This is a genomic window from Sporolactobacillus laevolacticus DSM 442 (genome assembly GCF_000497245.1).
In the GTDB taxonomy this organism is placed as follows: Bacteria; Bacillota; Bacilli; order Bacillales; family Sporolactobacillaceae; genus Sporolactobacillus; species Sporolactobacillus laevolacticus.
The window spans coordinates 173014-230684 of sequence record NZ_AWTC01000002.1; the positions used below are offsets into that span (position 1 = coordinate 173014).

Consider the following 57671-nt stretch of genomic DNA (forward strand, 5'->3'; position numbering starts at 1 on the left):
TCACGGATATACTGTCCGAAATGCAGTCTCCGCAAAAGTGGAATGAAAAAAGGCGCAAATACCAGTGTCACAAGAAAAGAAATGGCTAAGCCAAATAATAAAGTCAATGTCATGAATCCTTTCGCTCCTTTAATTTCAAGGCCTAAAGTTTAACGATACGATTAACTACTAAACTCACATTCAATATCATGCTTTATGATTCAAAGATTATTTAGCACAAAGTTTGCCTGAAAGTTCTTCTAGCGCGAGGAGCCTCGACGCTTTGAACAACATTACAGCATCTTCACTCAACAGTGATTCAAGATAGGGTTGAGCTTCCGCTTTTGTCGGAAATGAGCGGACCTCTAAGTTGACACCGCCGTTTTCACGAAGTCCATCGGCAATCCATGCACCTTTTTCGCCGATGGTCACGACATGGGTCAGCGGCGCTCCTAGAGCAGCGGCTACACTTTTATGCAGCGCCTCTTCATCTTTTCCTAGCTCATACATATCGCCTAGAACTGCTATCCGCTTCTTAAACCCCGGCAATGTCTTTAAGGTTTCTAACGAGGCTTTCATCGATGTCGGGCTTGCATTGTAGCAGTCATTAATCAGTACAGAGCCGTTTAGCCCATCAACTCTTTCAAAACGCAATTTTGTTAGGCTTAGCTTTTCCAATCCTATTCGGATTTTCTCCATATCCATTCCCAGGATCCGTGCCGCTGCGAAACTGAGCACTGCGTTTTTCACATTATGCCTGCCAAGTACAGGAACATTAAATGTTTCCTTCTGTTTGTTCAGTGAGAAACTGCTTCCGGACACAGATTCAACAATATCTGTGATTCGCCAGTTGTTCCCGTTGCTGAATCCGCAGCGCACAATCTGAAAAGCATAGGTCTGAATGTCAGCAAGAAGCGGCTCATCGCCATCCAGGATCAAAGTCCCTCGTTTTCTGAGCCCGTTCACAATTTCGAGTTTTGCCTTCGCAATTCCTTCTCTGCTGCCAAGATATTCGATATGCGACTCGCCAATATTTGTGATTATCGCGATATCCGGTTTTGCCATTTGGCTCAGAAAGGTAAGTTCACCAAAATGATTCATACCCATTTCCAGAACAAGCACTTCCGTATCCTTTGGCATTGATAGTATTGTGAGCGGTACACCGATATGGTTATTAAAATTACCCTGTGTTTTATATGTCCTGAATGACTGATGAAGAATCCCGTAAAGCATATCTTTCGTCGTTGTTTTTCCATTTGATCCTGTCACTGCAATGATTTTCGGACGGGTTTGATTAAGATAGCTTTTTGCCATGCTTTGTATTGCCGACAGTGTGTCACGAACAAAAAACAACGGAAAACCTTGCGGAAGATGTTCCGGAAGCGGTTCTCGTTCCATCCAGATCGCCGCTACTGCCCCATGTTCAATCGCCTGTTCCAAATAATGGTGACCATTGAAGTGTTCCCCTACCAGAGGTACAAAGAGACCGTCAGCCACTATTTTGCGACTGTCCGGCATCAAATTCAGGCGGTCTAAATGTCCGGCATCGCCAATCGTCTGAATCGCCTGACCCCTGACTATATCTACTCCAATACTCATCTGTTACTCTCCCTTTTGCGAACAGCATTAAACTGTCCGTTCATTTATTCAGTCGCGCTACAATCGCTGCACGCGCCTCTTCACGGTCATCAAAGTGATGTTTTTTTGTACCGATAATTTGATAATCCTCATGTCCTTTTCCTGCAATCAGCACGATATCTCCTTCTTCAGCATTTTGCATCGCATAGCGAATCGCTTCACGTCGATCGGTGATTTTCATATACGAACGACCTTTAATTCCAGTCTCCATTTCCGCGAGTATCGCTTCCGGATCTTCGGTACGAGGGTTATCCGAAGTAAGTATAGCCAGATCACTCTCATCAACAGCGATCTTCGCCATAATCGGCCTTTTCCCGCGTTCCCGATCACCACCGCATCCCACAATAGCAATGATCCGTTTCTCAGCAAATTCTTTTATCGTGCTCAGTGCATTTTCAAGACTGTCCGGCGTATGCGAATAATCAACGATCACCGTGAAGTTCTGACCAGCGTCTACCGGTTCGAAGCGCCCCGACACTCCTTTAATTTGTTCAACCGTCTTGATCATATCTGTGATACCAATTTTGCTAAGTGAGCACGCTGCAAGTGCTGCAAGAACATTATAAACACTGAACTTGCCGATCAGTTTCATTGAAACCGGATATTTATTTTCGCCGACTTCTAGAATAAATGTTGTTCCTGATGGCGTAATTTGAATGGATGTCGCGTGGTAGTCGGCAAGCTTATTAATGCCATAAGTAATGACATGTGCCGCAGTCATATGTTTATAGACCTCTGAGGCAGGATCATCAACGTTCAAAACGGCCGCCTTTATCTCGTCGTTTCTATAACTATTGCCCAGCTGAGAGAAAAGGAGGCTTTTTGCATACATATAATCCTTCATCGTTCCATGCAGATCCAAATGATCTTCAGTCAGATTCGTAAAGATACCAACGTTAAAATCACATCCATGAACTCTTCCATCATAAAGCGCGTTAGAGGATGTCTCCATGACTACCGATCCCGCGCCGTTATTTTTCATGTCAGCAAGATTCTTGTGTATCAAGTGCACTTCAGGCGTTGTGTTTTGAACTGGTATATATTTATTTTTATAGCGCATGCCCATTGTTCCGATTAATCCAGTATTAATGCCTGCGGCTTCTTGTATCGATTGCACAAGATACGTGATCGTTGTTTTCCCATTGGTGCCTGTAACGCCGATCAGATGGAGATTATGGCTTGGAAACCCGTAAAAACGATCAGCAATCATCGCAAGTGCTCTGTGTGTGTCATTAACGTAAATGACAGGAACCGAAACATCAATGGGATCTTGAGCGACAATTGCAGCTGCGCCACGTTCTTCCGCCTGAACTGCAAAAAGATGACCATCAACATGATGTCCCTTTATGCAAAAAAACAAGGATCCCGGTTTTACTTGCCGAGAATCGATGGTGATCTCGCTGATATCTGGATCTCCCATATTTTTTTGTCGAAAATCAGCGAGTGCCTTTAGGCAATCCGCAAGTTTCATTCCTTGACACGTCCCTCATCAACTTAATGTGGATTCTTACATACAAAAATCATTTTAAGAAAACAGGAAGCAGCTTTCACTTAAGAAATAACTGACACCGAAAAAGGGCCTGGGTGAGAAATTCTTTGTTGAAAGCTTCCCTTTTCTTTATGTATGCCCAGGAGCCGGCTTTAAGACACGCCGGCTCCTTGCGTCCATTGCTTATTTTAATCGTCTGTTTTCTTTTTGTCACCTAAGTATATCATTATTGTTGAACCTTGTTTGACCTTAATTCCCGGCTTTGGCGACTGCATGGTCACAACATTGCCGCTGCCTTCCGGCTTAAGTTTCAGGTCAAACAGTGCATTTCTCAAATCATCTTTACCCATACCCTTTAGATTCGGTACCTTTACTAACGGCTGGTCAGGCCAACGCAGTTCTTTTTCCAAACCGCCGGTCTGTTTTTTGACACCCATAGCACTCAGGCTGTCCCCAATAATCCTGCCAGCGATTGGCGCAGAAACCGTGCCGCCGAATTGAACCGTTCCTTTTGGATTATCAACCGCAACATAGACAACAATTTTCGGATTATTCGCTGGCGCAAAGCCCATAAAAGAAACAATATAGTTATTGCTCATATACCTGCCTGTTTTTGGATCGACTTTTTGCGCTGTCCCTGTTTTTCCGCCAATGCGATATCCCTGAACATAGGCGTTACGGCCGGTTCCTTGTGCAACAACACTTTCAAGGGCATTTCGAACTTCTTTTGACGTTTGTTCTGAAATAACTCGCCGTTTCATGACAGGTTCGACTCGGTTGATGGTCTTTCCTGTGTCGGTATCAATCCAAGCTTTCGCCAGCTGCGGCTGATAGAGATACCCGCCATTTACCGCCGCCGATACAGCAGCAATCTGTTGAATCGGTGTAACAGATACGCCCTGACCAAATGCAGTCGTAGCGGCTTCAAGAGGACCAATTTTGTCTTTGTTAAATAAAATGCCTTTAGCCTCTCCCTGAAGATCAATCCCTGTCTTTTCACCGAATCCAAATTTATGAATATATGAGAAAAGTTTGTCTTTCCCTACACGTTCTCCAAGCGCGACAAAACCTGGGTTGCAAGAATTCTGTACAACTTGCAGAAATGTCTCATCCCCATGTCCGCCTCTTTTCCAGCAATGAAGATTTGAGCCGGCAACATCAATCGCTCCCGAATCAAAAAAATGATCATTCTTCAGATTAACAGCTTTTTCCTGAAGTGCAGCTGCAAGCGTGATGACTTTAAACGTTGAACCCGGTTCATACATTTTCCAAATCGGCAGATTGTGATTATAAATTTCCGGTGGTACTTTTTTATAATTTTCCGGATTAAAGTCCGGTTTGGAAGACATACCGAGAATCGCCCCTGAGTTCGGATCCATAGCGATTGCCATTGCGCTGTCGGGATGGTATTTTGCAACCGTATTATTCAGTTCACGTTCGATGATCGACTGTACACGCGAGTCAATAGTCAGCTGAAGGCTCGAACCACTCGTCGGAGGAATATATTTGTCTTTGAGGCTCGACATACGGTTGCCGTGGACATCAGAGAAAAAGGCAACATGGCCATTCTCGCCTTTCAGTCCTTCATTGTAATAGGATTCAAGCCCGGTTAGTCCCTGATTGTCAATGCCTGCAAATCCAAGGACATGGGCGAGGTAGTTCCCATTTGGATAATCTCTTTTAAAGTCTTCCGCAACAAAGACGCCAGGGAGCCCTAAAGCTTTGACTTGTGACGCTTTTTCATTAGAGATTTTTCTGCCTTCGGGCGTAATGCGTACGATCGATTCTTTTTTTGTTATTTTTTCATAAGCCTTTTTTTGACTCATATTGAGTACTGAAGCAAGCTTTGCCGCAGTCTCATTTTTATTTTTCACCTGCCGGGGCACAACAAGAACCGACGGACTGCTTATATTTGTTGCAAGCACTTTTCCTCGGCTGTCTAAAATCCGGCCACGTTCTGCCTCATAAGGTATTCTGCGGCTCCATAAATCCAGTGCGATTTTGGTCAGTTGATTGTTCTCAAATAGCTGTACATAGGCCAGTCTTACGATAAAGACAGCAAATACGCAAAGCCCTACAGACAAGAAAAAAAGCAGCCGCCTTTTTACCGTTACGTTCGACACACGCACAATAAGCCCCCTCCCATCTTTCCTTGTCCTACTCATATGAGTGAACGTGGAAAAATAGAACAAGCTCTATTGTGGATTATGGATTATTCTGCTGTTGAACCGATGATGACGTACCCGCATGTGCTTGATCATTGGTTTTTTCAGCTTGTAATTGAATCGTTAGAACACTGCCAGATTTCAATGGTTGACCTGCTGCAGGGCTTTGTGAAGCAACAAAGCCGTCTCCCTTGGTAACCAGCTTTATATCTTCCATATCCGCCAGTTTCATCGTGTCGGCCAGCGACCATCCTGAAAGATCCGGCATTTTTTTCGTTCCGCCTCCAGACAGAATAACTCTGCTCCCGGCAAATAGTTTCTCGCCTGGATATGGCATTTGTTTTTCGATTGTTCCAGAACCAATCGTGATCGGAACAATCCCCTGATTCGTCAGGCTCTGAGCGGTCGCGTTCATGTCTGTTCCGGTGAAGTCTCCAAATTTAATTGACGGAAGCTCTTGTCTTACATCAGATGCACTCGCCTTCTTGTCAACCTGCAAATATTGCAATGCACTCGTCATGACAGGACGAACGATGTCAACCACTGGCTCAGCTCCTAAATCGGTAGCCTTTAAATGGGGCTGCTTGACGGCGACATAGACGATCAGTTTAGGATTCTTTTGCGGCGCCATACCGAGAAATGAGTAGACATAATTATTTTTCCCAAACATGTATTGTCCGTTCTGCGAAATTTGAGCGGTTCCTGTTTTTCCGATAACGTCGTAACCCGGTAGATCATAGGCAAGACCGGTAGCACTCGCTCCATTGACAACATTTTTATCCGTGACAACTTTACGCATGAGTGCACGAGTTTGTTCTGCCGCAGCAGCTGAAACTGGATGACCTGCCACAACAGGATGGTGCTGCAAAATTGTTTTCTTTGTTTTTGGATTGACAATTTTGTCAACCACATAGGGACGCATCATCGTTCCATTATTTCCGATCGCTGTTGCAGCCTGAACAATCTGTATCGCTGTAAATGCTGAAGCTTGTCCAAATGAAGCTTCGAGTTTGTCAAGCTTCCAATGCCAGTTGACAAGACTTGAACGTTCTCCAGGTAAATCAATTCCTGTTTTCTGCATAAAGCCAAACTTCCGAAAATAGTCGCCTAATTTATCAACGCCCAGATATTTATCTGTTAAAACGGACATACCGACGTTAGAGGATAGCTCAAAGCCTTGATCAAAAGAGATTGTCCCCCAGCCCTGACGTCTCCAGTCGTGAATTGTTCCGCCATCCGTTTTGTAATCGCCAGATGTATAGGTGTCCGATCCTTTATAAACCCCCGCGTCGATCGCCGAAGCAACCGTAAAGGTTTTCATAACGGATCCGGGTTCATAAGGCTCAGAAATCGCTGCATTGCTGAATTGTTTGATGTCGCGTTTATTTGGATTAAAGCCAGGAAGTGTGGACATGGCAAGAATTTTTCCGGTTTTTGGATCGGCCGCGATTCCGATCATATTTTCAGGCTTGTATTCTTGGTTGACTCTTGTCATCGCCTGATCCAATACCGTCTGAATACGTGTGTTGAGGGTCAGGTAGACGTCTTTTCCAGGCGATGATTTTTTGAGTTTCTGATGTTCATCAGGGATCGGCACCCCGGACAGACTCCTATAATATCTGATTGACCCGTCTTTTTCCGTCAGATAATGGTCCAAGGATTGTTCAATGCCGAACACACCTTTTTGTTGATTGTTGGCAGGATTAATTTGAGTAAACCCCAAGGTATATGCTGCACTTGACTGATCAGGATAATAGCGCTTCGATTCGGTTAGATAGCCAATTCCGGGGAGTTTCAACCGGTCGATTTCTTTTTTCTTGGCATAGCTCAACATTTTACCTTTTGTCCCGAACTCTACCTGATACGCCTTTCGATTCAGAATGTCAAGAACATCTGATGATTTCATTCCAAGAATTGGTGCTAAGGCATTAGCTGTCTTTTGCTTATCTTTCACATGATTATCGCTATTTGGACTAATAATGGCATACAATGTATAAGCGGGAACATCCTCTGCAAGAATCCGCCCATTATCCGAATAAATCGTTCCTCTTTTTTCATCGACAACCTTGTATTGCGACCATTGATTTTCCCCCACGTTAATCAGCTTATGACCATTAATCTCTTTCCCTTGAGCAATGTAGACAAAACGTCCGATAATGACAAAAAAAGTCAGCATAAAAAGAACGCCGACTAAACCTGCCCAAAAACTTATTAATCTTCTTTTTCTTTGGAACATGTGAATAAACCACCTTAAGGAAGCACCTTGATATTTTCAATGTCCAATTTCAAGCCTAATTCTTTTTCAGCAAATCTAACAATGCGTTCAGGAGAACTCAGACTATCTGAATCAGCTTTCAATTGCTGCGTGATTTTCGATTGATTGTCGATCTTCGACTGGAGGGAGGCAATATCCTGCGAAGCCATGTATAGTTTCGCCTGGTTTGCAACAACACAGAGTGACAGCAGAAAGATGACCGCCCCCGCCATGATCCAGAGGCTTTTTTCACCTTTTGTCACACGTCTGGTAATCACAATTTGCTCTTCCTGGCGCCTTGGTTCTACATACTCCTGTCTTTGTACCTTAAATGCTTGCTGACTCTGATTCATTGCTCCTCATCCTCCTTAATTTCCCTAATTTTTTCGGCGATTCTCAGTTTTGCCGAACGGGAACGATTATTCGCCGCCAATTCCTCGGGCGTCGGAACAATCGGTTTCCGGCTGATTCTCGTTAAAACCGGCATATAAGCCTCAGGCACAATCGGAAGGCCTGGTGGTAACTCAGGTGGTTCACTATATTTTTTAAAAAATTGTTTGCATAGTTTGTCTTCCAGGGACTGGAACGTGATCACTGCAATCCTGCCGCCAATATCCAGCAAACGTAACGATTGACTCAATGCTTCGTCAAAACTTCCCAGCTCATCATTTACAGCAATGCGCAATGCTTGGAATACACGTTTTGCGGGGTGTCCGCCAGTTCGTCTTGCGGGAGCAGGAATGGCGTCCTTAATGATTTCGGCGAGTTCTCCTGTTGTCTCAATGGGCTGACGCTCACGATATTGCTCAATTTTTCTTGCTATCGGTCTTGAAAACCGTTCATCGCCATACATGAAAAAAATACGTGACAGACGATCAGCCGGCCATTCGTTAACAATTGTGGCTGCAGTAAGATCTTGACGGCGATCCATTCTCATATCAAGTGGACCGTTGTGCTGATAACTGAATCCGCGATCCGCGTGATCAAATTGCGGTGAAGATACACCAAGATCAAAGAGAATGCCGTTGACCTTCTCAATACCTTGATCATGCAATTCATGCTCCAGATGACGAAAGTTAGACTTGATGAACGTTATTTTTTCAGAATACCGGTTTAGCCGGGCGGAAGCAGCACGCAGAGCTTCGTCATCTTGATCAAATGCATATAAGTGACCGCCTTCGAGGTGCGTGGCAATAACTTCACTATGTCCGCCTCCACCAAGAGTGCAGTCTACATAAATGCCATCCGGATCAAGATTCAATCCCTTTATCGCTTCATTCTTTAACACTGTAATGTGTTCAAACATAATAACCGACTCCCGTCTCGAAGAACATGCTGACAAGGCTATTTTCGATCAGTTTCACACTCATAATCAGAGATCGAGATCAAGCAAGCTCTCCGAGATGTCATTAAATGATTCTTCAGATTGTGCAAAATATTGACCCCAAGCCTGCTGATCCCATATTTCAAGGCGTGTGGAAACGCCAATGACCACACAATCTTTAATCAATTTCGCGTACTCACGGAGACCGTTGCTGATTGATACCCGCCCTTGCTTGTCCAATGCGCATTCACTGGCTCCTGAAAAGAAGAATCGAGTAAAAGCTCGTGCATCCTTCTTTGTAAAAGGCAGTGCCTTCAGCTTTTCCTCTATTCTGTGCCATTCACCCATTGGATAAACAAAAAGGCATTGATCAAGACCACGTGTAACCACGAAGGTGTCACCGAGTTCTTCGCGAAACTTTGAAGGTATGATGAGGCGCCCTTTTGTGTCTATGCTGTGATTAAATTCGCCCATAAACATTAGAGTCGCCTCCTCTTTTGTTTTACTTTACCACAATCCCCCACTTTCCACCACTTTATTTTTAATATTCGCTCCATCAAACCATCTTTCCTTCAAAAGCAGAAAAAAGGAAAGGTTTTCAAGACTATTTTTCCTATCATTTTCCTTAGAAAAACCGGACAAGCCCGGTCCTTACTCCGCACGATGTAGTGGCTAGACACTAAACATGACCACGCTCCGATTGCTCGCTTTCCGCGGGCGATCCGTGAGCCTCCTCAGACAAGCCATTACCTGCGGGGTCTCACTTGGCTCGCGATTCCCGCAGGAGTCTCGCATCTTCGCGTTTAATCGTTTACTTGATTTTGCCAAAAATCTTATATTTTCTTATCTTTGGACAAAAAAAAGCGCCCTTTATGGGCACTTTTTGCCATGCAATTAAACATGAGGAATGTCTTTTCTCGCTTGATCCACCACTTTCAGCACATCGAGCAATGATTCATAATTTCGTTTGACACCGTCATAGTCTTTTTGCAGTTTCTGATAAGCTTCGTCCAGAAGCTTATTTTCAATTCGCAAGCTTTTCAGTTGTTCGTTAATTTGCCTGGTCTCCTGAGATTCGGATCGACTTTTTAGCTGATTCAAAAAAAGAATCATCTGATCAATGATCGGTTCAGCGATGGTTGACTTGGATCGAGATTCGGGCACGTTGAGCTTCTGAGTAAATTCTTTGTCAGGCTCTCTCTGACCTATTGCTTTCTTCTTTTCTCTTTTATTTTCTTTGCGGATTACCTTTGCTTCTTTCAACTCTTTCTCATACGTTTTACGGACAGCAGAATTCCAGCGAAAACCACATGCCGCCGGAGTACGGGAAAGTAAGCCTCCCGCTTCAGCAAAGCCCGCCAATTGTGTGCTTCCTCCCCTGATATGGCGAAGAATCGTGTCCGCGAGTGTCACGTCTTCAGCGTGTGTCCACGCATCTTGTCTTATTGACGGCATCTTCTTCCCTCTTTTCTCTCAAATCCATATTTGAGCATTGCTCTTGTTTTATACTTTATGCAGTTGATAGGATCGGTAGAAGAGGTCGTGCTTTTTTCTTTCAGAGGATGTGGAAAAACAAAAAAAGAGAAGCCATTGGCTTCTCAAAAGATTCATGCATTATTTTTCAACAACTTCTTCACCTTTGTATGAGCCACATGATGGGCACACCCGGTGAGCTAATTTATATTCACCACAGTTGTCACATTTCACCATACCTGGAACGGCCAGCTTAAAATGTGTACGCCGCTTATTTTTGCGAGTAGTTGACGTTCTTCTTTTAGGTACTGCCACGGTTGACACCTCCTCGGACAATAGTTAATCGTCAAAAAACTTTTTCAGTTTTTCTAACCTTGGATCAATCTGCTGCTTCGACGTTTCCTCATTGACAAGTGTCCAGCCATTTCCGGAAAGATGTGACTCGGCACGAGCTTTTTCACTGACAACACGCATTGGCTTTTCAACCAATATAGCTTCAACAAGATAAGGGATCAGGTCGATCTGCTCGTCCTCAACACGATGAACGAAATCTCCCTCTATCTCGTTCTCATTTCCCGCCGACAGCAAAAATGTCTCTGCGGTATTGATCTGAAAGGGATAATCGACATCCTCCAAAGTTACAGCGCACGGCAACACAATCTTACCGGCCAACTGTAAATGAAAAGTAAGCGATCGTTTTGAAAATTCCACGACACCCTTAACATCAACAGGTGCTACACTTCGTATTTCAGGATCCGCGCGAAACAATTCCAGAGGCAATACAACTTCTTCGTGAAAACTCATACCCTCCTCCCTGAACTGCATCAATTCAGGAACGGACCATGATAAAGACATACTGAACCACCTCTAGACAACAAATGTTATTATAAGCCCCGCCAATCGGAATGTCAATCCGCCGCGTTGGCTACATTTAAAGATTATCACAGCTGACAAACTGTTGGCAATTTCTCTTTCTTTCGAAGAATATGATAAAATGAATGCGTTCATGATTTCGATTTCAAAAGGATGAAGCTCTAATGATTATTTCCGGAATTGTCGCTGAATATAACCCATTCCATAATGGACACCTCTACCAATTGAACGTTCTGCGTGAAACCGTGCATCCAGACGTGGTTATTGCGGTCATGAGCGGCGACTTTCTGCAGCGAGGCGAGCCCGCCATCGTTTCTAAATGGACACGAACGCAAATGGCATTGCAGTCTGGTATCGATCTCGTTGTAGAACTTCCTTATGTATTTGCGGTCGGCAAAGCAGATGTCTTTGCACGAGGAGCGATTGCCATACTTGATCAGCTTGGTGTTAATCAACTCTTTTTCAGTAGTGAATCCGGGCGAATCGAACCTTTTCTAAATACATTAACCCTTATCCACGATCATCAGGACTCATACGATGATCAGCTCAAAGCAGCACTTGATAAAGGGATAAGCTATCCAAACGCGCATGCAGCGGCATACAGACATGTCGCTCAGGAATATAAACAAGATTTGGTCGATCTCTCCCAGCCGAACAACAGCCTGGGTTTCCATTATATTAAAGCCATTTGGCAGCGGAAAAGCACTATAGTACCAATGACTGTGCAGCGTAAAGAAGCCGGACATAACGATTATAACTTTGAAACACACACTTCTATTGCAAGCGCTTCGAGCATAAGGCTGCATCTGTTACAAAATGGATCTCTAAGTGCAATTCAAAACAAAATTCCAGCCCACGTACTGGATACAATGAAAAAATCACAGGATAACAACCTCTTTGGAGATTGGGAACGTTTTTTCCCATTTCTGAAATATAAATTACTTTCTTCAAAACGAGAACGGCTGGAACAAATTTACGAAATGGAAGAAGGCATTGAATCTCGACTGATTGCCTGTATACGGAAGGCACAGACTTTCCAAGAGTTTATCTCAGCAGTTAAAACAAAGCGCTATACTTGGGCTAGGCTGCAGCGCCTCTCTGCGCATATTCTGACAGATACTTTAAAAGATGACGCAAAGATGCTAGCCGCATATGGTGAACCGGATTATGTCCGCCTACTAGGTATGAGTCAAAAAGGCCAAGCATACCTTTCTCAAATTCGCAAGAAAACATCGATCCCGTTGATTTCAAAAATAAGGACACACCGTTCAACGTTACTTGATCAAGATATTAAAGCTGCACAGCTCTATGATTACCTAACCGGACGCGATCAGCGTGTGGATGCATTCACGGAAACCAGCCACCCTCCTGTACGCTATGATGAATCAAAAAGACGCTTTATCGGAGAATCATGGTGATTATCCGAAAGCGTCTTTTTCTTTTTTTTAAATGCTTTTCAATGCTTCAGATAGTTCACTGCATCGCTGAACGTATTGACAGGTACGATCTTCATCTTTGTCCCTATTTCTTTTGCTGTTTTCTTCGCTGTCTGATATTCATGATCTGCGACCGGCGCGAAAAAAATATCAGTTCCAGATTTGCTTGCGCCGACAACCTTTTCAGAAATTCCACCGATCGGTCCAACGTCACCGTTCAATGCAATGGTCCCCGTTCCTGCAATATCTCTTCCTCGCGAAAAATTTTGTTTCGTAAGCTGATCATATATTTCCAGTGTCATCATCAGACCTGCCGAAGGGCCACCGATATTTTGTATATTAAATTTCACCGGAGGTGTAACTTCCGCTTTAACGTGGTTGTCTTGATAGATGCCGATACCCCAGCCCCTGCCCGTACCGGCGTAAGCTTTTGGAAAAGCTGCGGCTTGAACAGTTACCTTTTTGACCTGATTGTTACGGTCAATGGTTAGTTGAAAGCGATCACCAATCTTTTTTTGCTTGATCAAACGGTCCATATCTTCCATTGTTGTCACCTTATGGTTATCCATTCCAATGATCAAATCGCCAACCTTCAACACTTTGGCATTAGGCATCGATCGCATAACGCCAATAATGAGCACACCTTCTTCAAGCAATTTCGGTTTTTTCCCTGCTGCTCTATAAGCAACATAAGCAGCCGACTGTTGAGCGCTGCTCATATAATTTTCCTGGCGCAGATTATAATCCTGTTCATTTTCATCCGGCATTTTCACCTGATTTTCCTTAACCAGTGTTGTATACTTGTTGCCATCGTATTTCGCCAATAAATATTGGTAAATATTAGCCTGACCCAAATATATGTACACAAGCCTGTACGCTCCATCAATCTGATAAGCATTCTTGACCTTAATCATCCCAGACATGGATTCCGCCTTGCCCGGACGCTGCACATAGTAGGGTGTTTTGTAAAAGTTTAATGCAATCAATAGAATGGCGACAATAATAAGTGCCCATTTGATGAATTTTCGTTTCTGCACCTTGACTCACCCCTTATGCTTGTTTCTCGCTGAAGACAGTCGATATAGAGAACATTTCATAATATTCGAAGATCGCAGTATAAGTTGCCGCACTTTTTTTACACCATTTTTGATTATATGTAATCGGCTATTTTTTATTTCAGACAACGGTTGGTCTATATTCAGTCTCTACTCCGTATAGTGAAAGTAGTGGACAGGTCTTTTCAATTGTCCGAAAAATGCAGGTGAGGATAATACATGAATCGATCAAAAATTTTTACCTATTTTTTAGCGGCCGGGTCGGTCGCAACAGCATTTCTTATGGTGCGATATCCGAATGTTGCCATACAAGGCTCCATAACGGGATTGGATATTTGGTGGGATAAGGTTTTTCCTGCCTTGTTTCCCTTTTTTGTCCTTGCAGAGTTAATGATTGGCTTTGGTGTCGTAAATTTTGCAGGTATCCTTATGGAGCCGGTTATGCGGCCGATTTTTCGTCTGCCCGGTATCGGCGGTTTTGTTTTTATGATGGGCCTTGTTTCCGGTTTTCCAGCAGGGGCGCGGATAACTGCTCAACTCTACAAAGAAAAAAAGTTAAGTAAATCCGAAGCTGAGCGTCTCGCCAGTTTTACTAACTTCAGCAACCCGCTTTTTCTTTTTAGTGTTACCGCCGTAGAGTTTTTCGGACAGGCTTCACTTGGCATTCTGTTCGCACTTGCGCACTACATCGGTAATATTTGTGTTGGGCTGGTGATGCGCTTTTATGGTACACATGAAGATCAACAGAGATCGGCTTTTTCGCATCGCCTTTTAACCCATGCATTAGAAAACATGCATCAAGAACGAATCGCCCATAAAGTGCCTTTTGGGAAGAAATTAGGCGATGCTGTTATCGCATCCGTAAATACACTGCTGGCTATTGGCGGGTATATCGCATTATTCTCCATGCTCTATCAATTACTGCTTCAAATTGGTGCGATCAGTTTATTAAGTGGCGGAATGAGCGCAGCACTGAAGGCAATTGGCTTTACACCCGAGCTTGGCAGTGCCGTAATTCCTGGACTTTTCGAGTTGACCATCGGTGATCATTCTGTGGCCGAGTCATCAGCACCTTTAATTGAACGTGTTATACTCGTCAGCGGACTTCTCGGCTTTTGCGGCTTTTCCATCCAGGCTCAAGCGATGAGCATTCTCTCGCAGGCTGGACTCAGTTCAAAACCGTTTCTCATTGGCCGTTTTCTTCAAATGTTTTTTTCTTCAATAGCCGCATTTTTTCTGTTTCACTTGTTTCAAATGAGCTCGCACTCGGTAACAGAAACCGCTTTTGCTGTAGGCAGCACTTTCAAGCAACTCTCGCATCCAACATTAATCTATGGCCCTTGGATCACGTTTACTTCACTGATGCTCTTTATCTTGATCCTTCTGCGAAGAACAGGAAAAACAAAAAAATCAATAAAGTAGACGTATCATTTGCTGAATTTTTCTTTGAGCGCTTTCTCGACGGGTGCAGGCACAAGTTCATGGACCGAGCCGCCATACATGGCTGCCTCTTTCACCATGCTGGAACTGAGGAATGAATAGTGGTTGCTGGTCATCATAAAACATGTTTCGATGTTTGGGTTCAGGTTTTTATTTATTGCAGCAATCTGCAGTTCATATTCAAAATCGGAGATTGCTCTCAGCCCTCTGAGCACAACACTGACCTTTTTCTTTTGAACATAATCAACAAGCAATCCTTCAAAGGAATCTACTGTCACCGATTTCAAGTCTGCAGTTGCTTCTTTTAAAAGGGAGACCCGTTCTTCAACACTGAAAAGCGGATCTTTTCTCGAATTATTGAGAACAGCAACAATAATATGATCAAACACGCTAAGGCCGCGACGGAGAATGTCCAAATGGCCAAACGTTACCGGATCAAAACTTCCCGGATATACTGCAATACGTTCACTCAACGTTCTCACTTCCCTGATCAGACTGAAATGTAAAAATAGAGACAGCTGTCTGTCCCTGATAGGTTCGAAATTTTACACGTATCAGTTGAGGACTAAACTCATCCGGAAGCTGTACTGTCTCCTCGTGCTCAACAACAAGAACCGCTTGATCAGCAAACAGCTTTTTTGCCAATAAGGTTTCAATGTCTTGGCGTAAATGCTGCTTCGCATATGGCGGATCAAGGAAGACAAGATCGAAAACGGCTTCGTCATCACTCAGTTTCTCGAGCGCGCGCGTAGATTCAAGCTGCAAGACAGTTGCACGGCCTTCATAGCTGCAAAGCTTAATATTTTCTCGGATGATCCGGCATGCAGCACTTGCCTTGTCAACGAAAATCGCATGATCCAAGCCACGGCTCAACGCTTCAATGCCAAGACCGCCGCTTCCTCCATAGAGATCAAGTACCGTTCCGCCTTCGAAAAACGGACCGATCATATTAAAGATCGTTTCTTTGACCTTATCTGTTGTCGGCCGGGTCATCCTGCCGCTAACCGCCTTCAATTTACGTCCTTTATTTTCTCCGGAGATTACCCTCAAATTGTCTTCCTCCTACCAGAGATAGTCTTCATCATTGTGCGCCACGGCTTTTGCTTAAGTCTACTTGGTGAAGCCAAATCACAAGGGCCACAAATCAAAACGAATACTCATCTACGATTAAAAAATAGCTTGTCATGTATAGACTTCAAGTAACTCGTTAATACTAGCCTTTGGCAACATCCTTTGAGATGTTGGTCCAACCGCGGATGCTTACGTTTCCCCATAAGTTTTCCGCCGGTTTCTCCTCTCCCATTGTCTTGCATCGTTTGATGCGTAAAGACAGCCCGCAGTTTGCCTGCGGGTTTTTTCTTATTTTATCAGAAAATATTATTGGGAGCTTGTCCATTCAGTAGGAAACAAATAATTGAGTGTACTCAGCAAATAGTATGACATATGTCTTCAAGCCGTCACTTTGCCAAACAGTTAGTTATAGACCTCATCTTTTTCTTCAAATTTCGACTTGCCTTTTTCATAGGTCGTCGGGATTTCTTGCAAATGCGAACGATCAACTGCCTTAACAAACTTTAATTTTGAAAGCTGGCTGATCATTCCTTCCGTTTGCTCATGATCACAATAGAGAATCGCATATTTCATTCGTTTGGATATGTAATGAACATATCCGTAACGCCTAAGTACACGTAAATATTTTGTATTATACAGCCAAACAATAAGGCCGTCTCTTTTCTGTAAGTCCACCGGAACACACCACCCCTTTATTTCCATGCAACATTCTCTATCTGTTTGCCGAGATCGTCCGCCGGCCTTTAATACGATTAGACAAAATAAATGGTTAAGTACTATATGTTAACTGTTCGAAAAAAAATCGAGTCTGCAGTAAATTTTCTTTACCGTGTGTGGCAACTGCACTTTCCGCCGGAACCACAACCTGTGCCACATGATCGATCAAAGAACGGATCACCGGTCGGCACTTTGATTGACTTTGAAACCGAGCGTGCAAGGATCAGGCTTAACTCCCCTAGCAAATCGCTCAGTGCCTTTTCATTTTGCTTATAGTCGGCAATTAAAGGATTTGTGTCCAGCTCACGTTTGCTCTCCATCATTTCCTTGATGACCGGTTTATAGTCTGGATGATATCGTCCAAAGCGTTGCACTTCGTCATATTTCTCTCTAACCTTTAAAAATCTCCCAATTAAGTGCTGCGTCTGTTCATCACGCTCAGCATTTTGCTTGCTAGCCATATAGGCAGCGTACAATTCTGAATGAATCACCATTGAAGCAAGTTCATCAGCATCATCCAGAAGTGAGGCGTTTTCTAGTGTTCCAATCATCTCATCACCTCCAGTTCTATTAAAATATACAACAAATAGAGACAAAGCGCCATTAATCCGGCAAACAGGCGATCATAATTATTTGGGTTGTTCTCCAGACTTTTGCTCGCTCATAGCCTGTGCCATCGCTACAAGCATCGACATCACGCTGGCACGTTGATGAAAACGATCCAGCCTTTGGCCAAACGTTCGGCCATAAAAAAGATCCGCGGCAGGCTTGAGTTGGTTCAAGTCCCCTGGGGATCGGCTTAACCTGCGGTACCATTCAGGATGCACACGCACAAACAGTTTTTCATCAGGACGTTGATCCAGATAATCTTGAATGTCTCCCCTCATCTCTTTCAATCCCTTCGAAAGAAAAATGGATTCTGATTGCGTGAGTGCCCAGACATCTGTGAAGGTGATGTAGGATCGGCACCGTTTTGAGCACCTGTTTCATTTTGGCCGCTCTGTGAATTACTTTGGCGAAATTGCCCAACAAATGTCTGAATCCCCGTCAGTGCGCCGCTAATCGTGTCAAGTCTTTCTTGCCACTGCTTAGTGTCTATATTGTCTACCACTTTCAGGATTTTATTGAACGAAAAAGTCGAGCTTTTTTTCTCTTCATCTCTTTTATCGTCTTCTTTTGTTTTCTTGAGCCCGTATTTTCCCCAGATTTCGTGTGATTCGCCAAAGATCACCCAATCATCAAAAACATCGCTCCACTTTATGTTGTTTTCATGAACATGAGCAACAATTTCCGGATGATTGCGCAGAAATGTCTTGAACCTTTTAATAGCGGCATTGGTCTTCTCTTCTGCCATTTGGACACACTCCTTTCCTAATCTTTCCACCTATGATTATCATAATCACCACAAGGAAAGACGTGCACCAAAATAATAAAATTTAATAAAAATGATCCCTGACCGATTCGCTTATTATCAGGGACCCATCGGCCTCACAAAATCCTGCGTGTAATAGTTCTGATAAGAACCTACACCAAGTTCAGTAAAAGCAGAATTTAACAAGTTCTTCCGATGATCAACACTATTCAGCCATCCCAAGCTTACTGCGATTGCATCCGGATACTTCGCTGCGATATTTTCACCTGCAGTTTGAAACATAATATTTTCTCTTTCCAACCGGGTTTTCAAGTCACCAGACCATTTGGAGTCATGGGAAAAATAATTCTTTGTCTCCATTTCTTTACTATGCTTGAACGCAGCCTGATAAGCTTCTTCATTCCATTGCAGCATTTTTTTCTTGTATCTTGAGCGAAGTACATTACTGATATCAAAAATTTCCTGATCTTCCGCATGGTTTACTGCTGTCCATTCACTACTGGATAGGGCTTGCGATTCAGGCAAAGGCCCTTGATATGTCATTGAATAGGGATGCTGCTTTGCAAGCACTTCGGTCGTCATGTAACGAATACCGATCAGTCGATCTGAAATATGATCAAAATTAAGCTGAGCCCAATATTTACCAAATTTTATTAGTGGTCGAACCATCATATCTTCTTCATTTAATTCAAAATCAATTTTTGTGTTTTGAAAAGAAAAGGCCACTTCATCTGAAATCGGCACCTTTTCGTATATTTTCTGAGATTCGTCCCCAATGATAAATGGTGCGGTTTTCAATTTTTTTCCAAGTGCATAAATAGTAGTGACTCGGTTGGTCGAATCATCAATACCCACTTGCAGATATTTTTCACTGCCCCTACCGTAGATAAACCAGTTATAGCCATATTTAGTCGGATCGATCCGTTCCGGTTTGCCTAGATATTCTAAAATCTGTTTTTCGTTCTTACCCATCAATTTATGAATACCGCTATCCGGCACTTTGAATGCTGAATGGTAGGTATTTGACAGTTGATTTCGATTTCCTGACGGTTTCCCTTCATTGCCTGAAGGAAGACTGATAAGACTGATTAAGAATGTGCCGGCAAAAACAATCACCGCTATGGAAAAAATGATTATATTGGTTTTCCTCATCATCTTTTCCTCCTCCTGAATCTTGAAAACTCTCTTCCATTATATCAACCCTGTCATATTGTGGATAGAATGACAACACGTTTCACACGATTTATTTGCCTGTTATTACTAACATAATCTTTGCTTAGCGAGAATTAGCATGCGCAACGAGTACTACCCATACACGCCCTTTTTTCCCTGATGCGTAGCCTGTTCCAATTTGCTGAAATGCAGGCAATCTAATTAATGAACTTGCACGCTTTGATTTACGCCAAACGGTTTCCACCGATTCATTATTTTCAACAGTGTGTAAAGTAATCATTTGAATGTCGCTGCCATCAAACCCAAGCGTATTCAGCATACTATGAACGTCTATCAATGCTGCCGCCTCACGTTTACCGGCAGCTATTTTTTCTGCCTCCAGCCGGCTAATACGGAACAAATTCCAGTCTGGACGAAGATTTTGCCTGTGCAGTTCGTGCCTTTGACCATTTATTACATCCAACAGATCTCTTTCAGGCTGATGCACTGGAGACAGCTGCCGTTCCGCTTGCTCATGACCATTTATTTGCGCCGATGCATTGTGCAGGATGCCTGCATAGATCATCATTCCAGTTGCCAAGACTAGTGTGAACGTAACAAATACATAACGATGTTTTTGAAACGAGACTGGTAGTTTCATCGAATTCCTCCTTGAACATCCAGTCCCATTCTTGCCAATATTCCCTTTTAATAAACCCTGACAAACCTTGTGAAGTCTCAGTTCACCTTATTGCATCACTACTCCGGTATTCCCATATCTATTATCCTTTCATTCTCGCACGGTCAGATAAATTTTCTTTTATCAATTTAGCCATATAAAAAGCGTTCTTCGGCAGATCATCTATGAATAATGCAGACTGTCGAATGCCCTCAACATGGTAATCGGATGTTCCAAACAAAAGAAGTGCGGCACGATTGTCGTCTGCAATCGATGCTTCAAGCCGAAAAAAATGGTTGTCAGTCGCCCATTTTTCTGCCTCAACTAATAGTTTCCGCCCATAACCGTGTTCTCTCCATTCCTTCCGTACAGCGATAATCACGTGAGCCAAACGATTCATTTTAATTGCGCTGTGCCCGATAATCGCAGCAAAACCAATATCTGTATTATCCTGTTCAGCAATAAAAAAAGCGGAGCGACATTGATCAGAATCCTTCAATACATTGGTTAACGTATTTAATCCTGCTTCACCTGGTTCAAAGATCAAATCGTCGGTCTCCGGTTCTATTTCAATATACAAATGATGTAATCGTTCGGCATTCTGTTCATTCATTCTCCTGATTTTCAGCACCGACAGACACCCCTTCTAGAAAATCATCACTATAAGTATATGGTTTGTCCGTGAAAAAGATGTTAGAAGAGGACATTCTCTGTTATTAGATATCGTTGATCGATGCCAAATTCGCTCGCTTTCCGCGGGTGATCTGCGAGCCTCCTCGCTCGGGTACACCTCGTTGATGGGGTCTCGCCAGGCTCCCAATCAGCGGGTATCGTCCCGCAGAGACTCGCAAATTTCGTATCTCTAAGATATGGACAGTAATCAACAGTGAAAATAATCAGAGTTTATTTAAATGTACAAAAAAACCGGGAGGATAATCTTCCCGGCTCACAGCTATTCGTCACATTAATTGAAAAAAGTTGAGACGATCATAATGATGAACAGCAACGTCATATAGTTTAGTGAAAAAACAAACATCATTTTTGCCCATTTCATTGTATCTTTCGCTACCAGCCCATAGATTGCGATTCCTAGCCATGTAAATCCAAGTGCCAAAGCGCAAATCACATAAACCAAGCCTAGGAAGTAAAGAAGCAGGGATACAGGAACAAGCACAGACACATAGAAAATCATTTGCCGTTTGGTGATTTCAAATCCAGCGACCACAGGCAACATTGGAATACCCGCACGTCTGTATTCTTCTACCCGTTTCATCGCGAGCGCCAAAAAGTGCGGCGGCTGCCATAGAAACAATATAAGAAAGAGTACCCAAGGTATAGGCGAATTAAGTGACGGATCAATCGCTGCCCATCCAATCAGTGGAGGAACGGCTCCTGCAACGCTTCCGATCACTGTATTCATTGAATGACTTCTCTTCAGCCACATTGTATAGACCAGTACATAAACGAGCAGGCCTAATAAGCCAAATGCCGCCGCAGTTACTGATGCTGCCAGCAGTGCAAGCAGACCGGTCACCGACAAGGTCAGCCCCATAATCAGCACTGTTTTCCCTCTCAATTTTCCTGTTGCCGATGGGCGTTCATGCGTCCGTTCCATTAATGGATCAATATCACGATCAATAAAATTATTTAACGAGCATCCACCGGCAATCACAAGTGCCGTTCCGATCAGAACAAAAAGAACCGGTACCGCATCTGTCCAAAAATCTTCCTGTGTCATATATAAGGCAAGCCAAACCCCTGTGAATGCGGTCATCAAATTAGAATTCACAATACCAATTTTCACTGTTGTCAAAACATCTCTGACCAATCTGCTCCATGCTGAGGGGACATTTCCTGCTTCCATCGCCTGATCATTCGGTCCGATTATTTTCATCAATTGAAAAGCCTTCTTTCTCTATGTTACTTATGATTTCAATCTTCTTCTGGCTGACGCGCCAATTTTCACATGATGAATCAGTGAAAGCTCAAAAACTGTACTAGATTTTTTCATCAAGCGCAAATTCTAACCCCTTTCATTATATATGAAGGATTTCTTTTTGTCTTATGTTTTACACAATGATCTTTATCACATAATCAATGGCTTATATCGCTTTTTTGTGCCTGTTTTTTGCCCAAACTTATTTTTTTGTCACTGAATTGAGCGAATTATTCTTGAATGGCTGATATTTCTGCTACAATAGTGAATGCATAACTGATCGAAATATCAGGTGTAATCTAGAAATCAGGTGATTCATATGAAAGATCGTATTTTAAAAATATTAAGCATCACCGGAATGCTTTCCGTACTCATTGTCGTCCTTATGGGAGCTCTTGTAACCAACACTGGTTCAGCATATGGCTGTGGCAATAATTGGCCATTATGCAATGGACAAGTGATCCCGAATGCAACGGCCCACCAAACCTGGATTGAATTCAGCCATCGAGTTGTTTCAGGCATCGCATCCATACTCGTTGTCATTCAAGCCATTTGGTTATGGCGTCGTTTCAAAAAAGTCTGGGGCGGACGTTTTCTAATGATCTCTTCTGTCTTCTTTATCTTTCTGCAAGCATTTCTCGGTATGGCCGCTGTGGTCTGGGGCCAATCTTCCGTTGTTCTCGCTCTCCACTTTGGCATCTCTCTGTTGTCGTTCGCCAGTATGCTTCTGTTGACCTGCCTTGTGTTCGAGACGGGAACACCTCATCTAAATTTTTTCCACCTATCAGTGAACCGGGCAATGAAATGGAATTTTATCCTTTTAGGCATATTCTCATATATTCTAATCTATTCCGGTGCTTTCGTTCGTCACACAGAGTCTAGTTTAGGCTGTACTGATTTTCCACTCTGCAATGGCCATCTGTTTCCCGAGCCGCTCATTAGTAAGGCTGGCGTGCAGTACCTGCATCGAGTACTCGCGCTCATTCTATTACTCTGGCTGATCGGAACATTGATCGTTTCCTTTAGGCGTTATCATGATCAGCCGCAGCTCTATAACATACTTATTCTGTCCTTGATCTTTGTTTCACTCCAAGCCGTATCCGGAGTTTTTATCATCGTGACAAAGATGAACCTGCTGTTCCTGCTTCTGCATGCGTTATTCGTCACCGGATATTTTGGCTTACTAACTGTGCTGATCCTATTCGGATGGCGCCCTCAATCAAAGACGCCTGAAAAAGTGTAAGAATGAATAAATTGTTATATATACAAAAAGAACCGAAGTGAAATGATCCTCACTTCGGTTCTTTTTGTATATTTATTCAGTTACAATCATTGATCAATTCAATTCAATCATGAGATCGGCAGTTTCAATCACATCGTTTTCGTTGACATAGACCTTCTTGACTGTCCCATCAATTGGAGACTGAACTGTAGTTTCCATTTTCATTGCTTCAGTTACAAGCAAGTGATCGCCTTTTTTCACGCGTTCGCCTGCGGAAACTAAAACTTTCACTACAGTTCCAGGCATCGAAGCGCCAATCTGATGAGGATTGTTTTTCTCAGCTTTCGTATGAGCCACTTCCGAAGCTTGAACATTCATATCTTTAATCGATACTTCACGTGGCTGACCGTTCAGCTCGTAATAAAGCGTCCGAGTTCCGTCCTTCTGCGGATGACCGATCGAAATCAGTTTTACAACAAGCATTTTCCCTTCTTCAATCGTCACGGAGACTTCCTCTCCAAGACGCAATCCATAAAAGAATGTCGGCGTTCCAAGAACAGTTGTCTCACCATAGGTATCGCAAAAATGCAGATAGTCCGTATACACTTTTGGATAAAGCGCCGCAGATAGCACTTCATGGTATTTAAATTTACGTTCAAATTTTTCTTCCAGACGTGCCTGAATATCTGAGAAATTAACCGGCTCTAAATGTTTGCCCGGACGATCCAGGAGTGGCTGCTTGCCTTTTAGAACAATACTCTGCAATTCTTTCGGGAATCCTTGATAAGGCTGGCCAAGTTCGCCCATAAAAAAGTTTACGACAGAATCTGGGAAGTCAAGTGTTGCACCTTTTTCATAAATATTATCTTCAGTCAAATTATTCTGTACCATGTACAGTGTCATATCACCGACCACTTTCGATGAAGGCGTAACCTTCACGATGTCTCCGAAAAGAAGATTTACTCGGCGGTACATGTCTTTAACCTCTTCAAAACGATCGCCAAGACCTACTGCTATTGCCTGTTGTCGCAAGTTGCTGTACTGACCGCCAGGCATTTCCAGTTTGTAAATCTCAGCATTAGATGTTTTCATCCCGCTTTCAAATGGGAAATAGTATTGCCGAACCTTCTCCCAATAATGGCTCAGTGATTCAAGCGCATCAATATTAATATTCGGCCGACGATCATTTGCCCCCATAGCGTAGTACAGTGAGTTGACACTTGGCTGAGAAGTCATGCCGGCCATTGCTTCAACCGCAACATCCACAATGTCGACACCAGCCTCAATTGCGCGTACATAGGTGTAAATGCCGTTACCGCTTGTATCATGTGTATGAAGATGGATCGGCAGGGAAACCGTCTCTTTTAATTCAGATATCAGTTGGTATGCTGCTTCTGGTTTGAGCAAACCTGCCATATCCTTGATGCCGAGAATATGCGCGCCTGCAGCTTCCATATCCTTCGCCAATTTCTTATAGTAATCGAGATTGTATTTTGTTCGTGATCCATCCAGGATATCTCCCGTATAGCACATGGTAGCTTCTGCAATCTTTCCGCTTTCAATAACCGCTTCAAGCGATACCCTCATCCCTTCAAGCCAGTTCAGACTGTCGAAGACGCGGAAGACATCCACGCCATGTTTTGCAGCCTCTTTAACAAAGGCTTTAATCAGGTTATCTGGATAGTTTTTATAGCCAACTGCGTTTGAACCGCGCAGCAGCATCTGAATAAGTATATTCGGCATTTTTGCCCTAATCTTGCGCAATCTCTCCCATGGATCTTCTCTCAGGAAACGGTAGGAAGTGTCAAATGTTGCTCCACCCCAAGCTTCTTCCGAGAAGAGATTTGGCAACAGATGTGCTGTTTGGGCAGCGACGCGTACAATATCTTTCGTACGCATCCGTGTTGCGAGCAAGCTTTGATGTGCATCACGGAACGTTGTATCCGTCAGAAGCACTTGTTTCTGGGCTTTGATCCAATCAGCTACACCTTGGGCACCTTGTTGTTCTAAAATCTGTTTCGTTCCTCCAGGGAACGGTTCAGAAAGCTTGATTTCCGGAACAGGCGGGACATCAAAAACGGGTTTCTTGTTTTTCTGGATGCCCGGATAACCATTAATTGTGATATTTCCAATATAGGTCAGCATTTTGGTTCCGCGGTCAAGAATTTTATCAAAAACAAACAGTTCCGGTGTCGTGTCAATAAATGTCGTTGATACGTGGCCTTCAAGGAAATCCGGATGCTGAACCACATTAATCAGGAATGGAATGTTTGTCTTAATCCCTCTGATTCGGAATTCTTTAAGATTTCGCAGCATTTTTACCGCTGCACTCTTAAATGTACGCGCAGATGTCGACAGTTTAACAAGTAATGAATCATAGTAAGGCGTAATCACCGATCCGGTGAACGCGTTGCCGGCATCCAAGCGAACGCCGAACCCTCCGCCGCTTCGATAGGCGACAATTTTGCCGGTGTCAGGCATAAACTGGTTACTTGGGTCCTCTGTTGTCACACGGCACTGAATCGCATACCCATACGTACGGATATCTTTCTGTTCCGGGATCAGGACAGGATCTTCGTGCAAGCCATAACCTTGGGCAATAAGAATTTGCGAGGAAACGATATCGATTCCTGTAATTAATTCCGTAATGGTGTGCTCAACCTGAACTCGCGGATTGACCTCGATAAAGTAAAATTCACCTGAAGGTGTGACAAGAAATTCTACTGTACCGGCATTTAGGTAATTCACGCTCGTCATCAAACGAACAGCAGCATCACAAATATCATGGCGCAGTTTCTCACCAAGCCCTCTGCTTGGCGCAACCTCCACTACCTTCTGATGGCGGCGCTGAACAGAACAATCACGTTCATAGAGATGGACGGTTTCACCTGAATGATCCGCCATAATTTGCACTTCAATATGACGTGGATGATCCAGGTATTTTTCAACATAGACGTCTTCCTTGCCAAAAGTCTGCTTCGCTTCAGAAGTCGCACGTGCGAATGCTTCATCGACGCCCTGAGCACTGCGAACAATACGCATGCCGCGGCCGCCTCCTCCAAGCACAGCCTTTATAATAATGGGATAGCCATGTGTCGCACCAAATGTTTTAACTTCGTCAACAGAAGCAACTGAACTGCCGGAACCTGGAATGACCGGGATTTCTGCCTTAATAGCTGCTTCTCTCGCAGCTGCTTTGTCGCCAAATGTCTTAAGATGTTCCGATTTCGGACCAACAAAGATAATTCCCTCTTCCGCACAGCGTCGTGCAAAGTCCGCATTTTCAGAAAGGAAGCCATATCCAGGATGAATGGCCTCGACATGATGGGCTTTTGCAACCTCAATAATACCCTCAATATCAAGATAAGCCTCAATTGGATTTTTCCCTTCGCCGACAAGGTAAGATTCGTCTGCTTTATAACGATGATAGGAGCTAATGTCTTCCTTGGAATAAATGGCCACCGTCCGGATGCCAAGTTCTGTACAGGCACGGCAAATTCTGATTGCAATTTCGCCACGGTTAGCGATCAGCAATCTTTTAATTTTTTGCTTTAACATTCTCTCTCTTCCCTTCTTCATAGCTGTTTGACCTTTTCATATTAACAAATGCAGAAATATTCATTAACACACATATGGAAAAAATCATCATGATCAGCGACGAACCGCCGTAACTAACAAAGGGCAGGGTGACACCTGTGATTGGCAAGAGACCTGTCGCCGCGCCCAAATTAACAAAGGTCTGAATCGCCAGCATGCTGGAGATGCCAATCGCCAGCAAACTGCCGAAAACATCCTTGCAACGGATCGCCGTTACAAATCCTCGAAAGACGAGAAAAGCCAAGCAAATAATGACAAACAAAACGCCCAGCAATCCCAATTCTTCTCCGATCACTGAGATAATAAAATCGGTTTGCGGTTCCGGCAAAAATCCTGTTTTTTCAATACTATGCCCCAACCCTCTTCCAGTAAGTCCTCCAGAAGCAATCGCAATATATGAATTGATCAACTGGCGTCCTGTCGTGTTTGCAACCGAAAAAGGATCATAGGCGGCAGTAAACCTTCCAAGCTGGTTGCTGCTCAAAAATTTATTATAAAAGAACAGCACGAATATCAGAGCAAAACCGCCTAAAAACACAAGATGTCTGGTCCTGAGCCCTGCGCAAAGCACCATCACTGTTGAAATCAAGATTAAAATCATCGCTGTCCCGAAGTCTGGCTGAACGGCGATTAAGCAGAAGAAAACCATGACAACAATTAACGGAGGCAGCACCGATGTTTTAAAATCAGATATAGAATTCTGTTTGTTGGAGAAAACCGACGCCAAATACAAGATCACCGATATTTTCACCAGCTCCGCAGGTTGGATATTGAATGAGCCAATGTGGAACCAAGACTGGGCATTGTTGACCGTGTTTCCTAACGCAAAGAGCAAAAAAAGCAAGCCCAGCGACAGAATGATAAAGGGTTTAACCAACTTTCGGTATGCCTGGTAAGGAAAAATCAAACCAAAAATACCTACAGGAATTGCCAGGAAGAACCACATCAGCTGATGAACAAAAAAGTAGGCAGGCGGCTGGGGCGTCGCAAAAAATAGTCCCGCCCAAACTGATCCAGCGCTATAAACCATGATAAGTCCAAACCCGATTAACAGTAACATAACTACAAGCAAAGAATAATCATAATAATGTAACAGCTTTTTCAACATGAGATTCACCTATCTGATCCAAGATCAAAACGTCTCCGGATACTTCTATACATTGAATAGATACCGTATGAACCCCTGGTTGTTCATTCACATGAAGGCCAGAACTCAGTGGCTCTACATAAGTAAATCCGGCAACTCTTTTCACGTTCTTTTCGACAAAAAAGCCCAAACCACACCCATGTGCAGGTTGTGAGTTTGAGCAATTAGGTTTTATTTCTGTGTCGATGCTTCGTGGAGAGCGGAAACCTGCCTCTCAAGTGAGCTGAGCAGCTCTCTCCCCTCATCAGCGCGCACAAGACCGAGGCGAACCGCAAAGTCGATCTCACGGGATAAGCCGAACATTTGAGTATCCAATACTTCTTCGTACAGGGGGCACTGGGGCATCGTCAAATTTTCCATTTGCACCCCAATCAGCTTCAAAATCTTTTGCGCGTCGGCCTGCAACAATTCATAGGCTTTCTCTCGCTTACCTATCTTAATTTCGACTGACAATCTGCTCCCCCCTTGTCTCAATTACTTGCCTAAATTTTATCTTACCCTCTGTTATGCTAAAATGCAAGATTAATCACAGTTGCCTTTATTAATTGGTACATGTCTTCCCAGCAGACCGGATTTCATTTGAACTTCACCAATTAGGATAAAACCTGCTATACTGTTCCCAAGGAGGTTTTTTCATGCAAGTGAAATGTGCATTATGTGAAAAGATCTGTCAGCTGGATGACCAGTCTGTCATTGCCAAACGGCTGAAAAACCGGCCGATCCATACCTATCTATGTGATTCATGTAATAAAAGAATTAGCGAGCGAACGAGAGCTCGTTGGGCTACCGGAAACTTTGCACTGCACCTGCCCTTAAACGGCAATAAGAAAACCAGCCGCTCTTAAGATTCATAACTGTATTTTCCCATCCGAAAAAAAAACGTCTGTGCCAATAAGGCCGCAGACGTTTTTTATATCTTGGAAAAAACAATCAACCATTAAATATTAAATTCTGGCTGCAATTGACGGTGAGCATCAACCGTTGAACTTTGGTATTTTGCTTCCACGTCTTTCATAACGTTCACGCTCGCCTTTGTTCAGGATTTTCTTGCGCATCCGAACACTTTTCGGCGTAATTTCACAATACTCATCATCATTCAGATATGAAAGCGAATCTTCAAGAGACATCTTGCGTGCTTCTTTCAAAGTGACGGTTTGATCCTTATTTGAAGAGCGGACGTTAGAGGCGTGCTTTGCTCTCGTTACGTTAACCGTTAGGTCGTTCTCGCGGTTATGTTCTCCGACAATCATACCTTCATAGACACTTACGCCAGGTCCGACAAACATTTCACCACGATCTTCAAGTGCGGCAAGTGAATAAGCAGTTGTCTGGCCTTGATCCATTGATACCAGCACACCATTCCTGCGTCCGCCGATTTCTTCCTTAATAAACGGAGCAAAATGATCAAATGTGTGGTTCAGGATACCATAACCGCGTGTGTCAGCCATAAATTGGCGATTGTAGCCAATCAAACCGCGAGAAGGAATCATGAAAGTTAACCGGGTTTGTCCTGGTTGTTCCTGTCTCATATCTTTAAGTTCAGCTTTACGTTTACCCATAGATTCGATAACCGCGCCAACGTATTCTTCCGGAACATCGATTTGTACCGCTTCATACGGTTCACACAATTTGCCGTCAACTTCTTTTGTTATAACGCTTGGTTTCGATACAGACAGTTCATAGCCTTCACGACGCATCGTTTCAATAAGAATTGATAGGTGAAGTTCTCCTCGTCCGGATACGATCCATGAATCATGTGAGATAGAGTCAGATTCAACCTTCAAGCTGACATCACGTTCCATTTCAGACATCAGACGATCTTCAATCTTTCTACTCGTGACATGATCGCCTTCCTGTCCCGCAAATGGGCTCGTATTCGGGAGGAAAGTCATCTTCAGGGTCGGTTCATCAATACGCAATGGAGCAAGCGGATCAACTTTGTCGACATCATTAATCGTATCACCGATATCAATATCCGACACACCAGTGATCGCTATAATATCACCTGAGCAGGCTTCATCGATTTCTGTCCGTTTCAGTGCATGGTAGCCAAAAAGTTTGGTAATGCGGAACTTTTCAACGCTTTCTCCGCCGTTTTTAACCAAAACTGCTTCTTCGCCGACTTTGATTTTGCCGCGATAAATACGGCCAATACCGATACGTCCGACATAATCGTTATAATCAAGCATCGTTACTTGGAACTGCAAGCTTTCATCGCGATTGTCAACAGGAGCCGGAGCGTATTTCAGAATCATATCCAAAACAACGCTCATATCCTGATCAACATGTTCAGGATCCGTACCTGCAACACCATTCACAGCTGATGTGTACACAACAGGGAATTCTAGTTGATCTTCATCGGCACCAAGGTCGATAAACAGGTCAATAACTTCATCGACAACTTCAGCGGGCCTCGCCATTGGCTTGTCGATTTTATTTACAACAACAATTGGCTTCAGGTGTTCTTCCAAAGCTTTCTTCAACACAAACCGTGTTTGCGGCATGCATCCTTCATAAGCGTCAACGAGTAAAAGAACGCTGTCCACCATCTTCATGATTCGTTCTACTTCACCGCCAAAGTCAGCGTGTCCGGGCGTATCCACAATATTTATTGTATGGTCTTTGTAAGAAAGACTCGTGTTCTTTGCCAATATTGTAATGCCACGTTCCCGTTCAATTGCGTTTGAATCCATTGCACGTTCATTAATGTGTTGATTCTTGCGGAATGTTCCTGATTGCATCAATAGTTTGTCTACTAGGGTTGTTTTACCGTGGTCGACGTGTGCAATAATGGCGATATTCCGCAGTTCTTCCCGAAATTTTGTCATTTATTTTTTACTCTCCTCATTATATCCGATAGCTTCGCTATAGTAAGCCGAAACATACACATGCAAATTATTCTCTCATAAGCAACCTCATGTTGTCAATTTTTTCTGCATGCTGCGAAATTTTTTTCCGTCTTTCTTCGTTTTCTTTGTGCTTTTTCCAACCGCGCTTTATGATGTTATAGGAGGTGTTCATATGTTTCGCGGATTAATTGTTTTGCTCATACTGCTTATCGCTGCCTTGCTCGTCGGTATTGTCGTAGGAATGATCTTTGTACTGCCGCTGCTGGCGTTGCTTTGTGCTTTTGGGGTAATTCTATTGATGTGGATCGGCTTCATGCTTAAAGCGCTACAGCAGAATAAGGAAACGCGTAAGTAAATGGTGTATCAAAATGGTTACTGCGGCTCAGTAAGAAATTTGCCTTCAGCTACCTGTTCTTTGATGTGTTGAATCATGTACTCATGTAGTCCGGGACGCGCGGCAAGGATGGAAGTCCGGCTAAGAATGTTGATCTGTTCTCCATCTGCTCTAGAGTAAAGACCTCCGACCTCATTCAGAAGGATCAATCCTGCACCGTAGTCCCATGGTGAAAGCCGCATCGTGAAGTAAGCATCAAGAAGTCCGGCCGCAACATATGCCAGTTCCAGAGAAGCCGCGCCATATGCGCGTGTGCCGCTGCTTTTTCTGACAATCTCTGTCATAATGTCTTGATCAATTCGCCGATTTGGTTTTAGCCAAGTTGTGCTCATATCGATTAGTGCATCCTCAATTTTTATTTCAGTAAGAGGGCTTAACTTTATATCATTTTGATAAGCGCCTTGGCCGGAAAGACAGTGAAAAAATTCATCACCCATCACATCGTAGATGAATGCCGCTCTTCCTCGGCCGTTTTCATATACTCCGATTGAAATAGCGAAAAAGCGTTTCTGCATGACAAAATTAAGTGTGCCGTCAATCGGATCAAGAAGCCATAGAATTCCATTTGTGTCCGACGATCCGTCGCCATATCCTTCTTCTGAAATAATTTTGTGCTCAGGATATGTATCCCTGATCTTCCCAACTAAGAACTGTTCAATTGAACGATCCATATTCGTGACCAAATCGTTATGCGCACTTTTTTCGCTGATCTCAAGCGGATTGGATAATGACGCGCGCAGATGATCGGCTGCTTTCCTAATCCAGCCGATTACTCTTTTTTCGAGAATTGCCCAGTCGTTAAACTCCATCTATATTCACTCCCGATTCTGCATGTCTCAGACGCCTGCTCACATCAATTGCGATCGTTTCTCGTCTTCGTCTAAAATAATAGTACATCATTTACAGACAAAAAGAAAAATCACCGCATTGAAACGGTGATCGTTGATAAGATTATTCCTATCATTTTTGGAACAGTACTTTAGATGCAATTCGATGATCATTCTTTTAAATTTCAAGAAGCAGCATCTCCCGCCGCAGCTCCTCTAATTTCTGTTTACACAGTTTGATGGTTTTATAATCTTTCTTGATCAAGGCCTGATGCAAAACAGCAAGTTCAGTGTCAATCTCCACTCGAACTTCAGGAATTCTCTTCTCCGCATCTTTCCTGCTCAGTGTTTGGCTTAACTGTTTCATAGCGAATGCCACATCCCTTCGTTTTTAGTTCAAAAAAGGGTTAATCGAACAGGAGTGTTTCTTAACTATCCGGTTTGTAAGTTATTGTTTCTTTAGTTTATGCTGAAGAATCGCGCTTATTGCCATAAAAATTTGCTGTTTTTGAAAAGCTTCGAACCCAAATTTTACAGCAGAGCTGTGGTAGACTATGGTAAGCAAGTATCGCCTGCATAAGGAGTGTACAGAATGTCACTAAAAGGATTTACGAAACAGGATTTTGAACTTATGGAACTTCCAGGACTCGATACGAGAATGGCCGCGATCAAGCAAAGGATCCAGCCGAAATTCAAAGATTTAGCCGAGTATCTGACTCCATTTCTAAGCGAACAGGTTGGAATGCCTTTTTATACGCATATTGCTCGTCACGCGCGCAGGACGGTGAATCCTCCTGACAGTACCTGGTTCGCAATAGCACAGGATAAAAGAGGCTACAAAAAATATCCTCATTTTCAATTTGGCATATGGCCAACTCATCTCTTTTTCTGGCTTGCTATCATTGAAGAATATTCGGATAAAAAGCAGTTTGGTGAAGCTCTGCTGACGCGCGTTCCGGAAATTTTGCAAAATACACCTGACCATTTTTCATGGTCTCCAGATCATATGAAAGATGAATACGTCGCTCATCACACGCTTGATGAAAAGCAACTTCAAAACATGTTTTCTCGTTTGAAAAATGTCCGAAAAGCCGAACTTATGTGTGGTGTCGTTATTTCAAAGGATGACCCGATTGCCGGACAGGGAGACAAATTGGCAATTTTTCTTAAAGAACAATCCACAAAACTGCTTCCTCTTTACAAACTTGCCAACCAAAGTACAGGAGTTTCCATATCCTGAAAGATGGTAGATACTAAACGATTCACGCAAAAGAAGGTGTAAGAAGGATCTTCTGCTAGAAACGTGCACGTCCTGTGCACAACGCAGAAGTCACCGCATCCTGCGGAAGTTCTGTGTCAACTTGCTTTTCCGCTCCTCACGTATTAACAGGGGAACTTCAACTAATAACGCGTACGTCCTGTACGCAACGTTGAAGTCACTACATCCTGTAGAAGTACGCTCCGGGGCTCAAAGCTGCGTTTCCTTGACCTTCTTGCGACGCCCAGGATGGGCTAGTGCAGGCGTTGCAACAGGATGTTGCGTTCTTAGCCTGTAAACCTATCCTTTGTCCTCCTTTCGAACAGACTCTAAAAGACCTGAGCAAGAAAATTTGCTCAGGTCTTTTTTCATTTAATTATTTATTTACATCTTATTACTTGGCGATATGGATTGGCTTTCCCAGTACCACTTCCGCAGCTTCCATCGCAATCTCACCAAGCGTAGGGTGAGCGTGAATGGTCAAGGCAAGGTCTTCAACCGTCATTCCGGATTCAATCGCTAACCCGAATTCAGCAATCATATCACTCGCGCTTGCCCCGACAATTTGCGCACCGAGCACCAACCCATCTGACGCGCGAGAAACAATCTTTAAAAATCCGTCAGGCTCACCAAGTGAAAGTGCGCGGCCGTTCGCTGCAAATGGGAACTGACCGGTTTTCACTTCATAGCCTTCTTTAACTGCTTCTTCTTCAGATAAACCGACAGATGCGATTTCAGGATCAGAGAAAACAACCGCCGGCATCGCACGATAATCAATCTCCGATGCCTCACCGCTGATGGCTTCAGCAGCTACTTTTCCTTCATATGATGCTTTATGCGCAAGTGCAAGACCTGAGACGATATCGCCAATCGCATATATTTTATCCGATGTCGTTTTTCCTTGCTTGTCAACTTTTATCAGGCCACGTTCAGTGACTTCGACGCCTGCTAAATCTAGGCCAAGATCCTTTGTATTCGGGCGACGTCCTACCGTTACCATAACATAATCAGCGTCAAAAACTTGCGCTTTGCCTTTGACCTCTGCAGTAACCGCGACACCGCTGTCTGTCTCTTCTACACCCTTCGCAAGTGCGTTCGTATAGATTGTCACGCCCTTTGCTTTGAGTTTCTTCTTAACAGGAGCAATCAAACGCTTCTCAAAAGCAGGCAGAATGGAGGGCGTGCCTTCGAGAATCACAACTTCGGTGCCAAATCCCGCAAATGCTGAACTGAGTTCAATGCCAATATAGCCGCCTCCAATAACGACCAGTTTCTTAGGAACTTCTTTCAGAGCGAGTGCACCCGTAGACGAGAGGACACGGTCACTCCATTTGAATCCTGGAATCTCAATTGGACTCGAACCGGTTGCGATGATGCAATGATTGAATTTGTAACGTGACGACTCATACCCATGATTGACACGTACAACATCAGTGTCTACAAACAATGCTTCACCCTCGACAAGTTCGATGCCGTGTGCTTTGAAGAGTCCCTTAACACCGCCTGTCAGGCGGTCAACCACCTGGCTTTTCCACTCCTGAACTTTTAGAAAATCAACGGTTACATGTTCAGCTTTAATTCCATAAGCTTCGGAATGATCCATTTGTTCGTAACGGTGACTTGCTGAAATTAGAGCTTTCGACGGAATGCATCCGACATTCAGACAAACTCCTCCGACATGCTCTTTTTCAATGACGATAACACTTTGTCCGAGCTGTGCGGCGCGTATCGCTGCGACATATCCACCGGGCCCCGCTCCAATGACAACCGTATCCACTTCTGTGGTAAATTCCCCTACTACCATCTCTACCCCTCCAAAATAAGGCGTTGCGGATCAAATAACAACCTTTTTATTTTGTTCATTGCCCTTTGAGCTGTCGCGCCGTCAATCAGACGGTGATCAAAACTCATAGACAGAGCAAGCATAGGTGCGGCAACAATCTGGCCATCACGAACGATGGCTTTTTCAGATATTCTTCCGACTCCGAGAATGGCGGATTCAGGTTGGTTAATTACTGGCGTAAACCATTGCCCGCCTTCCGAACCGATATTGGAAATTGTACACGTTCCGCCTCTCATATCCTCTGAGGTCAACTTTCCGGCACGCGCTTTTTCTGCAAACTGCTGGATGTCTTGAGCAATCTCATACATCGATTTGCCTTCTGCATGCTTGATGACTGGAACAACCAGTCCGGCATCCGTATTCGTGGCAATGCCGATGTTATAATACTTTTTATAAATAATTTCCTGATGCTCTTCATCAAGTGAGGCATTAATTATTGGATATTCCTTCAACGCGGCAACTAACGCCTTTACAATATATGGGAGATAGGTTAGTTTTACACCAATCTCCTGTGCTTCCTCTTTAAATAACTTTCGATGTGCAACCAATCTTGATACATCGACATCGTCCATCAATGTCACATGAGGAGCCGTCTGCTTTGAATGTGCAGTTGCCTTTGCAATCGCTCTCCGGATGCCGATAAATTTCTCTCTTGTTTCCAAGCCTTGAATTTCAGAAATTCCGTCACGATCTTCATGAGACTCTTCTAATTCTGACGATTTTTCCGTCACTTGCTGCGCTTCTGTTTCAGCAGGCGCTGCAAGCATTCTGTCGATATCTTCCTTAAGCACTCGACCATTACGTCCGGTACCTTTAACCAATTGAATATTGACAGCTTTATCTCTCGCATATTTCCGTACGGATGGCATAGCAATTACTAAATCACCGGTTTTCGCTCCGGATTGTTCTTTCACTTCAGCAGTTGATCCTTCCTTTTCATCTAGTTGATCAGCCGCCGCGAATTGAATATCTTCTTCTTGAGCAGTGTCCGCTTCATTATCCGCGCCATCCGCCTGCAATGTGATAACTACAGTGCCGACCTCAACAATCTGGCCTTCATCGGCATTAAGTTCCAGTACCTTACCATTGACAGGCGAAGGAATCTCGACAACCGCTTTATCATTTTGAACCTCCGCTAAGGTATCATCTTCACGGATGGTGTCTCCTGGTTTCACAAACCATTTAAGTATTTCGCCTTCATGAATACCTTCACCGATATCCGGCAATTTAAACAAATAGGCCAACGGCGTTCACTCTCCTTCACTTCCTTGGACATAACTTATTACGGTTACATTAAACTATATCCGCGATTTTTTTTCGCAGACCAAGGAACCAATCATTATTCATGATTAAAAGTTTAGCGTTTCTTTTACTTTATTAATAATGTCTTTTTCGTTAGGAAGCCAGACATCCTCAGCAGCCGCAAAGGGAAAAACGGTGTCCGGAGCATTGACTCTGCCAACAGGCGCGTCAAGATAGAGCAATGCTCGATCGTTGATCTCGGCAATGACATGTGAAGCGATGCCTGCTTGCTTCTGAGCTTCCTGAACGACAACCGCGCGATTTGTTTTCTTTACGGACGAAACGATTGTTTCTACATCAAGAGGGCTAATCGTGCGCAAATCAATAATTTCACAGTCAATTTTATCTTTCTTTAACTGTTCTGCAGCCTTCAGCGCTGTACGCACCATCGCGCCATAGGTAATAATTGAAATATCCTTACCTTCTAGTGCGACATTCGCCTTTCCAATTTCAATTGTATAGTCATTGTCTGGTACTTCTTCTCGGAACGAACGGTATAATTTCATGTGTTCCAGAAAAACAACCGGATCATTGTCTCGAATTGCAGAAATTAACAGTCCTTTGGCATCGTATGGATTTGATGGGATGACGACCTTTAGACCTGGGCACTGATAGAACAGGCCTTCAAGATTATCCGCATGGAGTTCCGGTGTTTTCACACCTCCGCCAAATGGCGAACGGATGGTGACCGGAGCATGATAGACACCACCGGAACGATATCTCAATCTGGCAAGCTGTGAGGCAACACTATCCATCGCCTCAAATACGAAACCAAAAAATTGGATTTCCATTACCGGTCTGTACTGCTGGAGAGCGAGTCCCAAAGCAAGTCCGCCAATTCCAGACTCTGCAAGCGGTGTATCAAATACACGTTCTTCACCAAACTCATCATAAAGTCCTTCTGTGGCCCGGAATACACCTCCGTTTTTTGCTACATCCTCACCAAAGACAAGGACGTTCTCATCGTTGCGTAGTTCCGTTCTCAGTGCATCAGTTATCGCCTGGATCATCGTTTTCTGTGTCATCGCTGATCCCCTTCCCGTGCGCTGTACTCTGTCAGCTGTTCTTTTACATTCTGTGTAGGTTGTTCATACATAAAACTGAGCAAATCCGTCACCTTTTGCTTCGGAACTGCATCTGCTTGTTTCAATGCCTTGGCTACATCCTCTTTTGCTTGATCTGCCGCTTGCTCTTCGTCTTCTTTCGACCAGAGGCCAAGCTGTTCCAGATAGTAGCGGAAACGGATCAGCGGGTCTTTCTTCTCCCATTCGCCGGTCAATTCATCGGTACGGTAACGTGTTGGATCATCTCCAGCCATCGTGTGCGGCCCATACCTGTATGTCAACGTTTCAATTAATGTCGGACCATTACCGGCAATCGCATAATCACGTGCTTCTTTGGCTGCAGCATATACCGCCAGCGGATCCATGCCATCAACCTGTATGCCGCGTATTCCGGCAGCAACCGCTTTTTGTGCCAATGTTTGTGTCGCTGTCTGTTTTTCAACAGGAACTGAGATGGCAAAACGGTTGTTCTGGCAAATAAACACAGCCGGAGCTTTATAAACCCCCGCAAAATTCATCGCCTCATAAAAGTCGCCTTGAGACGTCGCACCATCACCAAAGTAGCAGAACGCGATCTGCGCCTTGCCTCTTTTCTTGAGACCAAGCGCGATACCCGTAGTCTGCGTGCACTGTGCCCCAATAATAATTTGAGGCATGACGGCATTCAATGCTTCTGGATACTGACCACCTTCAAAATGCCCTCTTGAATAGAGAAATGCTTTATAAAGCGGCATGCCATGCCAAACAAGTTGTGGAATATCCCTATATGAAGGCAGCAGCCAGTCTCCTTTGTCCATCGCGTATTCGCTCGCCAGCATTGAAGCTTCCTGACCTGCGACCGGCGCGTAAAAACCAAGCCTTCCTTGCCTATTTAATGAAAGTGCGCGCTGATCCCATATTCTTGTATAAACCATGCGCCACATTAATTCTCTTAATTGTTCGTCCGTCAATTCAGGTTTTTTTTGATTGTTCACGACGTGCCCTTGCGTATCAAGAATACGTAACGTCGGAAAAAAGTCTTCGATCTTTCCAGAATAGTTTACAGGCAAGTCCCTCACCTCTTCCCATCAGTATGCATGTTTTCTTTCATTTTTAACAAAGAGACAAATGTCACTAAAGCGCTTTCAGTAAAAAGGTTTTTCCAAAAAATCAAGGATCCTGTCGGCTTCCTTCCATTTTCCATTCCAAACAACCGCGGAAGCCTAACCGATTAGAGCAGTTAAGTGAATATAGCGCTTCACTAAACTCAGTTTATAATACCTCGTTCAATGAAGTCAAACTAAAGGCTTACACCTTGTCGATGGAAAGCAAGAACGTTTTAAACGGTTCAGTAAACATTCGATGATTTTAATGATACACTATAAGCAGAGATAATAATAAGTGACCAGACGTTCTGTTCACTTGAAAGGTTGAAGGAGTGGCTCTATTCATGATTACGATGGAAGATATTATTAGGGAAGGTAATCCCATTCTTAGACAAGTTGCTAAAGATGTGCCGCTTCCGGCTTCCGATGAGGAAAAGGATACACTGAGAAAAATGCTGGAATTCCTTAAAAACAGCCAAAACGAAGAAATCGCGAAAAAGTATGGCTTGCGCGCAGGTATAGGCATCGCTGCGCCTCAAATCGCTATGAGTAAACGAATGATCGCGTTGTATTTAGATGATGAGAATGGCAAGCATTATGAGTACATGCTGTTCAATCCAAAAATCATCAGCCATTCGGTTGAAAATACGTATCTAGAAGGCGGCGAAGGATGCCTGTCAGTTGACAGAGATGTTCCCGGATTTGTACCTCGCCATGCCCGGGTTAAGGTAAAAGCATTTGATATCGACGGACACCCTGTAACATTGAGGTTGAAAGGCTATCCTGCCGTAGCGATTCAACATGAAATCGATCATTTGGACGGTATTCTATTTTATGACCATATAAATAAAGATGATCCATTTAAAATACCTGATCACGTGGCTGAAGAAGATGTCTACTGATCAATAGAAAAGAGCCGCGGATCTGCGGCTCTTTTCTATTGATCTAATTTTATTACAGGCTGTTCGAAAAGGAGGACAAAAAGGAACAAGATTAACAGATGATCCTTCTTACTTTTTCCCAGACTTTGCAAACACCCTCTATTACAGTAAGCCTATTTGTTTGAGCCCATGATAAATACCATCTTGATGAACAGAAGTTGTTACTAAGTCGGCGGATTTTTTCGCAGCATCCACTGCGTTCCCCATCGCAATTCCGGTACCAACATAGGAAAGCATTTCGACATCGTTATTCCCGTCTCCGAATGCACATGCATCTTCCGGCTTCAAATTCAGCTTATTCAACAATTGTTTGATTCCTGCAGCCTTCGATCCATTGCCCGGGATTACATCGACACCGAATTCATGCCAACGCACATAACGAAAGACATCCAGGGGGTCCTGATTAAGAAAATCCGCGTCTTCATTTGCTGAATAGAAAAGTAAACCTTGATACACGTCGTAATTTTCATAAAAGTGAGGGTCACGATCCGGAAAAGACATCGGCAATTTTAAACTTGCAATACTTTCACGTGCTTTTTCAGAAGCATCACCATTCATTTTCATTTGTGCTTCATTAACTAAGGCTAGTGACCAGCCTAAATCTTCCGTACGCGAGATGAGCGCTTTCAAAACTGATCTTGACAATGGATTCTTATATACAGGAATGTCTTCATGGACAACGTAAGATCCATTGAAGCTGACAAACGAGTGAATATCCAAGCGACGTCTTAGTTCTTGAAACATGTACGGAGAGCGGCCCGTTGCGATCGCGGTGATCACGCCTTTGCTCTGAAGCGTATGTATCGCCTCTGCAGTTGAATCCGGTACTGATTTATTCTGGTCGTAAAGCGTATCATCAATATCAAAAAACACTATTTTTGGTGCAGACAACTCATAATTCCTCCTTAAAAGTCATGTTGCAACCCCTATCTTGCAATAACATAATTCATTATACCAGTTTAATGCTTAAAGTTTGTTGTGCAAGTATGAATTTTTTCGGTTGGTTAAAGCTAACATTGACCATTGATTGTTGCGAAATGATATGGATTATTGATCAATTCTTCTGAATTAAGCATGAAACGGAGCTAGACAGTGAAAAAGCTCGGCATTTCATATATAATGAACTTTAGAATCAATTTTTTTGGAGGGAGCATGTATTATGATTTATAAAGTATTGTATCAGGCATCAAAAGATGAGGTTCCGGTTCGCGAACAGACGGAAACGCTTTATCTTGAAGCCAGCGATGTGCGCGATGTGCGCAAAAAACTTGCAGACAAGCCATATAATGTTGAATTTATTCAGCCTTTGACCGGAAAATTTCTCGATTATGAAAAAAAGTCTGCCGAATTTAAATTGGAGAAGATATAAACATATGAAATTTGTTAAAAACCATCAAACTGCCGTATTCGCCCTTGGCGGACTGGGCGAAATCGGCAAAAACACCTATGCTGTTCAGTTTCAGGATGAAATTATCGTTATCGATGCCGGTATTAAATTTCCTGAAGACGAGCTGCTGGGCATCGATTACGTTATCCCTGACTACAGCTATTTGGTGAAAAATGCTGATAAAATTAAAGGCTTGTTCATCACACACGGACATGAAGATCATATCGGCGGCGTCCCTTATTTGCTTCGCGCAGTCAATATTCCGATTTATGCAGGCAAACTGGCTGCAGGATTGATTCGCAACAAACTCGATGAACACAATCTTCTGAGGCAGACGGTTATTCATGAAATCACAGAAGACGATGTAATCAAGTTTCAGAAAACATCCGTCAGCTTCTTCAGAACAACCCACAGCATTCCTGATTCTTATGGTGTGGTCGTCAAAACACCACAGGGGAATATTGTTGAAACAGGGGACTTTAAATTTGACTTTACGCCGGTTGGCGGTCAGATAGCCAATTTGACAAAGATGGCGGAAATTGGTAAAGAAGGCGTTCTCTGCCTCATGTCGGACAGCACAAACGCTGAGGTTCCCGGTTTCACAATGACCGAACGCGAAGTCGGCGATAATATCAAAGACATCTTCCGAAAAGTAAACGGCCGAATAATATTCGCCACATTCGCCTCAAATATTCATCGTCTTCAGCAAGTAGTGGATGCTTCTGTTGAAACAAACCGCAAAATCGCCGTGTTTGGGCGGAGCATGGAAGCGGCTATTACCATCGGCGAGGAACTGGGCTATGTCAAAGCGCCTAAAGACACGTTTATAGATCACCAACAGCTGAACCATCTTCCAGATCAGCAAGTAACGATTCTGTGTACCGGCAGCCAAGGCGAACCAATGGCGGCGTTGTCTCGAATCGCAAATGGCACTCACCGTCAGATTCAGATCCAGCCAGGCGACACAGTTATTTTCTCTTCTTCCCCGATACCAGGAAATAAGGTCAGCATAAATCGGACAATTAACCAACTCTATAGAGCTGGTGCCGACGTCATCCATGGCAAACTAAGCAATATCCATACCTCAGGACACGGCGGACAAGAAGAAGAAAAACTGATGCTTCGTTTACTCAAGCCGAAATTTTTTATGCCGATTCACGGTGAATACCGTATGCTGAAACAGCATGTCGAAACGGCACACGCTTGCGGCATCCCTTATGACCATTCGTTTATCATGAACATCGGCGATGTGCTGGCACTTGATCAAAATTCAGCCACCGTTACCGGAAAAATTCCATCCGGCTCAGTATATATTGATGGCAGCGGAATCGGTGATATTGGCAACATTGTGCTTCGTGACCGCAAGATTCTTTCCGAGGAAGGATTGGTCATTGTCGTTGTGAGCGCTGACATTGAAGCACACAAGATTTTGGCTGGTCCGGATATTATCTCACGTGGATTCGTCTACATGCGTGAATCCGGTGATCTTATTAACGAAGCTCAAAGCCTTCTCGCTTCCCGTCTTCAAGAAGTGATCCAGCGTGATAAATTGCAATGGTCCGAAATCAAAAGCGAAGTCACAGATATTTTGGCGCCATTCCTTTATGAGCGTACAAGGCGCAAACCAATGATTCTACCGATTATCATGGAAGTTGATGAAAAAGCAAGCAAGCAGGTAGAAAGCAACAAATAACTCTTACTCTCAATGAATAAATAAAGAGGCACAGCAAACAGTTTAATCTGTCCGCTGTGCCTTTTAAATTATTCAAATAAGATATTTTGAGCTCGATGTCATCATTTATCATCCGTTTTTCGAAGTGTCTCGCTGCGCAGTACGGTACGCAATCGGATCGCTAAAAAAGCAGCTAGAGACGGCGGCGCGGCAACCAGAACAATAATTAAAAACCATCCTGATTGTGCCCAATCTGCCAAGTGCTGATCCATGACAATATCAGGATAAATTAAGTACGGAAAATGAGATAAGGTATATCCAATCAATGCAAAGAAATATTGCATCATAACTAAAATAAAAAACGATTTGTATCTTTTTAGAAAAACAAGTGTAACAGCGCCAAGAAGGCAAACAAGTGATAACATGAAGAGCCATGAAGCGTCCAAGGTGCGCATAAAGTGTTCCGGATTCTGTTGTTCAAGTCCTAGAAAGACCATGCCGCTTGCCAATACCGTCGGCATGCTCCAAAAAAGCGCCACATTCCGAAAATGAGCGGTAAGCGCAGGATTCACGGAAACAGAGGCAAAATGAACAAGATACATGGCACTTATGTAAAAAATACTCACTACAGCGATAACCATTACACACCAAAAGTAGAAATTAGAAAACATGTGAAGGATAAAAAGATGAATATTCCCAGTTCCATCATCAGAAAACCCGCCTTCGCTGATGACTAGAACAATGCTGAGAACAGCCGGAATAAACACACCAATCACGCCGTTCCCTGCTAAGAAAATGCTTTTTGTCTTTTTCCCATTCGTAAGCAATTCAGCCAACGCATAAAATGTACCCTTTGCTACCGTTAAAACAATAGCGAGAATCCCGCAAAACACAAGCGGCGTTTGAAAATTAAGGATAATTTCAGGTGATAGACTGAGCACTGCAGCAAAGAGCAGCACAAAACAAATATTCATCACTTCGGATAGCGGCGAAAGCCAACTCTGCAATGGTGCATAAAGGTGATCCCAGTGCCTGATCTGTTGCCCGTAAAAAAGATAAAATCCAGTACCGAAATCAATCGATGCTGCGATCATATAACTATATATAACGATCCAAAGAATGATCAAGGTCAATTGCTGCGCCATGATCTGCTTCTCTCCAGTCCGCGAGGCAAAGTCTCTTTATAGAACCCGCCTCATTATTATACCAAAGTGCAGGCGAACTTCATTAACTTTACATCACATGTTTTTCGAAAGCCTGTATTGCATGTTAACGTTAATACAGCCCCTGATAAATGGACACGTATAATCGCTTCCAATCAACTTTAAAAATAGAAATAAAAAAAGAGGTGCAGCCGCGATAAGGTTGCATCTCTATAGTTTAATCCAAATCTATTAGGAAATTTCATCAAGAGCATTATATTGGCTGAGCACCAGATCGAAATATCTGCCTCGTAGCTCCATCAGCTGCTGGTGATTGCCCTGTTCCACAATTTCTCCCTCATTCAAAACCACAATATGATCTGCATCTCGGATTGTGGATAGCCTATGGGCGATAATGATGGATGTCCTCCCCTTTAATAATTGTTTTAGCGCGGTTTGGATAACTACTTCAGTTTCTGTATCAATGCTCGCTGTCGCTTCATCAAGAATAAGAATTTTCGGATCAGAGAGCAGCGCACGCGCAAAGGAAAGCAGCTGACGCTCACCTACCGAAAGGATATTTCCTCGTTCTTCGACTTCGGTATGGTAGCCATCAGGCAATCCTTGTATAAAAGCATCTGCGCCAATCGCTCTCGCGGCATGCATGACCTCTTCATCCGAAGCATTTGGTTTCCCGAAACGGATATTGTCCATGATCGTTCCAGAGAAGACATAGGTTTCCTGAATGACCGTGCCAACACTTGCGCGGAGTTCACGCAAATCAATGTCCCTTACATCAATTCCATCAAATCGTACTTGGCCAGCAGTCGCGTCATAGAATCGACTGATTAAATTGGCAATCGTTGTTTTTCCCGAACCTGTGTGGCCGACCAGTGCCCATGTCTCGCCAGCAGGAATATGAAACGAGATGCCTTTAAGTGCTTTACGTGTCGCGTTATAACTAAATTCAACATCATCAAAGTCAATCGTGCCACGAACATTTTTCATACCGGCAGCATCTTTCTTATTTGGCACATTCGGTTGTTCATCAAGAAATTCAAAAATACGTTCAGACGAAGCCATTGCAACAAGCAGTTGATTGTACACTTGCCCGAGACGTGAAATTGGTCCCCAAAACATGCCTAGATAGAACGCAAATGACACAAATGTGCCGATCTCAATTGATCCTTGATGAATAAGAAACACGCCGAACCAAATTAATATAGCAGAGCCAACAGCATTGGAAAGATCTACGAATGGACGGAACATTGCGTTTTTGCGTGTCGCCTCTTTCCACGCCAGAAAATTCTCTATATTGACTCCATTGAAATAGGCCCTGTTCTCCTCTTCCTGCGTAAAGGACTGGGTAACGCGAATTCCCTGAATGCTCTCGTTCAAATGAGAATTCAGTTTTGACATTTTCATGCGTACTTTCTGCCATGCACGGCGAATGCTGCGCCGCAGTTTTGTTGAAATAAAGAACATGAGCGGAATGACAAGCAACACAGCGATCGCAAGCGGTGGGCTAAGTACAAACAAGATGACAAAAATGCCGATTAGCGTAGCGATATCCATAAGCGTATTGATAACACCGTTTGTGAACAGATCCTGCATCGAATTCACATCATTAATAATCCGGACAAGTATAGAACCGGCGGATCTCGAATCAAAGAAACGATGTGACAGATATTGAATATGGTTGAATAAACTTTCTCTCAAATCATGAATGACATATTGCCCAAGCTCGTTCGTTGTTTTGATCCGATACCAGTTACTGGCGAATGATACGCAATACAGCACACCTGTGATACCAACAAGCCAATAAAGGAGTGTATAATTTTTATTGGCGATGGCACGGTCAAACGCGTAAACACCAATGATAATCGGAATGATCAGCCGCACAGCTGTAGTGATAACCATCGCAGCGATCGCTTTAGGAATCAGAGTTCTCACATAAGGCCCTAGATAGTTCAATAACCGCACCAACTGTTTCCAGTTAAACGGTTTTTCAATGACGCGATCCTCAGGATAGAAAAAGCGTTCTTTTGCTGCTCCACCAGCCATTACCGATTCCCCCCTCCATATATACTTTGCTGTTTCACAAGATCACGATCTTGATATTGAATATCATAAATGCGCCGATAGATACCGCCTTTAGCGACCAGCTCTTCATGAGTGCCTCTCTCCATAATTCTGCCATGCTCAAGCACAAGAATTTGATCGGCCATCTGCAGAGAAGAAATCCGGTGGGCAATAATAAATGTTGTCCTCCCCTTCATTAGTTCTCTGAACGCCTTTTGGATTAAACCTTCCGTACGCATGTCAACAGCACTCGTAGCATCGTCCAGAATAAGTATACTTGGATTGATCAGTAGTGCGCGGGCAATTGAGATTCGCTGTTTCTGCCCGCCTGAAAGACCCATGCCGCGTTCGCCGAGCACTGTATCATAGCCATTAGGCAGTTTTTTAATAAATTCATCTGCTTCCGCCCGTTTTGCTGCCTGAATCACCTCATCCATAGTTGCTTCAGGTCGGCCATAAGCGATGTTATCACGAATCGTTGAAGAAAACAGGAAATTCTCCTGAAGCACAAAACCAATATTTTTTCTGAGGGATTTCAAATCATATGATTTCACAGGACATCCATCGATCAGCACCTCACCACTTGTCGCGTCATAGAAACGGCCAATGAGTTGGGTAACGCTTGATTTCCCTGATCCTGTCGCCCCCATCAACCCAGTGACACTCCCAATTTCTGCTTCAAATGAGATATGTTCAAGCGCAGCCGTTTTTTCATTCGGATAGACAAGCGACACATCGTGAAAAGCGACACGGCCATCTAGACGTTCTTTTTTAAAGGCGTCTTGTGGCGACGCAAGATCGCTTTGCTCGTCAAGAATCTGCAACAAACGCTCGCCCGACGCTTTTGACTGTGAAAAGGTGTTGATCATGAATCCGAGGTTCATCAAAGGATCCATAATGTACCAGACAAGGCTGAAAAAAGCGACCAGCGCCCCCGGCGCGAGCCGCCCGTCCATAACAAAATAACCGCCAAGTGCCAGCAGGATAACGACACTGATGTCCCCGATCAACTCCATGAGCGGAAAATACTTTGCCCAGATATTAGCAGTCACCAAGTTTCTTGTCCTGTATGTGTCATTGCTTTCAGAGAAACGATTGATCTCAAAGTCCTCACGGCCAAGTGATTTAATCGTGTTCATGCCGCTAATATTTTCCTGAACACGAGTATTCATGCTGGCCAGCGAAAGGCGGATTTTTCGGAATGCAGGATGCACGCGTTTATCAAAACGAAAAACACTGACACAAAGAAAAGGAGTCATTGCTAAGGTAACGAGGGCCAATTCCCAAGAGTAATAGAACATTAGCACAATGCTGAACCCAACCAATACGACAAAATTGACTAGCTGAGTGAATCCGGCAGACAGAAAAAAACGGAAACCTTCAACATCAGCTGTCAGTCGAGACATCAGATCACCAGTTTTCGCATTGTCATAATAATGATATGGGAGATACTGCAATTTTTCGTACAGCGCTTTTCTCAGTCTGAATACCGAGCTGACGCCGAACATGTCTCCCCAATACTGGCTGTAGTAACTTGAAATGCCTTTTATCGCCATGATTACGACAAAACCAAGTGACAAAACCGGAACAAGTGATAGATTTTGATGAATCACTGCTTGGTCGATGGTCAGCTGCAAAATGATCGGATAGACGATGGTGATGCCGCTGGCCAAAATGAGAAATAAAATAGATCCGAACAAGTACTTCCTGTCTGGCCAATAAAACTGTTTCAACCTTTTAAAAATATCCACTTTCTTGAACTACCTCCCCCTATTATTCCGCTTCCTAATTCATGAAACGGAATACTTTATCTATTCTGCAATAGATACCATTCTAACAGAATGAGCGCAGACAACAAGCCATTCGCTCGATTAAAAGCGAAAATTCATTCTAATGTAAAAAAGATCGTTAGCCTTACAGCCCAAGAAGTGCATTGTATGGGTGCGAAAAACGTCTCACACATTTAATTCCAGAAACTTTAATCAACGTTTCTTGTAAATACAGACAAAAAAAAGACAAAAAAACAGGACGACTAACGTCCCATTTTTCTGTCGAACACGATGAACAATTTTGTTCTACTCTATTTCAGTTTACCGCAAATCAAACGTGCAGTGTTTCATCGCCAGGATGCCAGTTAGCAGGACACAGTCCGCCTGACTGAAGTGCTTGAAGCACACGCAGTGTTTCGTCAACATCGCGGCCAATATTGTTGTCATTCACGACTGAGTAACGAAGATCGCCTTCCGGGCTGATGATAAACAAGCCTCGAAGTGCAACGCCTTCTTCAGGAATCAGTACACCATATTTTTCTGCCACTTCTTGTGTATGGTCAGCTGCCAGTCTGAAATTGATCTTGCCAATTCCGCCTTCTCTTCTAGAGGTCTTCATCCATGCTTGGTGTGTATAAATCGTGTCGGTTGAACATCCTATGATATCTGCTCCAAGGTCAACAAATTCGTCGTACCGATCGCTAAAAGCAGTAATTTCTGTCGGGCATACAAATGTGAAGTCCATTGGATAGAAGAAAAAGATCGTCCATTTGCCGGCTTTAATATTTTCCTCCAGATTTGCTTTGCTGAAAGAACCATCGGCATTCACACAATCAAGATCAAACAAAGGAGCCTTTGCACTAACAAGACGTTCTACCATATTTTAATAATACCTCCTGAAAAAATAAGCTTCTTTTCCTCACATCACATGAGGCTATGTCATTATTATAGTATCGGTTTATATTTAAGTCAATATTAATTAATAATTAATTTAAAATAAATATTATCCTAGTTAATAAAAGAAATTATTAAAAATACATGAATAGTTTAATTATCATTTAGAATAACAATTATCAAATGAATGATCCAGTTCAACTATATTTTTCTATACTTAATCATAGCACTATACCCAACGTTCTCCCATTAATACGCTTGGAGACGGCAAAAAGCATGAACTCATCAAGTAACTCATCTCCTTTTAACCATAAGTTGTCCACTTCAAAGATAAAAATTCTGGCGGAACACATCATATTAGTTTTTCATTTTTTGGTATATCTATACAATAAAAAAAGCTGGGACGAAAAATATATTTTCGTTCCAGCTTTTTTGAATAGATGATTAAGTCTTCTCAGACGCCTTCTCTGATATATGTGCTGACCACTTTTACGCCCTGTGCCAAAGCGGCTTCATCAGGCATAAAATCTGCGGAATGAAGGCTTGATGTTTTTCCTACACCAAGCCAGAACATAAAGCCCGGCAATTCTTTCAGAAAGTAGCCGAAGTCCTCACCAGTCATCGCGTCGTTGCAAATGATATAGGGAAATCCTTTCTTTTCGCAAAACTGAATGAATGGATCCACATTTTCTTTGCGATTGAACACTTGATAATAATTCGCACCATAATCAATTTGCCCTTTACATTGATAGGCAATCTCAATGGCTTTCACCTGACGTTCAATATCGTCCTTGATTAAGGCCATTGTCTCCTGGTTAAGCGTACGGATTGTACCTTCAACGCGAGCATGTTCCGCAATAATATTCTGTTTTGTTCCGCCACTGATTTTGCCAATGGTCAAGACTGCAGAATTAAGCGGATCAACACGACGTGCAACGATCGTTTGAAGGCCAACAACGAAGTGGCTTGCAGCTACAATTGTGTCGTGCGTTAGGTGAGGATAAGCAGCATGTCCGCCTTTTCCAAAGAAATCAATGAAGAGTTCAGAAGTATTAGCAAACAAAATGCCTTCCTTTGTAGCCACCGTTCCGACAGGAAAATCAGGGGAGACATGCAATCCGAAAATCAAATCAGGTTTCCATGATTGAAATTCGTCACTCGCCATCATTGGCAGCGCACCGCCTGGACCTTCCTCCGCTGGCTGGAAGATGAAAAGTGTATCCTCTTTCACAGGATTTTCAATGACATTCTCCAATGCGCCAAGAGCGATTGTCATATGAAAGTCATGGCCGCAGGCATGCATATTGCCTTCATACCTTGATTGAAATGAATATCCAGTTTTCTCTTTCACTGGCAGCGCATCAATATCTGTGCGAAAACCAATAAGTTTTGACGGATGCGTTCCCGACACTCTGACAAGCAAACCGGTTTTCCACTTTTTTACCTGTACGCGTTCTTGTGGCATCCTGCTGATTTGATCCAGCAAAAAAGCCTGCGTCTCCACTTCCTCAAATCCGACTTCAGGAATCTGATGCAGAGCGCGTCTGATTGCAACATAATCCATGATTCGTCCACTTCCTGTTTGCGAGTTCTAGCCTGTATATAATTAAAGGAGATTCGATAAGTCCGTGAAAAATCGGACCTTATTAAAGTTGACGCAATTCCTGCATGATTTCTGTTTTTGAACGTGTTTTTTCATCAATCGTTTTCAATACACGCGCCGGTGCACCGACAACTACTGTATATTCCGGAACATCTTTTGTTACAATTGCACCCGCTGCAACAACCGCACCTTTTCCAATATGCACGCCTTCAAGTACAACTGCGTTGGCTCCGACAAGCACATCATCTTCAACAACAACCGGCTTAGCAGATGGTGGCTCAACAACGCCTGCAAGTACAGCTCCGGCACCAATATGACAGTTCTTGCCGACAGTCGCACGTCCGCCAAGAACAGCGTTCATATCAATCATTGTTCCTTCTCCAACAACTGCGCCAATATTGATAACCGCTCCCATCATGATGACAGCCTGTTTTCCAATCTCAACCTTTTCGCGAATCAGTGCGCCTGGTTCGATACGCGCTTCAATGCCTTTAAGGTCAAGGAAGGGAACAGCTGAATTACGCGCGTTATTTTCGACTACATAGTCTTCAATCTTGTCCTTGTTTGCGATAAGGACCGGCTCAATGTCCTTCCAATCACCGAACAAAGTTCCTGCCCCGCCACTGATAAAAGCTCGAACATTGTCGCCAAATGAAAGAGGTGCTAAATCACCTTTTATGTAAACCTTTACCGGCGTTTTTTTCACACTATTTTGTAGAAAAGAAATAATCTCGTAAGCGTCCATCTGCTCCATACAAGTCCCTCCCAAAAGTCGTTTCACTTGTTATATTATCGAATTTCATGAGAAAAGTCTATGACGGACAAGGTCAACAAAGGCTCGCACCTGATTCAGCTGCAAGGTTTCTTTGTCATATAATAGCCAGTTTTCACGAACGATCGGAGCCCCTTGCCGGTCAAGCAATGGAATACGGTTCACGCGGTCTTTCTCTGTCAAACTAATTGACGGAAGCACCGCATAACCAATACCATGGGTGACCATTTGCTTGCACGTTTCAATTTGATCAACCATAATTGTACGGACCGGAAGTCTTAAATTTTGTGATCGCCACCAATCCTGAATAATCTGGTCATACGATGAATCACTTCGAAATTGAATATAAGGTCTTTCTTCTTTTCTCAATTCACTCAGAGACATGATTTTGGAGTCAACAAAATTAAGCGGATCAGAAAATAGATGCAACTTTGCTCCGCCCCAATTTGGCGTACCGCGAACAATAGCTGCATGACATTCAGCATGATACATCTGATCCAATATTCCGCTCGACCACCCTGTAGTAAGCGATATTTTCACAAGAGGATGATGCTCAACGAACGCCTTCAAGACATCAGGAAGCCAATATTGTCCGTTGACTGACGAAACCGCGAGCTTCAGCGATCCATAGATTTCAGATTCGTTGGCCTGAAGTTTCGCACGCGTTTCGGCAGCACGATCCAAAGTCTCCTTTGCAAATTCCGCGATAATCTCACCCTCGGCCGTTACTGTTACCCCGCGTTTAGATCGAACAAACAATTTGGTATTCCACTCACGCTCAAGGTATTGCAGCCTTTGACTAAGTGCAGGCTGGGAGATAAATAACTTTTCCGATGCTTTTCTCATATTACCTTCGTCTGATAAAACAGTAATTAATTCAAGGTCTGACAACTTCATTTGCAAGCCCCCTGATAATCATTGATCGATCTTAATAGTGCTTTGTTTGCAAACGTTCCCTATGACCTTCGTTTGGTAGACAAAAAAATGAGACATGCTATAATATAAATAATATTAGTAGATTATCCAACGCCAGGAGGGACTTTGTGTTCATGTCTGAATTTCCAGAGGTACGTACATCCCAGGAAATTAGTTGCATCCATTCGGAAAGGATCGAACAAAAAAGACAAGAATTATTAAAAACAGCCAAACGACATGGACTGTTTGCTGAACAAACACTACGATGCAGCCAAGAACTCGATCTCATGATTATTGAAATTCAAGAAAAATATTCGCCAATGCGTGAAATCGCGCAGTTCTGAAACAGTGATACACTTCATCTATCAATAGATTCAACCGGCCCCATGGCCGGCCTAAATCTTTTTTATTTCTTCTAACCCATCATTGTAACCGCTTCATATATCTCCCAACCTTATCCAATCCAAATGATAAATCTATAGTAAAAAAGGCTCGCAGAGGCGAGCCCATTAAAGTACCCAGTTTAATATTCGATAAATGAATGCCGCAACAAGCGCAGTAGAAGGCAAAGTAATGACCCATGTAATAACAATGTTTAAAGCCATTCCCCAGTTAACGCCTTTAACACGTTCTGCAGATCCAACACCTAAAATAGAAGAGGTAATGACATGCGTTGTGCTGACGGGAAAATGGATAAAAGTAAAGCCAAAAATAATTGTGGCTGAAGAAAGATCGGCTGCTGCCCCATTAATCGGCTGGATTTTCATAATTTTACTTCCAACCGTATGAATAATTCTCCACCCGCCTAATGATGTGCCCATCGCCATTGCAATCCCTGCCGCAATACGCACCCACATCGGAATCTCAACTTTTGTCAAGTAATTTGATGCCACTAACGCCATCGTTATGATCCCCATCGTTTTCTGTGCGTCATTCGTTCCATGAGCAAAGGACTGAAGCGCAGCTGTAAAGATTTGGAACAATCGAAAGCGCTGATTGGTCTTGACCAACGAAAAGTTACGAAACAGGAAGGTGAACAGTTTCATAACGATAAATCCTATGGTAATCGCAGCGATTGGCGAAATAATCAGAGCCTCAAAAATTTCTAGAAATCCTGTATAATTTAGTGCACCGAACCCAAGTGCCGAAATACCCGCACCTGCGAGCGATCCGATAATTGCATGTGATGAACTGCTCGGAATGCCAAGGTACCATGTTGCAAGATTCCATAGAATAGCGCTGATCAGCGCAGCCATCACGATCATCAATCCTGTTGTTTCATCTTTAATGGAAAAAGGATCAATGACTCCTTTGCTGATCGTCTGGGCGACACCTGTAAATGTAATCGCACCAAGAAAATTCATCGCTCCCGCGAGTATGATCGCCGCTCTAGGGCGAAGCGCACGTGTGGAAACAGATGTAGCGATCGTATTGGCTGTGTCATGAAAACCATTAATAAAGTCGAACGTGAACGCCAAAAATACGATCATCAACGTTAACGCAAACAAACTTTCCATGATTATAAAACCCTTTCCGCATAAAAATGAGTGCGTTTTTTCTCAAAAACATTTCCGTTTCGTTTCATCCCATTTCTGCATGAAACAAAATGAAAAGAATTGCCTATGTAATCCATTCCATTCATAGACAAATAACAATAAAGTCAGGCGTTTCTCATCATGATCGTTTCCAAAGTGTCGGCGACATCCTCGCAGCTGTCAGCAACACTTTCCAGCATTTCGTAAAGCTCTTTGTATTGTATAATTTTAATCGCGTCTTTTTCATTTTTAAACAAATTCGTAATGCACTTTACGAGAAGATCATCGCACTCTGTTTCATAATCATTAATCTTAATTACACTGTTTCGGATTCCCGAGATGTTTTTTTTGCTCATCAATGTAATTGCTTGAGCAATTTCTTTGGATGACTCATAAAGAAAGCCTACAAATTCAACCATGTATTCATCTGCATGCGAAATGCCGTAGATTTCAAGTCTATTTGACCACTCTTCAAAGCCATCCAGGACATCATCCATCTTCATTGCCAGTTCCAAAATATCCTCGCGCTGCAGCGGTGTGACGAATGTCTTGTTTAACGCAATAATGAGTTCATGAACATATGAATCACCCTTGCGTTCATATCCTTTCATTTTTTGTGAAAACTCGTGCAAGTCAGCTTCATTCTTTATTTTGCTTTCAACAAAGAATTTTGCAGCTTCCTCCAGATTCAGAGAAATAATTGAAAGCATATTCAAAAACTTGTCATTTTTCGACAAAAAGTGCACAAAGTCCACCTCTCCATCCTGAATTGAAAAATCTGTTTCTCAATAAAAGAAGACCCTAAAAATCCCATAAAATTCTGTGCCAGATTGCTTCCCCGTAAAAAAGCGCCCAAAAACCATTTTAACAGAACACAAAAGATTTACAATCTGTTTTCGATTTGTTAAAAAAAGCTTAACACATTTTTCGACTTCTTTCACTCAAATGTCATCACTTTCCAAACTGCTTTTTCAACAATCGAGAGACATTTTTTTTAAATCTTTATTGAAAAATGACATTAGTGTCGTTTATAATAACGACATTGATGTCATTTTATTATTGGAGTTGATGATTATGTCCACTGAATTTTGGAAGCTGCTCTCAGGCCGTACATTCAGTACGATTGGAAATTGCTTTTACAATGTTTCACTCATTTGGATTATTTATCACCTAACCGGCAACACTTTTTATACGGGACTAACCGGTTTTCTTGTTCTGATGCCGATGATGATGCAGTTTTTGGTCGGTCCACTCATTGAAAAATTCAACAAGAAAAAACTGTTGATTCTTACAGAAGCAGGACAAATCATTACGGTGGTCACGGCCTTTTCCTTATATAATACGGCCTGGCACAACGTCTGGGCACTCATCTTCCTAACACCGATCGTTGCGATTCTATCGATGTTTAGCAACCCCGCTGAGATGACGCTTATTCCGATTTTTGTTAATGAGGAAAAGTATTCAGCAGCTAATTCACTGATGAACGTGACCTATCAAACGCTTTCAATTATTTCAACAAGTGTCGTCGGTGTGCTGCTTGGTTTTCTTAATCCACTGACTCTTTACATTTTTTCAGCAGTGTTCAATCTGTGCGGGGCAATTTGTTTTTTTACGATTCATCTAAAATCAGGAGAAAATGTGAAGGAAGGTCTTCCAGAGAAAACAGGTCTTCTATATGAATTAAGGATCTACCGACAATCATTAATTAAAGGGTTGAATATTGTTCGAAGCTCATTTATTTCGAGTTTTATACCCGCAACCATTATCGCGAATCTTGTCTTGGGTATGCTAAATGCTGTCCTTCCCGCCTATGCCTCCGATAGAGGCGGCAGCCAATGGTATGGATTCTATCAATCTGCAGAAACCATTGGTATATTAGTTGGATCAGCACTTGCACCAGCACTAAAAAATATACCTTTAGGCAAATTGACAATTAACTGCTTCTTCTTCAGCAGCGTCGCATGGATCTATTCATATTTCACGGCAAATAACACCCTTTCTCTAATTTTATATGCTGCGAGTTTGGTCGCCATTGGCGTGACGAATATTTTATTTGTTTCCGCAATGCAGAAGGCAGTACCACAAGAACATCTTGCACAAATTTATACGATTCTGATTAGTTTCGGGGGTTGTGCTATGCCCCTGGGTTCACTTTCCGGTGGTCAAATCGCCCATCTCTTTGGTAATACGCCGATTTTTCTCAGTGTTGGGGTAGCCTTTTTGTTTGTTTCCATTTGCTGGCTTTCATCGAAGATTCTGCGGCAAATGCCTGCAGCAGAACACGTAGGCAGCGGCAACTATACGATCTATTCCGAGAAGCAAGGTGAGTCCTTTTCCCAGCATGATTAGAAGATTTCCCCATCCTAATGTATACTGAATTTGCGGGGTGAAAAAATTGCCTAAAGTATCAGAAGAACACTTCTTACAGAAAAGATTGCATATATTAGAGGCTGCAAAAGCGGTTTTTTGCCGAAAAGGATTTGAACCGACTACGATGCAGGATGTTGTAGAGGCGTCCGGGATGAGCCGAGGAGGTGTCTACCGCTATTTTTCCAGCACTGAAGAAATGATCCGTGCGCTTTTAGAGAAAAATAATAAAGAATTTATTAAATACATTAATGAACTTATTGATGAGCACGATAAAATGTGGGATGCTCTGGAAGATTACCTACAAAACTTGGAGTCAGAAGCCTCTGATCCATTCTCTATTGTTGTCTATGAATATTTTGTGACCGGATGGCGGACAGAGGAACGAAGGAACTATCTAGCCAGACGTTACGAAAATGGAAAAGCGATTTTTCTTCGTTTGTTTGAGGAAGGAGTAAGGCGCGGTGAATTTTCCCCAAAACAGCCGCTTGAAGCGATCAACAGTTTTTTCATCAATGTAAACGATGGAATCTCAATGGAAGCTACTTTGCTTGATGAAAAGACAGTTCGTGTTGCCGAACAAATCAAAGCCCTGAAAATGTATTTAAAACAGGCACTTGGCCTTACCAAATAAAGAACTGATCCTATATTTCAGTGAAAAAAAGTGACATTTTGTCAATGTACACAAGACAAAACGCCACTTTTTTATATTGCTTGAATTTACGTACCCTTTAATGTATTTCTGCCGATCTGGAAATAAGCGATTTTCGTTTTGAAAAATCTACATCTTTGTAATACGTATTTTTAACAAGCACGTTAGGGCCGAGACACTTAACCGCAGGGCAGTGACAGTTCAAGGATTTTGCTAGCGGCGTGTCAAGCCAGTGCTGATACGCATCCTCAAGTGTTGTTGTTTGAATATTACCCAGACCTGGAGCATCACCAAAATCTGTGACGATGATACTTCCATCAAAGATATTAACGTTTAGGCGTGAACGTCCGTCCGGATCGTTGCGCACGGTAACATTTTTCTCACTATAGAGACGTTCAAGCAATGCAAGATCCTGTTCATTTTTATTGCACGGATAGAATGGCAAGGTACCAAATAGCATCCAGACATCCGGATTTCGGCTGTCAAGCAGCCGATGTATGCCTGAGCGAATCTCATCCAATGAAGCAAACTGCAGACTGCTTGCAAAATCGCTTGGATACATCGGATGCACTTCATGGCGCCTGCACCCCATTTCCACCACTTGTTCATGGATACGTTCCAGATGAGGCAATGTCCGTTTATTAATCATCGTTTCCGCAGAAACAAGAACTCCTCGTGCGGACAGTTCCCGAGCATTTTCAATCATTCTGTTGAAAAACAATTCCTGTGCTGCGATTTTCGGCTTTTTCTCCATCACTGCAAATCCGATATCTGAATAATCCTGAAAGCTCCCGTAATTAAAGGAGATGTGAAGTACATCCAAGTAAGGAATAATCAGTTCGTATCGCGCAAGATCGAGCGTCAAATTAGAATTAATCTGTGTTCTGAGGCCACGTTCATGTGCATATTTTAAGATGGGCACCACATAATCTTTCACTGACTTAATGGACAGCATTGGCTCACCGCCGGTAATGCTTAAGGCGTGAAGATCTTTTGCCTCATCAAGACGTTTGAAAATCAGATCCAACGGAAGAGCATCAGGATCGCGTTGCTGTAAAGTATAACCGACCGCGCAATGCTCACACCTCATGTTGCATAACGTCGTTGTGGTAAATTCTACATTTGTCAGTTTCAAATGTCCGTAGTACTCCATATCAAAATAGGCTTCCCACGGATCATTGTCAGGACTGATCGGCTCTGTCCTTAAACGTTCAATTGTCGTCATGAAACTCCTAACCTTTCAATATGAATTTACAATACTCATACTATACCATATTGGAAGAGGAATTCACGAGTTTG

Annotated in this window: 55 protein-coding genes (1 of these 55 running past the window's edge); 12 read left to right on the forward strand and 43 right to left on the reverse strand. The window is 43.1% G+C overall.

The window, feature by feature from the left end:
* The 11 genes from mraY to P343_RS22565 all read right to left on the reverse strand — a co-directional run.
* Nucleotides 1–113, reverse strand: partial view of a phospho-N-acetylmuramoyl-pentapeptide-transferase gene (gene mraY, locus P343_RS22525; protein WP_023508985.1) — the 5' portion only. It extends 865 nt beyond the left edge of the window; 113 of the gene's 978 nt are visible here — the first part of the coding sequence; it begins with the start codon at nt 111–113; the stop codon falls past the left edge of the window.
* 94 nt (nt 114–207) lie between these two features.
* Nucleotides 208–1578, reverse strand: coding sequence for a UDP-N-acetylmuramoyl-tripeptide--D-alanyl-D-alanine ligase (locus tag P343_RS22530; RefSeq protein ID WP_023508986.1), 1371 nt, complete (start codon nt 1576–1578; stop codon nt 208–210).
* A 40-nt stretch (nt 1579–1618) separates the two neighbouring features.
* Nucleotides 1619–3088, reverse strand: a complete 1470-nt coding sequence (locus P343_RS22535) for a UDP-N-acetylmuramoyl-L-alanyl-D-glutamate--2,6-diaminopimelate ligase (RefSeq protein ID WP_023508987.1) — start codon at nt 3086–3088, stop codon at nt 1619–1621.
* A gap of 206 nt (nt 3089–3294) precedes the next feature.
* On the reverse strand, nt 3295–5235 hold the full coding sequence (locus P343_RS22540) for a stage V sporulation protein D (RefSeq protein WP_023508988.1): 1941 nt from the start codon (nt 5233–5235) through the stop codon (nt 3295–3297).
* Between the two features lie 76 nt (nt 5236–5311).
* A complete protein-coding gene (locus P343_RS22545) occupies nt 5312–7507 on the reverse strand; it encodes a penicillin-binding protein (RefSeq protein ID WP_023508989.1) in 2196 nt (731 codons plus the stop codon).
* 14 nt (nt 7508–7521) lie between these two features.
* On the reverse strand, nt 7522–7878 hold the full coding sequence (gene ftsL / locus P343_RS22550) for a cell division protein FtsL (RefSeq protein WP_023508990.1): 357 nt from the start codon (nt 7876–7878) through the stop codon (nt 7522–7524).
* On the reverse strand, nt 7875–8831 hold the full coding sequence (gene rsmH / locus P343_RS22555) for a 16S rRNA (cytosine(1402)-N(4))-methyltransferase RsmH (protein ID WP_023508991.1): 957 nt from the start codon (nt 8829–8831) through the stop codon (nt 7875–7877). The genes ftsL and rsmH overlap by 4 nt, the downstream gene beginning before the upstream one ends.
* A gap of 66 nt (nt 8832–8897) precedes the next feature.
* On the reverse strand, nt 8898–9329 hold the full coding sequence (mraZ, locus tag P343_RS22560) for a division/cell wall cluster transcriptional repressor MraZ (protein WP_023508992.1): 432 nt from the start codon (nt 9327–9329) through the stop codon (nt 8898–8900).
* 414 nt (nt 9330–9743) lie between these two features.
* The gene (locus P343_RS0118480; protein ID WP_084297713.1) at nt 9744–10304 is read right to left on the reverse strand and encodes a hypothetical protein; all 561 of its coding nucleotides are present in this window, start codon (nt 10302–10304) and stop codon (nt 9744–9746) included.
* A 159-nt stretch (nt 10305–10463) separates the two neighbouring features.
* Nucleotides 10464–10637: a 50S ribosomal protein L32 gene (gene rpmF, locus P343_RS36625; RefSeq protein WP_010026240.1), complete on the reverse strand. Its 174-nt coding sequence runs from the start codon at nt 10635–10637 to the stop codon at nt 10464–10466.
* A gap of 24 nt (nt 10638–10661) precedes the next feature.
* Nucleotides 10662–11177, reverse strand: coding sequence for a YceD family protein (locus P343_RS22565; RefSeq protein WP_023508993.1), 516 nt, complete (start codon nt 11175–11177; stop codon nt 10662–10664).
* Nucleotides 11178–11359: 182 nt separating this feature from the next.
* Here P343_RS22565 and P343_RS22570 point away from each other — a divergent pair, with 182 nt between their 5' ends.
* Nucleotides 11360–12613, forward strand: a complete 1254-nt coding sequence (locus P343_RS22570) for a nucleotidyltransferase (protein ID WP_023508994.1) — start codon at nt 11360–11362, stop codon at nt 12611–12613.
* Between the two features lie 38 nt (nt 12614–12651).
* Here the strand turns inward: P343_RS22570 and P343_RS22575 are convergent, their stop codons facing one another.
* Nucleotides 12652–13668 (reverse strand): SepM family pheromone-processing serine protease, encoded by a 1017-nt coding sequence (locus P343_RS22575; RefSeq protein WP_023508995.1) that lies wholly within the window; start codon nt 13666–13668, stop codon nt 12652–12654.
* Nucleotides 13669–13905: 237 nt separating this feature from the next.
* On the opposite strand from P343_RS22575, the gene ylbJ reads away from it, so the two are divergent.
* Nucleotides 13906–15108 (forward strand): sporulation integral membrane protein YlbJ, encoded by a 1203-nt coding sequence (gene ylbJ / locus P343_RS22580; protein ID WP_023508996.1) that lies wholly within the window; start codon nt 13906–13908, stop codon nt 15106–15108.
* 5 nt (nt 15109–15113) lie between these two features.
* Here the strand turns inward: ylbJ and coaD are convergent, their stop codons facing one another.
* From coaD to cyoE, 10 genes are all read right to left on the reverse strand, one after another.
* The gene (gene coaD, locus P343_RS22585) at nt 15114–15599 is read right to left on the reverse strand and encodes a pantetheine-phosphate adenylyltransferase (RefSeq protein WP_023508997.1); all 486 of its coding nucleotides are present in this window, start codon (nt 15597–15599) and stop codon (nt 15114–15116) included.
* Nucleotides 15592–16176, reverse strand: coding sequence for a 16S rRNA (guanine(966)-N(2))-methyltransferase RsmD (gene rsmD / locus P343_RS22590; RefSeq protein WP_023508998.1), 585 nt, complete (start codon nt 16174–16176; stop codon nt 15592–15594). Before rsmD ends, coaD begins: the two co-directional genes overlap by 8 nt.
* Before the next feature lie 423 nt (nt 16177–16599).
* Entirely contained in the window at nt 16600–16872 is a 273-nt protein-coding gene (locus tag P343_RS22595; RefSeq protein WP_023509000.1) for a YlbG family protein, read from the reverse strand.
* Nucleotides 16873–17021: 149 nt separating this feature from the next.
* Nucleotides 17022–17465, reverse strand: a complete 444-nt coding sequence (locus P343_RS22600) for a YlbF/YmcA family competence regulator (protein ID WP_023509001.1) — start codon at nt 17463–17465, stop codon at nt 17022–17024.
* A gap of 78 nt (nt 17466–17543) precedes the next feature.
* Complete coding sequence (locus P343_RS22605) at nt 17544–17801, reverse strand: YlbE-like family protein (RefSeq protein WP_023509002.1); 258 nt, start codon at nt 17799–17801, stop codon at nt 17544–17546.
* 5 nt (nt 17802–17806) lie between these two features.
* Nucleotides 17807–18268, reverse strand: a complete 462-nt coding sequence (gene ylbD / locus P343_RS22610; protein WP_023509003.1) for a spore coat protein YlbD — start codon at nt 18266–18268, stop codon at nt 17807–17809.
* A gap of 117 nt (nt 18269–18385) precedes the next feature.
* Complete coding sequence (locus tag P343_RS22615; RefSeq protein WP_023509004.1) at nt 18386–19441, reverse strand: CAP domain-containing protein; 1056 nt, start codon at nt 19439–19441, stop codon at nt 18386–18388.
* A 121-nt stretch (nt 19442–19562) separates the two neighbouring features.
* On the reverse strand, nt 19563–20099 hold the full coding sequence (locus P343_RS22620) for a hypothetical protein (RefSeq protein ID WP_023509005.1): 537 nt from the start codon (nt 20097–20099) through the stop codon (nt 19563–19565).
* A gap of 121 nt (nt 20100–20220) precedes the next feature.
* Nucleotides 20221–20748: a GNAT family N-acetyltransferase gene (locus tag P343_RS22625; RefSeq protein ID WP_023509006.1), complete on the reverse strand. Its 528-nt coding sequence runs from the start codon at nt 20746–20748 to the stop codon at nt 20221–20223.
* A 333-nt stretch (nt 20749–21081) separates the two neighbouring features.
* On the reverse strand, nt 21082–22011 hold the full coding sequence (gene cyoE / locus P343_RS22630) for a heme o synthase (RefSeq protein ID WP_023509007.1): 930 nt from the start codon (nt 22009–22011) through the stop codon (nt 21082–21084).
* 361 nt (nt 22012–22372) lie between these two features.
* On the opposite strand from cyoE, the gene P343_RS22635 reads away from it, so the two are divergent.
* Nucleotides 22373–23296: a COX15/CtaA family protein gene (locus P343_RS22635; protein ID WP_023509008.1), complete on the forward strand. Its 924-nt coding sequence runs from the start codon at nt 22373–22375 to the stop codon at nt 23294–23296.
* 93 nt (nt 23297–23389) lie between these two features.
* Here the strand turns inward: P343_RS22635 and pyc are convergent, their stop codons facing one another.
* From pyc to P343_RS22650, 3 genes are all read right to left on the reverse strand, one after another.
* Nucleotides 23390–26833, reverse strand: a complete 3444-nt coding sequence (gene pyc / locus P343_RS22640) for a pyruvate carboxylase (protein WP_023509009.1) — start codon at nt 26831–26833, stop codon at nt 23390–23392.
* Complete coding sequence (locus P343_RS22645) at nt 26814–27980, reverse strand: FtsW/RodA/SpoVE family cell cycle protein (protein WP_023509010.1); 1167 nt, start codon at nt 27978–27980, stop codon at nt 26814–26816. Before P343_RS22645 ends, pyc begins: the two co-directional genes overlap by 20 nt.
* A 210-nt stretch (nt 27981–28190) precedes the next feature.
* Nucleotides 28191–28472: an Fpa/YlaN family protein gene (locus P343_RS22650; RefSeq protein WP_023509011.1), complete on the reverse strand. Its 282-nt coding sequence runs from the start codon at nt 28470–28472 to the stop codon at nt 28191–28193.
* 182 nt (nt 28473–28654) lie between these two features.
* Between P343_RS22650 and P343_RS22655 the strand changes: the two genes are divergently transcribed.
* Nucleotides 28655–28864 carry a YlaI family protein gene (locus tag P343_RS22655; RefSeq protein WP_023509012.1) on the forward strand — a complete coding sequence of 70 codons (210 nt, stop codon included), beginning with the start codon at nt 28655–28657 and terminating at the stop codon, nt 28862–28864.
* 129 nt (nt 28865–28993) lie between these two features.
* Here the strand turns inward: P343_RS22655 and typA are convergent, their stop codons facing one another.
* Nucleotides 28994–30847, reverse strand: coding sequence for a translational GTPase TypA (gene typA / locus P343_RS22660; RefSeq protein WP_023509013.1), 1854 nt, complete (start codon nt 30845–30847; stop codon nt 28994–28996).
* Between the two features lie 193 nt (nt 30848–31040).
* Between typA and P343_RS22665 the strand changes: the two genes are divergently transcribed.
* On the forward strand, nt 31041–31223 hold the full coding sequence (locus tag P343_RS22665; RefSeq protein WP_023509014.1) for a hypothetical protein: 183 nt from the start codon (nt 31041–31043) through the stop codon (nt 31221–31223).
* A gap of 17 nt (nt 31224–31240) precedes the next feature.
* On the opposite strand, the gene P343_RS22670 is transcribed toward P343_RS22665, so the two are convergent.
* On the reverse strand, nt 31241–32071 hold the full coding sequence (locus P343_RS22670) for an inositol monophosphatase family protein (protein ID WP_023509015.1): 831 nt from the start codon (nt 32069–32071) through the stop codon (nt 31241–31243).
* A 196-nt stretch (nt 32072–32267) separates the two neighbouring features.
* A complete protein-coding gene (locus P343_RS22675) occupies nt 32268–32456 on the reverse strand; it encodes a hypothetical protein (RefSeq protein ID WP_023509017.1) in 189 nt (62 codons plus the stop codon).
* 225 nt (nt 32457–32681) lie between these two features.
* Between P343_RS22675 and P343_RS22680 the strand changes: the two genes are divergently transcribed.
* Entirely contained in the window at nt 32682–33329 is a 648-nt protein-coding gene (locus P343_RS22680; RefSeq protein WP_023509018.1) for a YktB family protein, read from the forward strand.
* Between the two features lie 412 nt (nt 33330–33741).
* Here P343_RS22680 and lpdA read toward each other — a convergent pair whose 3' ends face one another.
* The 4 genes from lpdA to pdhA all read right to left on the reverse strand — a co-directional run bounded on the left by lpdA (nt 33742) and on the right by pdhA (nt 38614).
* Nucleotides 33742–35151: a dihydrolipoyl dehydrogenase gene (gene lpdA, locus P343_RS22685; RefSeq protein ID WP_023509019.1), complete on the reverse strand. Its 1410-nt coding sequence runs from the start codon at nt 35149–35151 to the stop codon at nt 33742–33744.
* Between the two features lie 2 nt (nt 35152–35153).
* Complete coding sequence (locus tag P343_RS22690) at nt 35154–36434, reverse strand: dihydrolipoamide acetyltransferase family protein (RefSeq protein ID WP_023509020.1); 1281 nt, start codon at nt 36432–36434, stop codon at nt 35154–35156.
* A 105-nt stretch (nt 36435–36539) separates the two neighbouring features.
* Nucleotides 36540–37517 (reverse strand): alpha-ketoacid dehydrogenase subunit beta, encoded by a 978-nt coding sequence (locus tag P343_RS22695; RefSeq protein ID WP_023509021.1) that lies wholly within the window; start codon nt 37515–37517, stop codon nt 36540–36542.
* Nucleotides 37514–38614 carry a pyruvate dehydrogenase (acetyl-transferring) E1 component subunit alpha gene (gene pdhA, locus P343_RS22700; RefSeq protein ID WP_031263611.1) on the reverse strand — a complete coding sequence of 367 codons (1101 nt, stop codon included), beginning with the start codon at nt 38612–38614 and terminating at the stop codon, nt 37514–37516. Before pdhA ends, P343_RS22695 begins: the two co-directional genes overlap by 4 nt.
* Before the next feature lie 371 nt (nt 38615–38985).
* Between pdhA and def the strand changes: the two genes are divergently transcribed.
* Entirely contained in the window at nt 38986–39543 is a 558-nt protein-coding gene (def, locus tag P343_RS22705) for a peptide deformylase (RefSeq protein ID WP_023509023.1), read from the forward strand.
* Nucleotides 39544–39684: 141 nt separating this feature from the next.
* Here def and P343_RS22710 read toward each other — a convergent pair whose 3' ends face one another.
* Nucleotides 39685–40473 carry a Cof-type HAD-IIB family hydrolase gene (locus P343_RS22710; RefSeq protein ID WP_023509024.1) on the reverse strand — a complete coding sequence of 263 codons (789 nt, stop codon included), beginning with the start codon at nt 40471–40473 and terminating at the stop codon, nt 39685–39687.
* 268 nt (nt 40474–40741) lie between these two features.
* Between P343_RS22710 and P343_RS22715 the strand changes: the two genes are divergently transcribed.
* Nucleotides 40742–40951 carry a DNA-dependent RNA polymerase subunit epsilon gene (locus P343_RS22715; RefSeq protein ID WP_023509025.1) on the forward strand — a complete coding sequence of 70 codons (210 nt, stop codon included), beginning with the start codon at nt 40742–40744 and terminating at the stop codon, nt 40949–40951.
* A gap of 4 nt (nt 40952–40955) precedes the next feature.
* Nucleotides 40956–42662, forward strand: a complete 1707-nt coding sequence (gene rnjA / locus P343_RS22720; RefSeq protein ID WP_023509026.1) for a ribonuclease J1 — start codon at nt 40956–40958, stop codon at nt 42660–42662.
* 101 nt (nt 42663–42763) lie between these two features.
* Here rnjA and P343_RS22725 read toward each other — a convergent pair whose 3' ends face one another.
* The 7 genes from P343_RS22725 to P343_RS22755 form a co-directional block, all read right to left on the reverse strand.
* Complete coding sequence (locus P343_RS22725; protein ID WP_023509027.1) at nt 42764–43786, reverse strand: cytochrome d ubiquinol oxidase subunit II; 1023 nt, start codon at nt 43784–43786, stop codon at nt 42764–42766.
* Between the two features lie 249 nt (nt 43787–44035).
* A complete protein-coding gene (locus P343_RS22730) occupies nt 44036–45847 on the reverse strand; it encodes an ABC transporter ATP-binding protein (protein ID WP_023509028.1) in 1812 nt (603 codons plus the stop codon).
* Nucleotides 45847–47616, reverse strand: a complete 1770-nt coding sequence (locus P343_RS22735; RefSeq protein WP_023509029.1) for an ABC transporter ATP-binding protein — start codon at nt 47614–47616, stop codon at nt 45847–45849. Before P343_RS22735 ends, P343_RS22730 begins: the two co-directional genes overlap by 1 nt.
* A gap of 349 nt (nt 47617–47965) precedes the next feature.
* Nucleotides 47966–48514 (reverse strand): peroxiredoxin, encoded by a 549-nt coding sequence (locus tag P343_RS22740; RefSeq protein ID WP_023509030.1) that lies wholly within the window; start codon nt 48512–48514, stop codon nt 47966–47968.
* A gap of 468 nt (nt 48515–48982) precedes the next feature.
* Nucleotides 48983–50092 (reverse strand): N-acetyldiaminopimelate deacetylase, encoded by a 1110-nt coding sequence (locus tag P343_RS22745; RefSeq protein WP_023509031.1) that lies wholly within the window; start codon nt 50090–50092, stop codon nt 48983–48985.
* An 82-nt stretch (nt 50093–50174) separates the two neighbouring features.
* Nucleotides 50175–50885, reverse strand: a complete 711-nt coding sequence (gene dapD, locus P343_RS22750) for a 2,3,4,5-tetrahydropyridine-2,6-dicarboxylate N-acetyltransferase (protein ID WP_023509032.1) — start codon at nt 50883–50885, stop codon at nt 50175–50177.
* 45 nt (nt 50886–50930) lie between these two features.
* The gene (locus P343_RS22755) at nt 50931–51800 is read right to left on the reverse strand and encodes a LysR family transcriptional regulator (RefSeq protein WP_023509033.1); all 870 of its coding nucleotides are present in this window, start codon (nt 51798–51800) and stop codon (nt 50931–50933) included.
* A gap of 152 nt (nt 51801–51952) precedes the next feature.
* Between P343_RS22755 and P343_RS22760 the strand changes: the two genes are divergently transcribed.
* Nucleotides 51953–52162, forward strand: coding sequence for an aspartyl-phosphate phosphatase Spo0E family protein (locus tag P343_RS22760; RefSeq protein ID WP_023509034.1), 210 nt, complete (start codon nt 51953–51955; stop codon nt 52160–52162).
* A gap of 165 nt (nt 52163–52327) precedes the next feature.
* Here P343_RS22760 and P343_RS22765 read toward each other — a convergent pair whose 3' ends face one another.
* Nucleotides 52328–53335 carry an inorganic phosphate transporter gene (locus P343_RS22765; protein WP_023509035.1) on the reverse strand — a complete coding sequence of 336 codons (1008 nt, stop codon included), beginning with the start codon at nt 53333–53335 and terminating at the stop codon, nt 52328–52330.
* Between the two features lie 143 nt (nt 53336–53478).
* Nucleotides 53479–54099, reverse strand: a complete 621-nt coding sequence (locus P343_RS22770) for a DUF47 domain-containing protein (protein WP_023509036.1) — start codon at nt 54097–54099, stop codon at nt 53479–53481.
* A 328-nt stretch (nt 54100–54427) separates the two neighbouring features.
* Here P343_RS22770 and P343_RS22775 point away from each other — a divergent pair, with 328 nt between their 5' ends.
* Nucleotides 54428–55702 (forward strand): MFS transporter, encoded by a 1275-nt coding sequence (locus P343_RS22775; RefSeq protein ID WP_031263612.1) that lies wholly within the window; start codon nt 54428–54430, stop codon nt 55700–55702.
* Between the two features lie 46 nt (nt 55703–55748).
* A complete protein-coding gene (locus P343_RS22780) occupies nt 55749–56354 on the forward strand; it encodes a TetR/AcrR family transcriptional regulator (RefSeq protein ID WP_023509038.1) in 606 nt (201 codons plus the stop codon).
* 97 nt (nt 56355–56451) lie between these two features.
* Here P343_RS22780 and yfkAB read toward each other — a convergent pair whose 3' ends face one another.
* A complete protein-coding gene (yfkAB, locus tag P343_RS22785) occupies nt 56452–57597 on the reverse strand; it encodes a radical SAM/CxCxxxxC motif protein YfkAB (protein ID WP_023509039.1) in 1146 nt (381 codons plus the stop codon).
* Between the last annotated feature and the right edge of the window lie 74 nt (nt 57598–57671).

Bases quoted from the DNA above. Each gene is read 5' to 3' on its own strand.
- P343_RS22530 (WP_023508986.1), bottom strand. From the start codon at position 1,578: ATGAGTATTGGAGTAGATATAGTCAGGGGTCAGGCGATTCAGACGATT.
- P343_RS22535 (WP_023508987.1), bottom strand. From the start codon at position 3,088: ATGAAACTTGCGGATTGCCTAAAGGCACTCGCTGATTTTCGACAAAAA.
- P343_RS22545 (WP_023508989.1), bottom strand. From the start codon at position 7,507: ATGTTCCAAAGAAAAAGAAGATTAATAAGTTTTTGGGCAGGTTTAGTC.
- ftsL (WP_023508990.1), bottom strand. From the start codon at position 7,878: ATGAATCAGAGTCAGCAAGCATTTAAGGTACAAAGACAGGAGTATGTA.
- rsmH (WP_023508991.1), bottom strand. From the start codon at position 8,831: ATGTTTGAACACATTACAGTGTTAAAGAATGAAGCGATAAAGGGATTG.
- mraZ (WP_023508992.1), bottom strand. From the start codon at position 9,329: ATGTTTATGGGCGAATTTAATCACAGCATAGACACAAAAGGGCGCCTC.
- P343_RS0118480 (WP_084297713.1), bottom strand. From the start codon at position 10,304: ATGCCGTCAATAAGACAAGATGCGTGGACACACGCTGAAGACGTGACA.
- P343_RS22565 (WP_023508993.1), bottom strand. From the start codon at position 11,177: ATGTCTTTATCATGGTCCGTTCCTGAATTGATGCAGTTCAGGGAGGAG.
- P343_RS22570 (WP_023508994.1), top strand. From the start codon at position 11,360: ATGATTATTTCCGGAATTGTCGCTGAATATAACCCATTCCATAATGGA.
- ylbJ (WP_023508996.1), top strand. From the start codon at position 13,906: ATGAATCGATCAAAAATTTTTACCTATTTTTTAGCGGCCGGGTCGGTC.
- P343_RS22600 (WP_023509001.1), bottom strand. From the start codon at position 17,465: ATGATTGGAACACTAGAAAACGCCTCACTTCTGGATGATGCTGATGAA.
- P343_RS22605 (WP_023509002.1), bottom strand. From the start codon at position 17,801: ATGAGGGGAGACATTCAAGATTATCTGGATCAACGTCCTGATGAAAAA.
- ylbD (WP_023509003.1), bottom strand. From the start codon at position 18,268: ATGGCAGAAGAGAAGACCAATGCCGCTATTAAAAGGTTCAAGACATTT.
- P343_RS22615 (WP_023509004.1), bottom strand. From the start codon at position 19,441: ATGATGAGGAAAACCAATATAATCATTTTTTCCATAGCGGTGATTGTT.
- P343_RS22620 (WP_023509005.1), bottom strand. From the start codon at position 20,099: ATGAAACTACCAGTCTCGTTTCAAAAACATCGTTATGTATTTGTTACG.
- cyoE (WP_023509007.1), bottom strand. From the start codon at position 22,011: ATGAAAATAATCGGACCGAATGATCAGGCGATGGAAGCAGGAAATGTC.
- P343_RS22635 (WP_023509008.1), top strand. From the start codon at position 22,373: ATGAAAGATCGTATTTTAAAAATATTAAGCATCACCGGAATGCTTTCC.
- pyc (WP_023509009.1), bottom strand. From the start codon at position 26,833: ATGTTAAAGCAAAAAATTAAAAGATTGCTGATCGCTAACCGTGGCGAA.
- P343_RS22645 (WP_023509010.1), bottom strand. From the start codon at position 27,980: ATGTTGAAAAAGCTGTTACATTATTATGATTATTCTTTGCTTGTAGTT.
- P343_RS22655 (WP_023509012.1), top strand. From the start codon at position 28,655: ATGCAAGTGAAATGTGCATTATGTGAAAAGATCTGTCAGCTGGATGAC.
- typA (WP_023509013.1), bottom strand. From the start codon at position 30,847: ATGACAAAATTTCGGGAAGAACTGCGGAATATCGCCATTATTGCACAC.
- P343_RS22665 (WP_023509014.1), top strand. From the start codon at position 31,041: ATGTTTCGCGGATTAATTGTTTTGCTCATACTGCTTATCGCTGCCTTG.
- P343_RS22670 (WP_023509015.1), bottom strand. From the start codon at position 32,071: ATGGAGTTTAACGACTGGGCAATTCTCGAAAAAAGAGTAATCGGCTGG.
- P343_RS22675 (WP_023509017.1), bottom strand. From the start codon at position 32,456: ATGAAACAGTTAAGCCAAACACTGAGCAGGAAAGATGCGGAGAAGAGA.
- P343_RS22680 (WP_023509018.1), top strand. From the start codon at position 32,682: ATGTCACTAAAAGGATTTACGAAACAGGATTTTGAACTTATGGAACTT.
- lpdA (WP_023509019.1), bottom strand. From the start codon at position 35,151: ATGGTAGTAGGGGAATTTACCACAGAAGTGGATACGGTTGTCATTGGA.
- P343_RS22695 (WP_023509021.1), bottom strand. From the start codon at position 37,517: ATGACACAGAAAACGATGATCCAGGCGATAACTGATGCACTGAGAACG.
- def (WP_023509023.1), top strand. From the start codon at position 38,986: ATGATTACGATGGAAGATATTATTAGGGAAGGTAATCCCATTCTTAGA.
- P343_RS22715 (WP_023509025.1), top strand. From the start codon at position 40,742: ATGATTTATAAAGTATTGTATCAGGCATCAAAAGATGAGGTTCCGGTT.
- rnjA (WP_023509026.1), top strand. From the start codon at position 40,956: ATGAAATTTGTTAAAAACCATCAAACTGCCGTATTCGCCCTTGGCGGA.
- P343_RS22725 (WP_023509027.1), bottom strand. From the start codon at position 43,786: ATGGCGCAGCAATTGACCTTGATCATTCTTTGGATCGTTATATATAGT.
- P343_RS22730 (WP_023509028.1), bottom strand. From the start codon at position 45,847: ATGGCTGGTGGAGCAGCAAAAGAACGCTTTTTCTATCCTGAGGATCGC.
- P343_RS22740 (WP_023509030.1), bottom strand. From the start codon at position 48,514: ATGGTAGAACGTCTTGTTAGTGCAAAGGCTCCTTTGTTTGATCTTGAT.
- P343_RS22745 (WP_023509031.1), bottom strand. From the start codon at position 50,092: ATGGATTATGTTGCAATCAGACGCGCTCTGCATCAGATTCCTGAAGTC.
- dapD (WP_023509032.1), bottom strand. From the start codon at position 50,885: ATGGAGCAGATGGACGCTTACGAGATTATTTCTTTTCTACAAAATAGT.
- P343_RS22755 (WP_023509033.1), bottom strand. From the start codon at position 51,800: ATGAAGTTGTCAGACCTTGAATTAATTACTGTTTTATCAGACGAAGGT.
- P343_RS22760 (WP_023509034.1), top strand. From the start codon at position 51,953: ATGTCTGAATTTCCAGAGGTACGTACATCCCAGGAAATTAGTTGCATC.
- P343_RS22765 (WP_023509035.1), bottom strand. From the start codon at position 53,335: ATGGAAAGTTTGTTTGCGTTAACGTTGATGATCGTATTTTTGGCGTTC.
- P343_RS22775 (WP_031263612.1), top strand. From the start codon at position 54,428: ATGTCCACTGAATTTTGGAAGCTGCTCTCAGGCCGTACATTCAGTACG.
- yfkAB (WP_023509039.1), bottom strand. From the start codon at position 57,597: ATGACGACAATTGAACGTTTAAGGACAGAGCCGATCAGTCCTGACAAT.